The 56,159-nt window shown below is 69.6% G+C and carries 51 protein-coding genes, 2 tRNA genes and 3 pseudogenes (1 of these 56 running past the window's edge); 19 read left to right on the top strand and 37 right to left on the bottom strand.

The genetic code is table 11. From position 1 onward, the window contains the following. A tRNA-Arg gene (locus AB0K03_RS14710) sits at positions 1 to 38 on the bottom strand; it reaches 35 nt to the left of the window's first position. Between the two features lie 36 nt (positions 39 to 74). Beyond that, positions 75 to 165 (bottom strand) — tRNA-Ser (locus AB0K03_RS14705). Positions 166 to 508: 343 nt separating this feature from the next. Between AB0K03_RS14705 and AB0K03_RS14700 the strand changes: the two genes are divergently transcribed. Both AB0K03_RS14700 and AB0K03_RS14695 read left to right on the top strand, forming a co-directional pair. Beyond that, entirely contained in the window at positions 509 to 1,915 is a 1,407-nt protein-coding gene (locus tag AB0K03_RS14700; protein WP_364684435.1) for a hypothetical protein, read from the top strand. A 420-nt stretch (positions 1,916 to 2,335) separates the two neighbouring features. Further along, on the top strand, positions 2,336 to 3,448 hold the full coding sequence (locus AB0K03_RS14695; protein WP_364684433.1) for a globin domain-containing protein: 1,113 nt from the start codon (positions 2,336 to 2,338) through the stop codon (positions 3,446 to 3,448). Positions 3,449 to 3,451: 3 nt separating this feature from the next. Here AB0K03_RS14695 and AB0K03_RS14690 read toward each other — a convergent pair whose 3' ends face one another. Next, a complete protein-coding gene (locus AB0K03_RS14690; RefSeq protein WP_364684431.1) occupies positions 3,452 to 5,032 on the bottom strand; it encodes a peptide deformylase in 1,581 nt (526 codons plus the stop codon). 401 nt (positions 5,033 to 5,433) lie between these two features. On the opposite strand from AB0K03_RS14690, the gene AB0K03_RS14685 reads away from it, so the two are divergent. Further along, complete coding sequence (locus AB0K03_RS14685; RefSeq protein WP_364684860.1) at positions 5,434 to 6,156, top strand: hypothetical protein; 723 nt, start codon at positions 5,434 to 5,436, stop codon at positions 6,154 to 6,156. A 57-nt stretch (positions 6,157 to 6,213) separates the two neighbouring features. Here AB0K03_RS14685 and AB0K03_RS14680 read toward each other — a convergent pair whose 3' ends face one another. Beyond that, the gene (locus AB0K03_RS14680; protein ID WP_364684429.1) at positions 6,214 to 8,283 is read right to left on the bottom strand and encodes a hypothetical protein; all 2,070 of its coding nucleotides are present in this window, start codon (positions 8,281 to 8,283) and stop codon (positions 6,214 to 6,216) included. A 165-nt stretch (positions 8,284 to 8,448) separates the two neighbouring features. Between AB0K03_RS14680 and AB0K03_RS14675 the strand changes: the two genes are divergently transcribed. Then, on the top strand, positions 8,449 to 9,162 hold the full coding sequence (locus AB0K03_RS14675) for a class I SAM-dependent methyltransferase (RefSeq protein ID WP_364684428.1): 714 nt from the start codon (positions 8,449 to 8,451) through the stop codon (positions 9,160 to 9,162). Positions 9,163 to 9,237: 75 nt separating this feature from the next. Here the strand turns inward: AB0K03_RS14675 and AB0K03_RS14670 are convergent, their stop codons facing one another. Next, entirely contained in the window at positions 9,238 to 9,768 is a 531-nt protein-coding gene (locus AB0K03_RS14670; protein ID WP_364684426.1) for a YbhB/YbcL family Raf kinase inhibitor-like protein, read from the bottom strand. A gap of 347 nt (positions 9,769 to 10,115) precedes the next feature. Between AB0K03_RS14670 and AB0K03_RS14665 the strand changes: the two genes are divergently transcribed. Beyond that, positions 10,116 to 11,300 carry an ATP-binding protein gene (locus AB0K03_RS14665; protein WP_364684424.1) on the top strand — a complete coding sequence of 395 codons (1,185 nt, stop codon included), beginning with the start codon at positions 10,116 to 10,118 and terminating at the stop codon, positions 11,298 to 11,300. Here the strand turns inward: AB0K03_RS14665 and AB0K03_RS14660 are convergent, their stop codons facing one another. Then, positions 11,301 to 11,864: a prepilin-type N-terminal cleavage/methylation domain-containing protein gene (locus AB0K03_RS14660; RefSeq protein ID WP_364684422.1), complete on the bottom strand. Its 564-nt coding sequence runs from the start codon at positions 11,862 to 11,864 to the stop codon at positions 11,301 to 11,303. It lies immediately after the preceding gene. A gap of 200 nt (positions 11,865 to 12,064) precedes the next feature. Then, complete coding sequence (locus AB0K03_RS14655) at positions 12,065 to 12,955, bottom strand: NlpC/P60 family protein (RefSeq protein ID WP_364684420.1); 891 nt, start codon at positions 12,953 to 12,955, stop codon at positions 12,065 to 12,067. A 225-nt stretch (positions 12,956 to 13,180) separates the two neighbouring features. Between AB0K03_RS14655 and AB0K03_RS14650 the strand changes: the two genes are divergently transcribed. Then, complete coding sequence (locus AB0K03_RS14650; RefSeq protein ID WP_364684858.1) at positions 13,181 to 13,522, top strand: YciI family protein; 342 nt, start codon at positions 13,181 to 13,183, stop codon at positions 13,520 to 13,522. After that, positions 13,510 to 14,694, top strand: a complete 1,185-nt coding sequence (locus AB0K03_RS14645; RefSeq protein ID WP_364684856.1) for an RNA polymerase sigma factor — start codon at positions 13,510 to 13,512, stop codon at positions 14,692 to 14,694. Before AB0K03_RS14650 ends, AB0K03_RS14645 begins: the two co-directional genes overlap by 13 nt. A 51-nt stretch (positions 14,695 to 14,745) precedes the next feature. On the opposite strand, the gene AB0K03_RS14640 is transcribed toward AB0K03_RS14645, so the two are convergent. The 3 genes and pseudogenes from AB0K03_RS14640 to AB0K03_RS14630 all read right to left on the bottom strand — a co-directional run. After that, positions 14,746 to 15,399, bottom strand: coding sequence for a hypothetical protein (locus AB0K03_RS14640; RefSeq protein ID WP_364684418.1), 654 nt, complete (start codon positions 15,397 to 15,399; stop codon positions 14,746 to 14,748). A 2-nt stretch (positions 15,400 to 15,401) separates the two neighbouring features. Beyond that, positions 15,402 to 15,779: pseudogene (locus tag AB0K03_RS14635) on the bottom strand (NAD(P)H-dependent oxidoreductase); the annotation flags it as partial. Between the two features lie 261 nt (positions 15,780 to 16,040). Further along, positions 16,041 to 16,199: pseudogene (locus AB0K03_RS14630) on the bottom strand (NAD(P)H-dependent oxidoreductase); the annotation flags it as partial. A 59-nt stretch (positions 16,200 to 16,258) separates the two neighbouring features. On the opposite strand from AB0K03_RS14630, the gene soxR reads away from it, so the two are divergent. Both soxR and AB0K03_RS14620 read left to right on the top strand, forming a co-directional pair. Next, the gene (gene soxR, locus AB0K03_RS14625; RefSeq protein ID WP_364684416.1) at positions 16,259 to 16,690 is read left to right on the top strand and encodes a redox-sensitive transcriptional activator SoxR; all 432 of its coding nucleotides are present in this window, start codon (positions 16,259 to 16,261) and stop codon (positions 16,688 to 16,690) included. 116 nt (positions 16,691 to 16,806) lie between these two features. Beyond that, entirely contained in the window at positions 16,807 to 17,535 is a 729-nt protein-coding gene (locus tag AB0K03_RS14620; protein WP_364684414.1) for a hypothetical protein, read from the top strand. Positions 17,536 to 17,743: 208 nt separating this feature from the next. On the opposite strand, the gene AB0K03_RS14615 is transcribed toward AB0K03_RS14620, so the two are convergent. Together AB0K03_RS14615 and AB0K03_RS14610 are read right to left on the bottom strand one after the other, a co-directional pair. Further along, positions 17,744 to 18,718, bottom strand: coding sequence for an NAD(P)H-quinone oxidoreductase (locus AB0K03_RS14615; RefSeq protein WP_364684412.1), 975 nt, complete (start codon positions 18,716 to 18,718; stop codon positions 17,744 to 17,746). Positions 18,719 to 18,816: 98 nt separating this feature from the next. After that, positions 18,817 to 20,685, bottom strand: coding sequence for a ricin-type beta-trefoil lectin domain protein (locus AB0K03_RS14610; RefSeq protein ID WP_364684410.1), 1,869 nt, complete (start codon positions 20,683 to 20,685; stop codon positions 18,817 to 18,819). Between the two features lie 698 nt (positions 20,686 to 21,383). Between AB0K03_RS14610 and AB0K03_RS14605 the strand changes: the two genes are divergently transcribed. Continuing rightward, the gene (locus AB0K03_RS14605) at positions 21,384 to 21,998 is read left to right on the top strand and encodes a hypothetical protein (RefSeq protein ID WP_364684408.1); all 615 of its coding nucleotides are present in this window, start codon (positions 21,384 to 21,386) and stop codon (positions 21,996 to 21,998) included. An 86-nt stretch (positions 21,999 to 22,084) separates the two neighbouring features. Here AB0K03_RS14605 and AB0K03_RS14600 read toward each other — a convergent pair whose 3' ends face one another. From AB0K03_RS14600 to AB0K03_RS14500, 21 genes are all read right to left on the bottom strand, one after another. Further along, on the bottom strand, positions 22,085 to 23,596 hold the full coding sequence (locus AB0K03_RS14600; RefSeq protein ID WP_364684406.1) for a tyrosine-type recombinase/integrase: 1,512 nt from the start codon (positions 23,594 to 23,596) through the stop codon (positions 22,085 to 22,087). Next, a complete protein-coding gene (locus AB0K03_RS14595; protein ID WP_364684404.1) occupies positions 23,593 to 23,805 on the bottom strand; it encodes a helix-turn-helix domain-containing protein in 213 nt (70 codons plus the stop codon). Before AB0K03_RS14595 ends, AB0K03_RS14600 begins: the two co-directional genes overlap by 4 nt. A gap of 137 nt (positions 23,806 to 23,942) precedes the next feature. Continuing rightward, positions 23,943 to 24,347: a hypothetical protein gene (locus tag AB0K03_RS14590; RefSeq protein WP_364684402.1), complete on the bottom strand. Its 405-nt coding sequence runs from the start codon at positions 24,345 to 24,347 to the stop codon at positions 23,943 to 23,945. Beyond that, the gene (locus tag AB0K03_RS14585) at positions 24,344 to 24,745 is read right to left on the bottom strand and encodes a hypothetical protein (protein WP_364684400.1); all 402 of its coding nucleotides are present in this window, start codon (positions 24,743 to 24,745) and stop codon (positions 24,344 to 24,346) included. Before AB0K03_RS14585 ends, AB0K03_RS14590 begins: the two co-directional genes overlap by 4 nt. 342 nt (positions 24,746 to 25,087) lie before the next feature. Then, the gene (locus AB0K03_RS14580) at positions 25,088 to 26,134 is read right to left on the bottom strand and encodes a ParB/RepB/Spo0J family partition protein (protein WP_364684398.1); all 1,047 of its coding nucleotides are present in this window, start codon (positions 26,132 to 26,134) and stop codon (positions 25,088 to 25,090) included. 119 nt (positions 26,135 to 26,253) lie between these two features. Next, a complete protein-coding gene (locus AB0K03_RS14575; RefSeq protein WP_364684396.1) occupies positions 26,254 to 26,418 on the bottom strand; it encodes a hypothetical protein in 165 nt (54 codons plus the stop codon). Between the two features lie 158 nt (positions 26,419 to 26,576). Then, positions 26,577 to 27,497, bottom strand: a complete 921-nt coding sequence (locus AB0K03_RS14570; protein WP_364684394.1) for a zinc ribbon domain-containing protein — start codon at positions 27,495 to 27,497, stop codon at positions 26,577 to 26,579. A gap of 763 nt (positions 27,498 to 28,260) precedes the next feature. Continuing rightward, positions 28,261 to 29,508 carry a DUF2637 domain-containing protein gene (locus AB0K03_RS14565; RefSeq protein WP_364684392.1) on the bottom strand — a complete coding sequence of 416 codons (1,248 nt, stop codon included), beginning with the start codon at positions 29,506 to 29,508 and terminating at the stop codon, positions 28,261 to 28,263. Then, positions 29,495 to 29,755, bottom strand: coding sequence for a hypothetical protein (locus tag AB0K03_RS14560; RefSeq protein ID WP_364684391.1), 261 nt, complete (start codon positions 29,753 to 29,755; stop codon positions 29,495 to 29,497). Before AB0K03_RS14560 ends, AB0K03_RS14565 begins: the two co-directional genes overlap by 14 nt. Before the next feature lie 63 nt (positions 29,756 to 29,818). After that, on the bottom strand, positions 29,819 to 30,262 hold the full coding sequence (locus AB0K03_RS14555) for a hypothetical protein (RefSeq protein WP_364684389.1): 444 nt from the start codon (positions 30,260 to 30,262) through the stop codon (positions 29,819 to 29,821). After that, positions 30,259 to 31,083, bottom strand: a complete 825-nt coding sequence (locus AB0K03_RS14550) for a phosphoadenosine phosphosulfate reductase (protein WP_364684387.1) — start codon at positions 31,081 to 31,083, stop codon at positions 30,259 to 30,261. The genes AB0K03_RS14555 and AB0K03_RS14550 overlap by 4 nt, the downstream gene beginning before the upstream one ends. 62 nt (positions 31,084 to 31,145) lie before the next feature. Then, positions 31,146 to 31,691: a hypothetical protein gene (locus AB0K03_RS14545; protein WP_364684385.1), complete on the bottom strand. Its 546-nt coding sequence runs from the start codon at positions 31,689 to 31,691 to the stop codon at positions 31,146 to 31,148. Next, positions 31,688 to 32,788: an AAA family ATPase gene (locus AB0K03_RS14540; RefSeq protein ID WP_364684383.1), complete on the bottom strand. Its 1,101-nt coding sequence runs from the start codon at positions 32,786 to 32,788 to the stop codon at positions 31,688 to 31,690. Before AB0K03_RS14540 ends, AB0K03_RS14545 begins: the two co-directional genes overlap by 4 nt. A 16-nt stretch (positions 32,789 to 32,804) precedes the next feature. After that, complete coding sequence (locus AB0K03_RS14535) at positions 32,805 to 33,059, bottom strand: hypothetical protein (RefSeq protein WP_364684381.1); 255 nt, start codon at positions 33,057 to 33,059, stop codon at positions 32,805 to 32,807. Further along, complete coding sequence (locus AB0K03_RS14530) at positions 33,056 to 33,766, bottom strand: helix-turn-helix domain-containing protein (protein ID WP_364684379.1); 711 nt, start codon at positions 33,764 to 33,766, stop codon at positions 33,056 to 33,058. Before AB0K03_RS14530 ends, AB0K03_RS14535 begins: the two co-directional genes overlap by 4 nt. 191 nt (positions 33,767 to 33,957) lie before the next feature. After that, complete coding sequence (locus AB0K03_RS14525; protein WP_364684377.1) at positions 33,958 to 34,284, bottom strand: hypothetical protein; 327 nt, start codon at positions 34,282 to 34,284, stop codon at positions 33,958 to 33,960. A 475-nt stretch (positions 34,285 to 34,759) separates the two neighbouring features. Then, positions 34,760 to 35,155, bottom strand: a complete 396-nt coding sequence (locus tag AB0K03_RS14520; protein WP_364684376.1) for a hypothetical protein — start codon at positions 35,153 to 35,155, stop codon at positions 34,760 to 34,762. 170 nt (positions 35,156 to 35,325) lie between these two features. Beyond that, the gene (locus tag AB0K03_RS14515) at positions 35,326 to 36,042 is read right to left on the bottom strand and encodes a hypothetical protein (protein ID WP_364684374.1); all 717 of its coding nucleotides are present in this window, start codon (positions 36,040 to 36,042) and stop codon (positions 35,326 to 35,328) included. Beyond that, entirely contained in the window at positions 36,039 to 37,124 is a 1,086-nt protein-coding gene (locus tag AB0K03_RS14510) for a hypothetical protein (protein ID WP_364684373.1), read from the bottom strand. Before AB0K03_RS14510 ends, AB0K03_RS14515 begins: the two co-directional genes overlap by 4 nt. Further along, positions 37,096 to 41,331 (bottom strand): hypothetical protein, encoded by a 4,236-nt coding sequence (locus tag AB0K03_RS14505; protein ID WP_364684371.1) that lies wholly within the window; start codon positions 41,329 to 41,331, stop codon positions 37,096 to 37,098. The genes AB0K03_RS14510 and AB0K03_RS14505 overlap by 29 nt, the downstream gene beginning before the upstream one ends. Then, positions 41,331 to 44,150 (bottom strand): hypothetical protein, encoded by a 2,820-nt coding sequence (locus AB0K03_RS14500; RefSeq protein WP_364684369.1) that lies wholly within the window; start codon positions 44,148 to 44,150, stop codon positions 41,331 to 41,333. The genes AB0K03_RS14505 and AB0K03_RS14500 overlap by 1 nt, the downstream gene beginning before the upstream one ends. 129 nt (positions 44,151 to 44,279) lie before the next feature. Between AB0K03_RS14500 and AB0K03_RS14495 the strand changes: the two genes are divergently transcribed. Further along, entirely contained in the window at positions 44,280 to 44,846 is a 567-nt protein-coding gene (locus AB0K03_RS14495; RefSeq protein ID WP_364684367.1) for a CYTH domain-containing protein, read from the top strand. Here AB0K03_RS14495 and AB0K03_RS14490 read toward each other — a convergent pair. Genes AB0K03_RS14490 through AB0K03_RS14480 form a run of 3 tightly spaced genes read right to left on the bottom strand, consistent with a single transcriptional unit; the run spans position 44,843 to position 47,357 of the window. Continuing rightward, entirely contained in the window at positions 44,843 to 45,643 is an 801-nt protein-coding gene (locus AB0K03_RS14490) for an endonuclease/exonuclease/phosphatase family protein (RefSeq protein ID WP_364684365.1), read from the bottom strand. The two genes, AB0K03_RS14495 and AB0K03_RS14490, sit on opposite strands and share 4 nt — an antisense overlap. Before the next feature lie 8 nt (positions 45,644 to 45,651). Beyond that, positions 45,652 to 46,257 (bottom strand): dTMP kinase, encoded by a 606-nt coding sequence (gene tmk, locus AB0K03_RS14485; RefSeq protein ID WP_364684363.1) that lies wholly within the window; start codon positions 46,255 to 46,257, stop codon positions 45,652 to 45,654. Further along, positions 46,254 to 47,357, bottom strand: coding sequence for a radical SAM/SPASM domain-containing protein (locus tag AB0K03_RS14480; protein ID WP_364684361.1), 1,104 nt, complete (start codon positions 47,355 to 47,357; stop codon positions 46,254 to 46,256). The genes tmk and AB0K03_RS14480 overlap by 4 nt, the downstream gene beginning before the upstream one ends. Positions 47,358 to 47,568: 211 nt before the next feature. On the opposite strand from AB0K03_RS14480, the gene AB0K03_RS14475 reads away from it, so the two are divergent. Next, the gene (locus tag AB0K03_RS14475) at positions 47,569 to 48,948 is read left to right on the top strand and encodes a helix-turn-helix transcriptional regulator (protein WP_364684359.1); all 1,380 of its coding nucleotides are present in this window, start codon (positions 47,569 to 47,571) and stop codon (positions 48,946 to 48,948) included. On the opposite strand, the gene AB0K03_RS14470 is transcribed toward AB0K03_RS14475, so the two are convergent. Next, on the bottom strand, positions 48,940 to 49,983 hold the full coding sequence (locus AB0K03_RS14470; RefSeq protein ID WP_364684357.1) for an NAD-dependent epimerase/dehydratase family protein: 1,044 nt from the start codon (positions 49,981 to 49,983) through the stop codon (positions 48,940 to 48,942). The genes AB0K03_RS14475 and AB0K03_RS14470 overlap by 9 nt on opposite strands. Before the next feature lie 465 nt (positions 49,984 to 50,448). On the opposite strand from AB0K03_RS14470, the gene AB0K03_RS14465 reads away from it, so the two are divergent. From AB0K03_RS14465 to AB0K03_RS14435, 7 genes and pseudogenes are all read left to right on the top strand, one after another. Then, positions 50,449 to 51,900 (top strand): APC family permease, encoded by a 1,452-nt coding sequence (locus AB0K03_RS14465; protein WP_364684355.1) that lies wholly within the window; start codon positions 50,449 to 50,451, stop codon positions 51,898 to 51,900. Continuing rightward, positions 51,893 to 52,897: an acetamidase/formamidase family protein gene (locus AB0K03_RS14460; RefSeq protein ID WP_364684353.1), complete on the top strand. Its 1,005-nt coding sequence runs from the start codon at positions 51,893 to 51,895 to the stop codon at positions 52,895 to 52,897. Before AB0K03_RS14465 ends, AB0K03_RS14460 begins: the two co-directional genes overlap by 8 nt. Continuing rightward, the gene (locus tag AB0K03_RS14455) at positions 52,897 to 53,556 is read left to right on the top strand and encodes a GPP34 family phosphoprotein (protein ID WP_364684351.1); all 660 of its coding nucleotides are present in this window, start codon (positions 52,897 to 52,899) and stop codon (positions 53,554 to 53,556) included. The genes AB0K03_RS14460 and AB0K03_RS14455 overlap by 1 nt, the downstream gene beginning before the upstream one ends. 91 nt (positions 53,557 to 53,647) lie before the next feature. After that, a complete protein-coding gene (locus tag AB0K03_RS14450; protein ID WP_364684349.1) occupies positions 53,648 to 54,508 on the top strand; it encodes an SAM-dependent methyltransferase in 861 nt (286 codons plus the stop codon). A gap of 238 nt (positions 54,509 to 54,746) precedes the next feature. Further along, a complete protein-coding gene (locus tag AB0K03_RS14445; protein ID WP_364684347.1) occupies positions 54,747 to 55,490 on the top strand; it encodes a DddA-like double-stranded DNA deaminase toxin in 744 nt (247 codons plus the stop codon). Beyond that, positions 55,487 to 55,969: an Imm1 family immunity protein gene (locus tag AB0K03_RS14440; RefSeq protein WP_364684345.1), complete on the top strand. Its 483-nt coding sequence runs from the start codon at positions 55,487 to 55,489 to the stop codon at positions 55,967 to 55,969. Before AB0K03_RS14445 ends, AB0K03_RS14440 begins: the two co-directional genes overlap by 4 nt. Then, positions 55,966 to 56,073 (top strand): annotated as a pseudogene (locus AB0K03_RS14435) (kinase); the annotation flags it as partial. The gene AB0K03_RS14440 and the pseudogene AB0K03_RS14435, both read left to right, overlap by 4 nt. Positions 56,074 to 56,159 lie beyond the last annotated feature (86 nt).

The raw sequence follows: 56,159 nt of genomic DNA, 5'->3' as shown, positions 1-56,159 counted from the left end.
TCCGTAGTCAGATGCTCTATCCATTGAGCTACGGGCGCTCGGTGCTTCGCCAGCATACACACCGGCTTCACACGCGGAGACTCCGGGATTCGAACCCGGGAGGGGGTATAAGCCCCCAACCGCATTAGCAGTGCGGCGCCATAGACCAGACTAGGCGAAGTCTCCCCGGCGGCTTGCAGGCCACCGACGGTTGAGGATACCGGACCCTCGGACGGCCCGGCAAAGAGGTTCGCCCCCTCCGCGCGCCGCCCCCCGTCGGGCCCGCCCAGACAGCTCCGGACCGGTCACGTCCCGCCCGGACGGGCAGCGCTCCGCCCGTCCGGCAGGCCCCGCCTGCCGCCTCCGGACGAGTCACGTCGAGCCGGCCGCCGCGGCGCACCCCGCCCCCTCGGACCGGGGCCGACAACTCGGCTCGACCCGGCAGCCGCCGCCCGAAAACATGCGAATCGATCCGCGACACCGCTTTCCGACAGGTGAAAACGCCGTGGTCAGGCTAGGCTCCGACGGCATGGAGGAGAAGCAGCCGCCGCCGCGTCGACCGCGGTCGCCCCGCGCCGCGTTCAGCACGTCTGACCAGCAGGGATCCTCCGCGCCGCCGGCCCGGAAACCGCCGGCCACGCCCCCGCCGATCACGTTCCGGCCGCCGGGTCCCACGGTTGATCGAGGGAAGAGTACGGCCACAGACCACCCGACCGCAGACGAGTCCACCCAGGCCGACGGCTCCACCCCGGCCGCACCGCCCCGCAAGCAGCAACCCGCCTCGAGGCGCAATCCGGCGAACCGGCCGCCCGCCAAGCGCACGCCCAGCGGGGCGAACACCGAAGCCCCCAAGCGCACGCCCAGCGGGGCGAACACCGAAGCCCCCAAGCCGGCCCCGCCCCGGAGCGACGGCGGCACCACCGCCGGCCCGGCGAAGAAGGCAGCCGCGGCGAAGGCAGTGACGAACCCCACTCCGGCCAAGAAGACAGCCGCAGCGAAGAAGGCGAACCCGACCAAGAAGGCAACTCCGGCGGGCAGCTCTGCCACCTCGGCCAAGAAGACGACTCCCGCCAGGAAGGCCGCGCCGCTCAAGCATGCCCTCAAGGCAGCCGCCGCCGAGGTCGCCCCGGCGCTCGTCGAGCCCGACATGACGACAGTCCCCGACGAGCAGCCGACCGCCGCATCCTCCGGCCCGGACAAGCCGGCAGACACCCCGGCCACGACCGCGAGCGCCTCCACCACGACCGTGAGCGAACCGGACGAGCCCTCGAAGCACACCCCCGCTCAGCGCCACCCCATCGAGTCCGCCACCCACACCGAGGCCTGGGCACGTCTGATCGCCGACCCCGGTCACTCCCCCGAACTCCTCGCGCTGGCCGCCGTGCAGACGCTCGGCCCGCAGGCGCAGGAGTGGGCGGAACGGATGCGGGACGCGTACCCGAATGCGACGCCGGACGGGCTCGCCCGGCTGGCTTCGCAGCAGTTCGTGCGGTTCGGGACCGTGGGCAGTGTCTTCGGCGCGGTTGCCGGGTCGTACGCCCCGTTGACGCTGCTGGGGGCCGCCGCGCTCGCGCATGCCGAGCTTTCGCTGCACGTCGCGGCCGCGTACGGGGTCGACCCGGCCGATCCGGCGCGGGCCGCGGACCTGTTGCTTCTCACCCGGGTGCACCCGACCCGGGAGGACGCCGAGGCGGCGCTCGTGGCCGCGCGGGAGCACTCGTACGACGATTCCGGCATCACGGATGCGCTGTGGCGTCTCGGCCGGATGGTCGCGGTCCATGCCGGCGTCTGGACGGTGTTGCGCGGGGTCAACCGGCTCTTCCCGGGAGCGAGCCTGCTCGCCGCCGTGCTGACCAGCCGCGCCGCCGCTCACACAGTCGCCGCACGAGCCAACCTGTTCTACCGACAGCCACCCGGTCATAACGACCGCCGATAGGGCCGCCCGCCATCCGAGCCGGCGCGGCCGAACCGGAGCGGCCCGGCCGACCGAACCGGCGCAACCAAACCAGGCCAGGCCGACCGAGCCCGCGAAGCTGCACCGGGCCCGGCCCGGCCAATCGCGCCGGCGCGCCCGAACCGGGGCCCACCCGGCCAATCGCGCCGGCGAGACCAAACCGGGCCGGGCCGGCAAACCGGGCCGGGCCGGCCGGGCGAGCCGGCCCGGCCGGGACGAACCAGCGCCGCCGCAACGAGGCGGCGCGACCCAAGCACGCCGGCCGAATGAAACCCGCCCCACGCCGCCTACCCACATCCGGGGCGTATCGGGCAAGCGACGCGCCGACTGTCGGGAATCTGTGTCTCGCTCGTCGCACCTTCCGTGCGATGCGTGACCGTCTTCGCTGCTCACGCTTAGGGCATGGGAGACCTCGCGCGTTTGCTCAAGGAGAGCTGGAGCCTCGTCGAGGAACATCAGGACAAGGTCGCCGGGTATTTCTACGCTCGGATCTTCCTGTCGCATCCCGCCCTCCGCGAGCTCTTCCCCGTCCAGATGGACGTGCAGCGGGCGCGCCTGCTGGGCGCGATCGTCACCGCGGTGCAGACCCTCGAGGATCCGGAGCGGTTCGACGATTATCTGCGGGCGCTGGGGCGTGATCATCGCAAGTTCCACGTGGAACCGGAGCACTACGAGGTGGTCGGCGGCGCCCTGATCGAGGCGATGCGGCATTACGCGGGAGAGCAGTGGGGGATCGAGTACGACCAGGCGTGGGCCGACGCGTACGCGGTGATCGCCGCGAAGATGCTGGCCGGCGCCGAGGCCGACACGAATCCGCCGTACTGGTATGCCGAGGTCGTCGAGCACGAACGCCGCGCCAACGACATCGCCGTCTTCACCGTGATGCCCATGCAGCCGCTGGAGTTCCGTGCCGGGCAGTACATGAGCCTCGAGTGCCCACGCTTCCAGCCCCGGTTGTGGCGTACCTATTCGCCGGCGAACGCGCCGCGGCGGGACAACTCGATCGAGTTCCACGTCCGCGCCGTCGGGGCCGGGTGGGTCTCCAGCGCGCTGGTGCGCCGGCTGCAGGTGGGCGACATGGTCCGGCTGGCGGCGCCGATGGGGTCGATGAATCTGGACCGGCGCTCCACCCGTGACGCGGTGTTCGTGGCCGGCGGAACCGGTCTCGCCCCGGTGAAATCCCTGCTGGAAGAACTGACGCGCTACAACCGTACGCGGTGGGTGCATGTGTTCTTCGGCGCCCGCAACCGCGACGACCTGTACGACCTGGCCGCCCTCAACCGCCTCGCCGCCCGCTATCCGTGGCTGTCGGTGGTGACCGCCTGCAGCGACGATCCGACGTACCCCGGCGAGCACGGCAACATCTCCGACGTCGTCGGACGGTACGGCCCGTGGAACGAGCACGACTTCTTCGTCTCGGGCTCGGGGCTGATGGTGAAGTCGACCCTCAAGACCCTCGCCGAACTTCAGGTCCCGTCGATCCGCGTCAAGTACGACAGCTTCTCCGACTCATAGCCGTCAGTACGCCCAGGGCCGCCCGGTCTGGCCGTACTCCTCGACCGGCACGAGGGTAGCGTCGGCGGCCATGCGGTCCACGTACAGCCGGCCTTCGAGGTGGTCGATCTCATGGCTGACCAGGCGGGCCATCGCTCGTTCGAACGAGGTGATCACACGCGTCCCGTCGAAGCGGGCGTGTTCCACGTCGACCCGCAGCGGCCGCCGGACCAGCCCCCGGTAGTCGAAGAACGACAGGCATCCCTCGTACTGTTCGTCGGTCTCGCCGGACTCGTCGACGACGCGCGGGTTCAGCAGGACGACCGGCTCGGCGCCGCGCTCGGGCGGCCGGACGATGGCCGCCGCGGTGGCCAGGCCGATCTGCGGGGCGGCGAGGCCGACGCCCTTGCTGAAGTCGTGGACGCCCTCGAGGCGGTCCATGGTGGTCCGCAGGGCGGCGACGGCTTCGCGGGCCGCGTCCCCCTCGCGGGGCAGCTGGAAGTGTCGTGCGCGCTGGCGGAGCAGGTCCGCGCCGCGTTGGACGATGCCGATTCCGCGCATCCGCTGGCTCGCTCTCAGCTCGTGACCGTTGGTGGCCCGCTGGAGGACGTCTCCGGGCGGGGCCGCAGCAACTTCCGGTCTCGGGACTGCTTCGTCGCCGACGGTGGGTGCGGATTGCCCGCGGAACCGCCATTCGAGGCGGTATCGGGCATTGAGCAGGGGCGCGTCGGTCGACCATTCGAAGACGGCGCGCTTGTCGTCGTTGTGGCGTTCGAGGGGCGTACGGACGGGAACCTCCGCGGCGAGCGACGTCTCGACGCCCCACACCTGCGGTTCGAACTCGACCGGGAAGTCCAGCCGTACGGTGAGGTTGCGGGTGGGCAGACGCACGGCCCGCTGGAACCACTGCCCCCATTTCTCCTCGCCGACCGTGTACGCGTAGTCGATCGTCGTCCGTTCGCCCGGGTAGAGCGGGAACTGGCCGTGGTCGTTGGCGAAGAGCAGCCAGACCTCCTTGGCGGCGTCCCGGTCGAGCTTGAGCCGCCAGTGCATCGGCTCCGCCGCGTCCCCCTCGCCCGCGACGGCGTGCAGGTCCATCTCGTCGAAGCTGAGCGGGTGCGTACGGTGATGGCGGTTGGAGCCGGCGGGGTCGTGCGGGTACCGGTCGACCGCGATCTTCACCAGGTAGCGGGTGACGGGCTCGACGCCGGCGTTGTAGAGCGCCCGCCGGATCCGGCAGCGGTACGCCCCCTGCGTGTACGTGAGCTCCGCGACCTCCCGTTCGACGATGAGCCCCGTGCCGGGCGGCATCCACTGGACGGGCACCGGCGGGTCGCGGTGCAGCGTGGCGCCGCGTGCGTGCCGCAGCTCGTCGTACTCCTGGAATCTCTGCCAGATGGCGCCGCCGGCGGCCAGAACCGCCTCGGCGCGCCGGGCGAAGTCCTCCGTGGGCTTGTGCCGGCGGCCTTCGACGTGGCTGACGTAGGACGGGTCGAAGCCCATCCGGGCGGCGAGCTGCTTCTTCGTCATCCCGCGCTCGACCCGCCACTGCGCGAGCGCCGTCACGAACTGGTCGGCGGCCCTCTCGACAGGCGAGGTGGTCATCACGGATGTCCCCTTTGCGACAGGAATTTCAGTGTCCATGTCTTCCGGTGTCCGCATGGGGCTAGTAGCGCGTTGCCGACAGATACCTTGACGCCTCCGGCAACGGCGCAACGTTCCGTTAGGTGACCCTAGCTGGGGGTATTCGTGCAGAAGAACACCTGTCCGGGGACCGAGGGGGTGGCATGGTTAGGCTAGCCTTAACGGGGTACGGTGGGTGACCTCAGAGCTTGAGCGACGACAGCGCCCCGATTCAAGGACAGCGAGGTGAGCACGGTGATCCAGCGGAGCCCCTGCTCCCCCGGGCCCGGCGGCAGCCGGTGACGACCACCCTGGACCACGCCCCCGGTCACGCTTCGTTCGCCGACTCCCCGCTGGCACCCGTCACCGCGAGCCTGCGCGCGATGTTCGGCACGTCCACCGAGCTGCCGGGGCTCGCGCCCGACCTCCTGATCCGCGACACCACCGGCTGGGTTCCCGCGGCCGAGCTCGCCGGGAGCGCGCTGAACGTCCTCCTGGAGTCGTCGAAGCACCGCTGGCAGGCCCAGCCGCACGCCGCGGCCGCGCTGGCCTGGAAGGCGTACACGTACTGGCTGGCGCTCCCGGCGGTGCTGGGCTGGGCGTCGGCACGCCGGGTGCCGCTGCTCACCGGCACGGACGTGCTGATGCACTTCAACGACCCGCGCCCGCTGGTCACCCTCGGCCTGCACCCGGACATCACGGTCGCGGTGCTGCCGTCGGACCCGCTCGCGCTGAGCAGCCGGCCCGAGGTACGCGTCGTGGCGGACGAGGCGGCGCTCCTGACGGAGCTGCGCCGGTCGTTACTGGACGAGCACCTCACCCCGCTGCTCGACGCCATCCACGCGAAGGTACGGCTGGGCAAGCGCACGCTGATGGGCTCGCTGGCGTCCGGGGTCGCGTACGCGGTGCTGCGGTCGGCGGACGTGATGCCCGGCTCGTCCGCGCAGACCATCGACACGCTGCTCACCACGCTCGGCGTCGAAGACCTCATCGAGCTGGTTCCCGGCCGCGCCGGCAAGCTGGACGTGCAGCGCAAGACGTGCTGCCTGGCGTTCACGCTGCCCAAGCCGAAGGTGTGCATGGGCTGCTGCATCAAGCAGGCCTGATTCTCCTCGAAGAAAATGCCGGCGCGGGAATCCCGCGCCGGCATCGCTGTGCCGGGGTCAGCCCAGCGTCGCCTTCGGGTCGTCGACCAGGTGACGGACATCCCACACCCACGCGCCGCCGGTCCAGGTCGGCTGGAAACCCAGCAGGTCGGTCATCGCGCGGAGCATCTCGATGTCACGCACCTGCGGGGTGAGCACGATGACGCCGGCCTTCCAGTAGCGCAGGTCCGCCAGGGTCATCTCGCGCCGGGTGTCGCTGATCTCCGGGATCGGGTTGCCCTGCTTGATGGAGGTCATCAGGCCGCTCGTCGGCCGCCACGGCGGCGAGAACAGCGCCGTCCGGTCGGTCGGGTCGAGCGGGTTCTGGCTGGGCAGCAACGCGTACGCGCTGGCGATGCGCATGTCGAGCCCGGTGTACGCGCTCCAGCGCAGCGGGTCCGGATACGTGCTGTCGGGCAGGGGCAGCGACACGAGCGTGTGGTTGTCGTCCACGTACTGCCGCCAGGCGCCCGATGTGACGAACTCGGGGACCGGGTCCATCTTCACGGTCTCGAGCGGGGTCGGCGCGAGCGGCACCAGCGCCATCGCGACCGCGGTGATCATCGCGACCCGGACCGGGCCCCGCGCCCCCGGCTGCGCCTTCATCAGGTCCGACGCCTTCTGGCAGCCCAGCGCGAGGACGATGCCGACGACCGGGGCGATCGCCATGGCCCAGCGGGTGGGCACGGCCGAGTTCAGCACCGGCACGCTGTGCAGCAGTGCCCAGATGCCGGAGACGCCGGTGTCGACGCCGTTCAGGCGGACCTGCGGGCCGAGCGACATCGCGCCGAACAGCAGGCCGATCCCGGCGAGCGTGAGGACCGCGGCGCTGCGGCGCATCCACGCCACCAGGCCGAAGAAGAGGATCACCAGACCCCAGCCGAAGAACGCGTTCTGCTCGGAGGCGTTCTGGGCGAGGCGCGCCGCGGTCTCGCTGTTGCCGGCGATCGAGCGCTGCGCGTACGCGGTGAAGGATCCCAGGTCGGCCCCGAAGTAGCGGACGAACTCGGGCAGGCCGTGGTAGCTCTGCGGGCCGAAGAACTGCACACACAGCGGGTACGCCAGGAGCGCCAGCGAGACGGCCGCCGCGACGCCGAGGCCGCGCAGGAAGGTGAGCACCTCGGCACGGCCGCCGCGACGGCGGACCAGCCCCATGACCGCGCAGAAGATGCCGAGGCCCACCGCGGTCATGAACAGGACCTCGAGGTTGATGAACGCCTGCCAGACGAGCAGGCCCGCGAGGGCGAGGCCGTTGCGGACCACCCGGCCGGGGGTCCGCAGCGCGAGGGTCCGCCAGATGATCAGCGGGACGAGGAACTGCGAGACGATGTTCGGGTGCCCGCCGGCGTGCGAGATCATGCTGGGGGCGAAGGTGGCGAAGAGCGCGCCGACCCACGCCGCGAGCCGCGAGGCCACGAAGTGGCGCGAGAGCACCAGATACCACGAGATGCCGGTAAGTGCCAACGCGAGCGTGAGAAACGCGTTGAACGCCACATGCGGACCGAAGATGGCAGTGACGGGCGTCATCGGCAGTGAAACCGCCAACACCGAGGTGTTGGCCATCATGTTCACCCCATCGGGGTAATTCATGCGATCCGAGAAGAACGGATAAACGCCATCCGTGAGCACGCGTGCACCGTGCGCCAACATCCACTCGAAAAATGCTTGGTCCTGTGGATCGTCGCGCAACTCATGATCAAGGTTGAGCCACAACGGAGCTGTGACGAAGAGCGCTACCGCAATGAACGAGGTAATCGCGAGCGCGTCTCGCCAGGTGAGAGAACGCCACCAGCGCCGCCGCGGCGGCGCCTGCGGCTCGCCCGCAGGTGCCGTGCGATCTGCGGGTATGACGGAGATCGGCGCGGCCCCGACCTCGCTTTCCAGCGCGATCAGCTCCGCGTCCAGGTCTTCGGCGGCGGCCTCGCGGGGCGGTGGCAGAAGGTTCCCGCCGGGCGACTGGCCTGTCGAGTCAATACCCGTAATCGTCATAGCATCGGCGAGCCTAACCGAGGTTGGTAACAGTGTTGTGACGGGTGGCCGATGCGTGATCGACCCGATATGAAGGCGCGTTTTAGCGGTGACGGGCACCCGTCGTGCATGATGGGTAACGACCCCGGGTACCCGCCGGGCAATGTCTCAATCAGGCAAAAATAGAGCGCCCACCCCCTGCTCAACTTTCGGCAGGACGCACCGGATGGTTAACTCTTCCGGTCCCGCTGTCAGCTCGGATCGGCAAGACGAGGGAACCTACTTATGGCAGACATCACTGGAGACCAGCGGATCCAGTCCGAAGTGCTCGAAGGCCTCGCCATGGCGGTGAACCACCGTCGGTGGTTCGTCGAGCTCGCCCTCCCCTACCTGGGGGAGAACCCGATCGAGATCGGCAGCGGTCTCGGCGACTACGCCCTGGAGTGGGCAGAGCACGTTCCGCACTTCACCGCCACCGAGGCGGACCCGGACCGGCTCGTGCAGCTCAAGGAGCGCCTGGCCGACCACGCGAACATCGACGTGCGGCAGATGCTGCTGCCGGCCGCCGACGCCGCCGGTGAGTACAGCGCCGCGGTGTCGTACAACGTGCTCGAGCACATCGAGGACCACGTGGGCGCGCTGCGCAGCATGGCCGAGCTGGTCCGCCCAGGCGGCCGGGTCATCCTCATCGTGCCGGCGTTCATGTTCGCGATGAGCCAGGTCGACATCGCGACCGGCCACATCCGCCGCTACACCAAGAAGACGATGCGCGCCGCCATGACGGAGGCGGGCCTCACCATCGAGAAGCTGCACTACGCGAACGCGCTCGGCCTCATCGGCTACTACGGCGCGACGAGCATCTTCAAGCTGGCCCCGAAGGAGGGCCCGATGGTGAAGCTCTACGACAGCGTGGTGCTGCCGGTCACCAAGGCCGCCGAGAAGATCGTGAAGCCGCCGTTCGGCCAGTCGGTCTTCGTGGTCGCCAAGGTCCCCGGCTGACCGAGCGCCCACACCCACGAACGACGAAGCCCGCCGGGTCGGCCGACCCGGCGGGCTTTCGCTTGCAGCGGACCGTCAGCCCTTGACCTGGTATGTCGGGCGGATCGTCGCCCGGGCCAGCGTGTGGAACGCGAGGTTGAAGCCCACGTACGCCGGGGTCGCGTCCTCGCCGACCTCCAGCCGGTCCACGTCCAGGGCGTGCACCGCGAAGACGTACCGGTGCGGGCGGTCACCGGGCGGCGGGGCGGCGCCGCCGTAGCCGGCCTCGCCGTAGTCGTTGCGGATCGTGAACGCCCCCTCGGGGAGCGGGTCCACGCCGCGCGGCAGGTCGGTGACCGACTTCGGCAGGTTCACCAGCACCCAGTGCCAGAAGCCGCTGCCGGTCGGCGCGTCCGGGTCGAAGCAGGTCACCACGAAGCCGCGGGTCTCCTCCGGGAATCCGGACCAGGCGAGCTGCGGGGAGAGGTTCTTGCCACCGACGCCGGTGTGCACGTACAGCTCGTCGAGCGGCTGCCCGTCGGCCAGGTCCGTGCTCGTCACCGTGAAGGAAGGCACCGGCGGCAGGATGTCGTACGGATCCGGTGCTTGGGCGCGCTCCAGGCTCATACTCGTTGTCCTTCCAGCTGTGCTCGGTCCAGTCAGACTGCCCCGTGCAGCCGAGCGTAACCGGAAGACATGTCAGGGACCTTTCGGACCTATGACCGCCGCGGCCGGAAAAGTTCAACAAACGCACAGCTGGTGCGCGTCAAACCGCTTGACACGGGGAATAGTCGTGTCAGACATCCGACCGGGTGCGTGCGGCAGGAGATCCCCGCGCCTGGTGGTGATCGGTCGCCCGGCGACGAAGCCACGGCCAGCAAGTCGGCGCCTGTCCCACGGGACGGGCGCCGACTGCTGTCGGTGCCGTCGCAAACCGGCCCTGACCAGGACGCCGCGATGAGACGATCACTGTCGTGAGAGCTCCGCTGCAGGACGACGAGGCCGCCCGGCTCGCCGCCCTGCACGACGCCCAGGTCCTCTACACCCCGGCGGAGGACGACTTCGACGACATCGCCCTGCTCGCCTCGGAGATCTGCGGGACGCCCGTGGGGCTGGTGACCTTCGTCGACCGGGACCGGCAATGGGTCAAGGCCGCGATCGGCGTCGACCGGGACCGCGCCGGCGGCGAGCTCCCGTACTGCTTCCGGGTGGTCCGGGCCCAGGAACTGATGGAGGTTCCGGACACCGGCGCCGCCACCCCGGCGCTCGCGGGCCGGCAGGTCCGGTTCTACGCGGGAGCGCCGATCGTGCTCGACGGGATCCACTCGATCGGCACGGTGTGCGTGATCGACCAGCGGCCGCGGGAGCTGACCGAGGAGCAGCGCCGGGCCCTGCGCAGCCTCGCCCGGCACGCGTCCGTGCAGCTGGAGCTGCGCCGGTACGCACGGCACGCCGGCCAGATCGTGGACCGGCTGCGCCAGCTGGACCGGATGAAGGACTCGTTCCTCGCCTCGGTGAGTCACGAGCTGCGGACACCGCTGTCGTCCATCCGGGGCTACCTCGAGATGCTGCTCGACGGCGAGTTCGACGCGGAGACCGCACACCGGTTCCTGACCGTCATGCAGCGCAACTCCGACCGCCTGCTGCGCCTGATCGACGACCTGCTCACCGTCGCACGGCTCAGCGACGAGGGCGTGGAGCTGAGCCTCACCGAGATCGACCTGGCCGGGCTGGCCCGCCAGATCACCCGGTCGTGCCGGCCGCTCGCCGAGCACCGCGAGGTCCAGCTGCGCGACCGAGGCGCCGGATCGGTGCCGGCGCGGGCGGACGCCAAGCGGCTGAGCCAGGCCCTGAACCATCTGATCGTGAACGCGATCAAATTCACCGCGGCCGGGGGTGAGATCTCGGTGACCACCACGGCCGGCGCCGAACCCGAGGTGGTGATCACGGACACCGGGGTGGGCATCCCCGCCGACGAGCTGCCGCACGTCTTCGACCGCTTCTTCCGCAGCGCGGCGGCGGACACCATGGCGACGCCGGGGCCCGGGCTGGGGCTCGCGATCGTCCGCTCGATCATCGACGCGCACCACGGCAGCATCCACGTGGAGAGCGAGCTGGGCATCGGCACGACCGTCCGGATCACCCTCCCGAAACCCTGATCAGGGCGTACGGCCGGCCGCGCAGTAGTCGTTGCCGCTGGTCCGGTCGGTGTTGAGCGCGGTGAACGTGGCCTGGTTCGCGTCCTGCTCCCGGCGCAGGTCGATCCGCAGCCGCTGGTGCCCGAGCGAGTCGTCCGGCGGCACGTACGTGAACGGCCGGGCCGACGTCAGCCCCGAGGCGAGCGGCCGCCACGGCGTCGGATTGATCGGGTTCCCGGCGTACGCCCAGGTCCGCTGGGACAGCACCCCGGCGACGACCCGCAGCTGTACGCAGACCTGCTGCGTGCCCTGAATGGTGAGGAAGTCGACGGTGGAGGCGCCGGTGTCCGGCGTCGTCGAGACGCCCTCGGCGTAGCGCACCTGCCGGTCGAGCCGCTGCAGCGCGAGCCCCAGCTCCGCCTGCGCCACCGATCGGGTGTCGACATCGTCCGCCGACCGGTACATCGACACGATCCCCGCGGTGGCGATCGACGTCACGACCACCATGACGGTCATCGCGACGAGCAGTTCGATCAGCGTGAAGCCCTCGTCGCCGGCACGCGTCGACGCGGGCTTGCTCCCCATGACCCGTCTCATCGGCACCGCAGGCCCCGATCCGAGCACCTCACCGGCCGAACATCGCCGGCGCCGAGCCCCCGGGCCCGGCGCCAAGCCCCCCAGACCGGCGCCGATCTTCCCGAGACCGGCGCCAGGATGGCGGCCGGGCGCCGACCCCCGAAACCGGCGCCGGGAAGGTCGATCGACCCGGCGCCGGCGAAGGGCTGTCAGAACCGTTCGATGTGCAGGCCCGCGTACATCTTGCGGTAGACGACCCCGGTACGCGGGTTCCCGGCGTCGATCATCATGCCGCCGCCCATGTAGATGCCCACATGCCCCGCGCCGACGACCAGGTCGCCGGGCCGGGCCGCGGAGCGGGAGACCGAGCGGGCCCGGGCGGCCTGCGCTCCCGACGAGTGCGGGAGGCGGATGCCGGCGCGGGCGTACGCGCGCTTGGTGAACCCGGAGCAGTCGAAGGCGTTCGGGCCCTCCGCTCCCGCCGAGTAGCGTTTGCCGACCTGGGCCCGGGCGAAGGCGATGACCGCGGACATCCCGGCCGGCGCGCCGCGGCGAGTGCGGTGGTGCACCCGGTCAGCGCGCTTGGTGGCGGTCCGCCGGCCGGCCCGGTCGGCGAGGCGACCCCGGCGCTCGGCCCGGTCGGCCCGCCCGGACCGGTGGGCCCGCTCGGCGGTGGCGGCGACACGAGCCCGGTGCGCGGCGGCGAGGCGGGCCCGGCGCTGGGCGAGCGCTCGGCGCTGGGCGAGCGCGCGACGCTCGGCGGCGGCCCGGAGCTCGGCGGCGCGGCGGGACTGCTCTGCCCGCCGTACCGTCACGATCTGACGCTGCGCCGCACGCAGCGCCGTCGCGGCAGGGCGCGTGGCCGACCTGCGGGCCGCGGCCCGCGACGCCACCCGGTCGCGGGACCGGGCCGCAAGCGTCGCGTCGCCCGCCGCGGCGGGCGCGACGGCGAGGACGGGGTTGGGCCGGGGTTCGGCGGAGATCTGGACGGGTTCGAGGGCCGGTGCGCTCACGGCCAGCGCCAGGGCGCCGGCGGCCAGCACGCGGCCGGTGGTGGGACGGGACAGCAGGAGCCTCCGTACTCGGCCCGGGGCACTCACGCGCATCCCATCCGGACCGCAGCGTCGCTGCCGCCGGTCGGTTCGTCACCCGTTTCAGCGGCGACAATGGGAACCCGGACGTCATTGGTCATTCCGCGGACCATGCCAACACACATGTACGGCGCAGTTCCGTGGAATGGGCAAAATCCATCCGGGGCCGCTGTCGATTTCGGGCGACCGCCGTTCGTGTAGGGCGTGAAGAACACATATCCCAAGGAGGCGGATGTGAAGACGTACCTGCTCAGCCTGTATCAGCCCGACGGACCGGCGCCGGCGCCCGAGTTCCTCGAACCGATCATGCGCGGGCTCGCCGAGCTCAACCAGGAAATGCACGACACCGGAGCATTCGTGTTCACGGCGGGCCTCTGCCCGCCCGGCACGGCGACCGTGGTGCGCGTACGCGACGACGAGACCATGCTCACCGACGGCCCTTTCACCGAGGGCAAGGAACACCTCGGCGGCTTCACCGTGGTCCGGGCGCCGGACCTCGACGGCGCGCTGGACTGGGCGCGGCGGATGGCGGCGATCACCACGCTGCCGGTGGAGGTCCGGCCATTCCAGGGCTGACCGAGGTCTACCGCGCGGAGTACGGGCGCGCGGTGGCCGTCCTGACCCGCTACCTCGGCGATCTCGACCTGGCCGAGGAAGCGGTGCAGGACGCCTTCGCCGTGGCGGCCGACCGCTGGCCGCGCGAGGGGATGCCGCCCAGCCCGGCCGGCTGGATCATCACGACCGCGCGGAACCGGGCCGTCGACCACCTCCGCCGGGAGGCGGCCCGGGGCGCGAAGGAGGCCGAGGCGTTGCGGCTGCGCGGCGGCCGGACCTCGGAGGAGGACGATCTCTTGCGGCTCATCTTCACCTGCTGTCACCCGGCGCTGCGGCAGGAGGCGCAGGTGGCGCTCACGCTGCGGCTGGTCGGCGGGCTGACCACACCGGAGATCGCGCGCGCCTTCCTGGTGCCGGAGGCCACGATGGCGCAGCGCATCGTCCGGGCCAAGGCGAAGATCCGTGACGCCGGCATCCCGTACCGGGTGCCGGAGGAAGCCGAGCTGCCGGACCGGCTGCGGCCGGTCCTGGTCGTGCTCTACCTGATCTTCAACGAGGGGTACGCGGCCGGCACCGGCCCCGCCCTCGTCCGCGACGACCTGTGCGCCGAGGCGATCCGGCTCACCCGGATGCTGGCGGCTCTCATGCCGGACGAGCCGGAGGTGTCCGGCCTGCTGGCGCTGCAACTCCTCATCGCCGCACGCCGCCCCGCACGCACCACAGTGGACGGCAAGCTGGTACGCCTCGGCGACCAGGACCGCTCCCGGTGGGACACCGCGCTGATCGCCGAGGGACAGCGGATCGTGCGGGCGTGCGTACGCCGCGGCCGGCCGGGGCCGTACCAGCTCCAGGCCGCGATCAACGCCGTGCACAGCGCCGCGCCGACCGCCGCGGCCACCGACTGGCCGGCGATCCTGCAGCTGTACGACCAGCTCACGGCGCTCGCCCCGACGCCGGTCGTGGCGCTGAACCGGGCCGTCATGGTCGCCGAGGTCACCGGTCCGGCGTCCGCGCTGGAGATCGTCGACGGGCTCGGCCTCGACCGGTACCACGTCTTCCACGCGGTCCGCGCCGACCTGCTCCGCCGGCTGGGGCGTACGGCCGAGGCGGCGCGGGCGTACGAGCGTGCGGCGGAACTCACCCACAACGAGGCCGAACGCCGGCACCTGCTCGCGGCGCGCGGAGCAGACTAACCCCCATGCCGGAGGAGGCGGCGGTCCGGGACGCGGTCGCGCTTCATCTCGTCAAGGCGTCAGCGTCGCGTACAGGTGAAACCGGGTGACGCTCTGCGGCCGTACCCCCGGCATGGTTTGGACTTTGTCCCACAACGGACCGTTCGAGATCCCGCGACCGGTCGCCGTGAGGGCCTGACGGTGCGCCTCCGCGCTCTCCCACTCGGCGTAGTTCAGCACCCGCGTGCCGTCCGTGCTGATGTGGAAGAACGCGCCGAGGCCACCCGGAGGCAGATCCTCGTCGTGCGCCAGCGCGTCGAAGACCGCGTCCACCCACGTCCGGGACAGATCGGCGCTGTCCGTGTCGACGCGCACGACGACGAACGCGCCGGGAACGCCGCCCTTCCGCGAACCGCGATACAGCCGGTATTCCGCATGGTCGCGGCGCGCGACGCCGGGCACATCCGGGACCGCCGGCTCGCCGGTCCACTGTGCATAGTCCCGGACGAGGTCGCCGTCGGCATCGAGGTAGATCGAGTACGAGAGCAGGCCTTCCGGCCACGGCTGCGCCCGCCACGCGTCCACGACGGCCGCGGCCGCCGCCTCCCGGTCGGCCGCCGCCTCCTGGCCGGCCGCCGCCTCCTGGCCGGTCGCCGCCCATTCACCGGAGACGACAAACCGGGCATCGTCTCGCGCCGGGTCCGGAATCCGGTCACTGATCTGCATCGTCACGCTCCCATCGGGTACGGGCGCAGCACGCGGGCGTCCCTCAAGGTGTTCCCCCACCAGGCCAGCCCGTCGAGCATGCGCTCCGCCGCGGTGGTGCTGCCCGGGTCCACGGGACGCCCGTCCGCCCCGAAGCACTGACGGGCGCCGTGGAAGCTGACGGTGTCCCGCACGGTCACGGCGTGCAGTTCGGCGAAGACCGGGCGCAGGTGCTCGACGGCGCGCAGGCCGCCGGACATCCCGCCGTACGAGACGAACCCGACGGGCTTGGCCCGCCACTCGCCGAAGTGACCGTCGATCAGCGCCTTCAGCGGCGCGGGATAGCTGTGGTTGTACTCGGGCGTGACGACGACGAACCCGTCGGCGAGCCCGAGCGCTTCCGTGACGGTCCCGCCGGCCGTCTTGCCGGCCTGGCCGCTCCCAGCCTGGCCACTGCCGGCCTGGCCGCACCCAGCCTGGCCACTCCCAGCCTGGCCACTCCCAGCCTGGCCACTCCCAGCCTGGCCACTCCCGGCCTGGCCACTCCCAGCCTGGCCACTCCCAGCCTGGCCACTGCCGGCCTGGCCACTCCCAGCCTGGCCACTGCCGGCCTGGGCACTCCCAGCCTGGGCACTCCCAGCCTGGTGGTCATCGGTCTTGTGGCTGTCGGGTGGATTGGTGTCGGCGGGGTCGATGAGGTCGGCTTTCAGGTCGGGTCGCCGGCCGATCAGGTCGGCGATCCAGGCGGCGACGGTCGGCCCGAACCGGCCCTCCCGGGTGCTGCCGACGATGACGGCGAGGCGAAGCGGCGTGGTGTCCATGCCCGCCGACGCTAGAACCCCAACTAATGTTGAGGTCAAGCGGCGAAGGGATGCGGGGGATGGAGCTCACGGTCGGCCAGCTCGCGGCCCGCAGCGGGGTGTCGGTGTCGGCCCTGCACTTCTTCGAACGCCAAGGCCTGATCACCAGCACCCGTACCGCCGGCAACCAGCGCCGCTACCGGCGCGACGCGCTGCGCCGGGTGGCGTTCATCCGCATCGCCCAGCGGGTCGGCATCCCGCTCAAGGACGTGGCGGCGGTCCTCGCGGTGCTGCCGGACAACCGCACCCCGACGCGGGGGGACTGGGCCCGGGTGTCGCAGTGCTGGCAGGCCGAGATCGACCGGCGGATGCGTCACCTGCAGCAGTTGCGCGACGACTTCACCAGCTGCGTGGGCTGCGGCTGCATGTCGATCGACCGCTGCCCGCTGATCAATCCCGGCGACGAATTGGGCCGACTGGGTGCGGGTCCCCGCCGCTTGATCGGCGACTGACACCATTCGGGCGAACCGGACACGGTGGTTGTGCGCCGCCGTCCTCGACGTGGCCGCGCACGGCTGTGACACTTCGGACATACCACAGTGAACAAGCCCGAAAGGCCACCCGTTTCATGCGTCGCAAGCCGTCCCTGTTCCTGACCCTGCTCACCACCGCGACCGCCCTCGTCGCCACCGCGGGAACGGCCCAGGCCGCACCGGCAGCTCCGGCTGCACCGGCCGCCCAGACCGCCGTCAAGATGACCTTCAACGCGACGCCCGAGCCCGCGCTCAAGGGCTCGACCGTGACACTGACCGGCCGCGTCTGGCTCGGCGCGACCGGCAACCGCGGCAAGGTGAGCTTCTACTTCCGCAAGGCCGGCACCGCGTCGACCGCCTTCACGTACCGCGGCTACGCGAACACCAACGACGCAGGCAACTTCACCCGCCGCTACGTCGCCGACACCACGGGAACCTGGAAGGCGGTCTTCGCCGGCACCGCGGCCCGCAAGAACGCCGCCCGTCTCGACGCCGTCCAGGTCGTGCAGCGCCGGTCCAAGCAGATCGCCGACTGGTCCGAGCCCTCGAACCAGTGGACCAGCCCGACGATCAAGGTACCGACCGTCGACTACAAGGCCATCGTGTCCTGGGACTGCACCGGCTCCGACTTCCCGTACGTGATCATGACGTGGGAGGGCAAGACGGACGGCTACGAGTACGTGACGACGTCCGACAAGGAGACCGGCACGCTGACGCTCAACGGCCACGAGGGCGGCCGGAGCGGTTTCTTCGGCGTGGCTACCGGTTCCAGCTGCACGTGGCGGCTGCGGGTCTTCTCCGGCATCGTCAACATCCAGGTCTGAGTTCGCCGGGCGGCCGGTCGGCCCGGAAACGTCCGGGCCGACCGGCCCACGCACTGGCGCCGCAGGACCGAGCGACGCATGCCCGGCCTGAGCTCAACCGGCTCGACCAGAGCCCGACCGGCCCGGCCTGAGCCCAACCGGCCCGACCAGAGCCCAATCGGCCGGCCCGGCCCGGCCCGGCCCGGCCCGGGGCAGCTTCGGCGCCGGCTTACGGGAGTAGGACGATCTTGCCCAGGTGGTCGCTCGACTCCATGAGGCGGTGGGCGTCCGCGGCGTCGCGCATGGGGAGCGTGCGGTCGATGATGGGCCGGATGGCGCCCGCGTCGACGAGCGGCCACACCTGGTCTCGGACCCCGCGCACGATGCGCGCCTTGTCGGGGACCGGGCGGGCGCGCAGCGTCGTCGCGGCGACCGTGCCGCGCTTGGCCATGAGGGCGCCGAAGTCGAGCTCGCCCTTGCGGCCGCCCTGCATGCCGATCGTGACGATGTGACCGTCCGTGGCGAGGGCGTCGATGTTCCGCGCGAGGTATTTCGCGCCGATGATGTCGAGGATGACGTCGGCGCCGTGGCCCTCGGTGAAGTCGCGGGTCGCCTGGACGAAGTCGCCGATGGTGTAGTCGACGGCAAGATCTGCGCCGAGCGCCAGCAACTGCTCGTGCTTGGCTTCGCGGGCGGTCACGATGACGGTGGCGCCCAGGGCCTTGCCGAGCTGGATCGCGAAGGTGCCGATGCCGCCGCCCCCGCCGTGCACGAGCAGGGTCTGGCCCTTGCGGAGGCGGGCGATGTCCACGACGTTGGACCAGACGGTGCACGCCACCTCGGGCAGCGCCGCCGCCTCCTGCAGCGACATGCCCTGCGGCACCGGGAGCAGCTGGCCGGCCGGCACGGCGACGCGCTCGGCGTAGCCGCCGCCCGCCAGCAGAGCGCAGACCCGCTCACCGACGTGGTGGTCCGTCACGTCGGGCGCGGTCGCGGCGATCACGCCGGAACATTCGAGACCGGGGTACGGCGGGGAGCCGGGCGGCGGCGGGTAGTGGCCTTGCCGCTGGATCACGTCGGCACGGTTGACGGCCGCGGCGGTGACCTCGACGACGACCTCCCCTGGGCCGGGCTCGGGATCCGGGACCTCGGCCCAGACCAGTGCCTCGGGTCCGCCCGGCTTCTCGATCACGATGGCGTGCATGGGATGAAGCTTGCCCGAGGGGTGTGACAGAAAACGGAGGAGGGCTCGCCGGTGGCACCACCGCCACCCGCGAGCCGTCCCGTCGTCGCCGGCCGCCCCTACGCGGGCACGGTCCAGCGCTGGTTCGCGGCGCCCGTACACGACCAGATCTGCAGTTTCGCGCCGTCGGCCGTGTTGTTGTCCTTCACGTCGAGGCATTTACCCGACGCGCTGTTGACGATCGCGCCGTTGGAGATCTGCCACTTCTGGGTCGCGACCGTGCCGATGCAGTCCCAGAGGTGCACGGTGCCGCCGTCAGTCGTGGCGTTGTTGGCCACGTCGAGGCACTTGCCGAGGCCGCGAACGGTGCCGTCGGTGCCGATCGTCCACGTCTGGTTGGTGGAGCCGGCGAAGCACGTCCACATCTGCGGCAGGTTGCCGTTCGCGGTGGAGCCGTCGGTGACGTCGAGGCACTTGCCGCCCAGGCCGGTGATCGCGCCGGTCCGGCCGGACGGCGTACCGGTGCCGCTCTGGCTGCCGGTCCAGGTGAAGGTCGCCGAGGTACGGGTGGGCAGGCTGTAGACGAACGACTGGCTGCCCCAGTTCACCTTGACGGTCTGCGTGCTGCCGCTGGTGTTGTACGCGATGAGCGCCTTCGACCCGTCCGGGTTCTTCCACGCGACGTTCTTGACGGTGCTGTTCGCGGTGGAGTCGATGCGTACGGCGCCCGGTTTCACGAACTTGGTGAGGTGGCCCATCGTGTAGTACTCGACGGTGTAATCGACCTGCCCGCTGCGGCCGTCCCCGTTGTGCACCGTGATCAGGCCGGTGCAGGTGCCGCAGCCGCCGTTGTGCGGCCCCATGTTCTGGTCGACCGCGAGGCTCCATTTGGTCCACGACCGCGCCCAGTTACGGGTGTAGTCGATGAGGTTGTTCATGTCCTCGGCGTGCTGGTTCGTGACCCAGGTGCCGCCCGAGTGCTCGGTGAAGTACTGATTCATGGACGGGTACTGCGCCCGTACCGATGAAGCCTTGCTCGGATCGCCGCCGTAACCGTGCCAGGCGACGCCGCCGAAATTGGGGTGGTTGCGGATCGCCGCGTCGTTGACCAGGGGCGCGGCCCACGTGTCGTAATCGCTGTAGTTCCAGTCGTGTACCAGCAGTTTCGTGCTCAGACCGGCCCCTTGCAGGGCCGGAAGCAGGTCGTTCTTGGCGAACGACTGCAGGCCGGAAACCGGCCACTGCATGGACGGATATCCGGCGCAGCATCCGGGCTCGTTCTGCTCCGTGACGTAATTGACGTGTACGCCCTGAGCCTCGTACCCCTGCAGGTATTTGACGAAGTACTGCGCGTACGTCTTGTAGTACTCGGCCTTCAGGTACCCCTGGTTGTAGGAGTTGTTGTCCTTCATCCAGTACGGCGCGGACCACGGCGAGGCGAAGAGCGCGAGCTGGGGATTGAGCCCGCGCGCCTGCTTCGTCAGGGCCATCACGTCGGTGTCGCGGCTCAGCGAGAAATCGTTGAGATCGCAACACGTCTCGTCGTACGAGTAACTGGACCGCGCCAGATCCGACGACCCGATGACATTGCGGACGGCGCTGACCCCGATGCCGCCGGAAGGGCTGAACAGCTTGGTCATGACATCGTTGCGAGTGGCCGCGGACAGCGCGCCGCTGCCGTTCATGAGCCACGCCGCGGTGTCCGTGAACGACGCGCCGCCGCCCTCGAACTGCTGGTACGTCGTGTTCTCGTTGACCGTGATGGTCTGGTTGGCGCCCCCGGTGCTCGACGCGAACGAGATCGGGGTCTGCTGCTGAAGGCCGCGCGTGACCGTACGCCCACCGCCGTCGCTGGTGGTGGTGAGGTAGATCTGGACGGGCTCGTTCGCGGCGAACGCCGACGGTGCGAGCGCCACGGCGGCGCCGGCGCTGAGCAGCGCGGCACTCACCGCGCCCGCGAGGACGGCTCTCTTTCCGACAGTGCGCATGGTGGGGACTCCCTTGACCGCAGGTGGGGGCCTGGCCGGGATGGGTAAGGCAGCGAACGATAAACATCCCCGTCTATGGCATGTCAACCGTCCCCGAGCTGGCCAATCACGGTGTTTCAGCAGCTCAGCCACATGTTAAGAGGCTTAAAATAAGTTTCACTTAAGCGGTTCGGCGGCCCATAACAGAATCCGGGCACATTCCAGCCGTTCGGCCACCCGATCCATCCGGCCCGCTCGATCTTCCTTACGCCTTCCTTAGCAGCGTTGAGCTGCGGTTTTACGGAGGCGCAGACTGCTGACACATGTCACCGTCCCCCAGAACAGGGGCCCGGTCAGCGCGGGGGCGCGCCGGCCGGGCCCCGCCGTCTGCGCCGCCCCAGCCGGTCCCCCCTGCGCCGGGCCGGATCCCATGCCCTTGCCGCCGCGCGAGCCCTCATCCCCGTGCGGAACGACGGCCGGCCGCGACGGCAGCCCGGCGCACCGGTGTCCGTTCCGCGGCTCGTGAGCCGATCTGGCAGACTGAATACCGCCGCGCTCGGGAGGGCTCGCCTAGTGGCCGATGGCGCCGGTCTTGAAAACCAGCAAGGCGTTCCGCGTCCCTCCGGCCCGTTGATCGACTGACACCGCGCTTTACCTGCGCTTTTGCGCTCCGCGCGGCACCCGGCGGCGTTGTATCAGGGTCATCTGAAGCGGTGCAGGTGTCCAGCTATCAACGGCTGAAAACGGGCCTTCACGAGTGTCCGTGTCGTATACGTGTCGGCAAGTTCGGGTCCAGCCTCGCGCTTGAGCCCTTGCGTTCATCACCGTCTGTTACGGACGGCTGCTCGGGTCTCATCGGCATAGTCGGACCGGCCGAGCGGCTCTGCGCGGCCGCGATCAACATCATGCTGGCTAGCATCGTCGTCATGGAGTCGAAGGACCAGCAGATTCGGCATGTAGTTGAGGGGGTCGCCCTGGGCGTGCTGGCACAGGGGGTTGACGCCGTCTCCAGCAGCAAGATGGATCTGGAGTTCGCCTTCAACCACGCGTGGCGACGCTGGTCGCGGGCGGCGGAGTTCCCGAGCATTGGGCGTGCGCCCGATCCTGGGAATCTGTTCTGGATCGGGGTCGGCAAGGCCGAAGGAAGACAGGTCGTCCGGGCTGCGTGGCAACGGGCCCAGTGGACTGAGCCCTACATCACCCTTGAGGGCTGGACGGTCGATGAGTGCCTTGACCTGCACGCCGACGAGCGAGCGTCTGTTGAGGACTGGAAGGAGCTCGGCCGGCTGTTCGTGTCGTGGTTCAAGGGCGAGCAGCTCCGGAGGGCGGGCTGAGCAAGGCCGGGTGGAGGCCGGGCCGGGTCGATTGAAATCCGATCGGGCCTGCGTGCCTCCACCCTCGGCGCGTATGGCTGGCCCTGCTACTCGCTGTCGGGCTTGTTGGTCTGAGGATCATTCTCAGGTGGTTCCTCGTCCGGCGGTTGGGTGGCTCCCTCGATGCGTCGGCGGGCCACTTCGTCCTGGCCCACGAGGCACTTGGCGTAGACCCGGAGTAGGACTTCGACGCTGTGGCCTGCCCATTCGGCCACTTGGGTGGCGGGAACGCCGGCGTTGAGCCAGGTCGACACGCAGGCGTGTCGCAGGCTGTAGGGGACGTCGAGCAGCGGTGAGGCTGCTTCGGATGGTGTGAGTGCCGCTTCGCGGGCGGTGTGGAAGGTTTCGAGGTAGACCCATTCGGCGAGGAGCCCGCCGCGGGGGCCGAGGAAGATCAGTTCATCGGGTCCGATCTTGAACTCGTCGATATGAGTGCGCAGGACGCTCACCAGCTCGGGGTGGATGGGGAACGGCCGGGTGTCGCCTTGGGCCCGGTGTTTGAGCTGTCGCTCTTCCCGGGACCGGCCTTCGTTGGTCCATCGCCGCCCGCCGCGAGGGTTTGACCGGGTGAGCAGTCCCTCGCCCCACCCTTTGCTCGGGAGACTCAGCAGGTTGCTCCGCTTGAGGTGAAGGGCTTCAGACGGGCGCAGACCCGCCCAGTACATGAGTGCGAAGAACGCGACAAGCCGTGGCCCTTGCCGGCCCGTCTTACCGACCTCCTCGAGGAATCGCCGGGCCTGGGTTGGGTTGACGACCGTGCGCCGGTCTACGACGGTGGTGGACTTCGGTGCGGACCACTTCACTCGTTTGAGCGGGTTCGCCGGCAGTATGCCCAGCTCGACGGCGTAGTCCAGGCAGGCGTGCAGGACGGCTCGCCGGCGAGCCACGGTATTCGCTGCTGCCTGCTTACCCGTGTCGACTCGCACGGCGATGCGGTTGAGCGCAGCCCGGACGAGCGCTGAACCCTGTGTGTGATCGTCGAAGTCCGTCATCGCCACGGTGTTGTGGCTGATCCATTCGACGGCCGCGGCCAGCGGTTCGGGCGGCGGCCCGGCGGCACGGGCCGCCGTGTTGAAGGCGTAGTGCTCCAGGGCCTGGCGAAGCAGCTTCGCATCAGGGGCGTCGCGGGTGCTGGTCGTGAGGGCCGTGGTCGCTCGCGACAGGCTCTCGGCGATCGACGAGCGAGACTTCGGGGCGATGTCGGGCCACTTCATGTCGACGAACGCAACCGCGTGCTCGTACCAGGACTTCGAGGCGGCCTTGCGAGCAAGCGGCTCCGGAAGGCCGGACTCGACGTCGAAGGGAATCCCGCGACGTTGGTAACCGAGCAGTTCGTTGCGCCAGGCGTCGGCAAGGGTCCAGGTGGCGAAGGTGAGGCGGTGCGGTTCGGTGTCGACGACCCACCGTGCGGTGTAGGTCTTCGAGGGCTTCCCCGGCTTGCCATTCTTGCCGATCTTGGGCTTGTTGACGTTCTCGAGGATTCCCTGGATCCGTACCTTGAGGCTCAGCTTGAGCTCGCGCCCGGGAACACCGGTTCTCGATGCTCGTCGGGGGCTCATGCGGCTTCCTTCATGCCGTCGATCCAGGCGTCGAGGTCGCTGCGCAGGACGCGGATCTGTCCGTTGGGCAGTTTGATGCAGCGGGGCGCCTGATGCGTCTGACGCCAGTGGTAGAAGGTCGATCGCTCGATATTCAGTTCTTCGCAGACCTGGGGGACCGTCAGTTTGTCGGTGGGTGCGGGGTTCCGATCAGCAGGCGTAGCAGCCATGATGATGGGCGCTCCTCAGCGTTGTGTTGGACGAGGGGAGTGCGGCCCTGGCGGTAGCTGCCAGGCGTGTGCCAGGGCCGGTCAAGCGGTACCGGGCGGGTGCCGGACGGATGACGCCGTCCGGCACCCGCTCGGCTTCAGAACAGGCTCGCGATGGGCGGCTCGGCGAGTTCGGGAACCTCGGTGCCGGTGTGCTCGGTCCACCAGTCGGCGAACATGCGTCGGTGGCACCATCCGTCGGGCTTCGACAGGTCGTCGAAGCACAGGAGCACCAGGCGCGGATCGGGCACCTGGTCGGCGATGGCCTGGAGTTCGTCGCGGACGGCGTCGACACCGCGGGCGTCGAGCATCTGCCGGTACAGGCCGCGGTAGGTTGCCTCGTCGTTGATCGACACCATCGCCCAGGTCGGGCTGATGAGACGCGCGTGGCCCGCCAGCTCGTACCCCAGGGTGAATCTCGGGTACCCCGCGGTGGTCCGTACGGGTGTCCCCATGTCGGGTCGGAACCGCTGGTAGCGGCAGGTGAACAGGTGCACGGTCACGTCGTCTCTCGCAGCAGTGGTCGGGGAAGGTGCTCGACGATCAGCGCCGAACCAGCGGTGCCCGCCCCGTCGGCTGAACCGCTGCCTCGTGCGAGCCGGTCCAACGTCGCCCGCACGCCGGAGTGCAGGTCACGCATCCCTTGGACGTATTGCAGATGCGTGTCGAGGGTGCCCGCCGCGTCGAGGCCTGCGGCGGCCCGTCGGCGTGCCGGCACGAGCAGGTACTGATCCATCTCGGCGATGTACTCCTCGGCCCGGTCACAGGCCAGCTGGAAGCCGCGGGTCAGGAGGCGGTGGGCGAGACCGTCGACGACGGCATCGACGAGCCGCCCGATCACCACCCGGTTGAGCGGCAGACCTTCTTGTGCCGCGGCGCGGCTGGCCGCGGCGATGGCCATGCGGCGCAACTCGGCGGCGTCGGCGGCCGGAAGAGGGGCCAGGAGCATGGGTCCGGTGCTCATGGCCTATCGACCCGCTTGTACGCGGCGGTCGAGGGGCAGTTGGTGGTTGGGCTGATCGCCGGTCGCAGTGGCGCGAGCCGGCTCGCGGTGGGTGGTGCAGTGTGCATGGCGGTTTCCGTTTCCTGGTCAGGTGGCGCGGTTGCGCCGCTCTTAAGGCAGGGGGACCGGCCAGGGTGATGGCGGTCCAGCCATCACCCACGATCAACGACCATACACGGTAGCACTGCGGCCGTATATATCGGTCCGACAGTGCCACCGTGCGGTCATCGCGTTTGGCGGTCAGGCGGAGGCGAAGGCGAGATCGGCTTCGGAGCGCTCGCCGGCCTCTTCCTCGGCGGCGCTGTCGTGGCCGGAGCCGTCGGTCGAGGCGGTGTCCGGCTGGCCCTCGCTGCCGGCGACGGCGACAGCGGCGGGGTCGATGTCGATGGTGACCGCCGCGGCGATCGCGGCGGCCTTGCGCAACACCGTCACTGTCTTGCCCGCGGCGGCCTGCAGGTGGCTGATGCGCTCCTGGTAGGCCGCGATTCCCCCGTCGGCACCGGCCAGGACCTGCGCCAGCTCCGCCGGGTCGGTACCGGCGAGTTCGGTCAGGATCTCGCCGGCCACGGCCAGCCGCTCGATCTTCGTGATGACCCGGCGGCGGGCGGCGGCGACCTCTTCCTGCTTCTCCTCGCTGTGCTGCGACTCGTCGAGGGTGAAGAAGGAACCCTGAGCCTGCACGTGACGGCACGCCTTGGCGAACTCCTCGGCGTCCCGGGGGCTCTTGAAGTCACCGCGGGCCCACTTGACCAAGAATCGCTGCTGCGTGTCGGCGTCCAGCTTGCACACGTACCAGGCCGCGTTGATGGGCAGGTGACCCTTCTCGACCAGGTCCTTGGCGTCCGGGTTGAGGTTGAGCAGGTCAATGCGCCACTGCACGTACGGTTCGGTCTTGCCGTACGCCTCAGCGATCCGGGCGATATCCCAGCCGCGCCGGTGCAGCAGGTCATAGGCCGCCGCCTCTTCCATCGGTGACATGTCGAGGCGGTTGACGTTCTCGGCGATCTGAAGCTCGAAGGCGCGGTCGTCGTCGATGTCGAACACCTGCGCGTTCAGCTTCTCGATGCCGGCCTGCTGAGCGGCTCGCCACCGCCGCTCGCCGACCACGATCGTGTAGCGCCGGCTCGTCTTGTCGTAGCGCACGGCGATCGCCTGCAGCTGCCCGTTGGCCTTCAGCGACGCGGCCAGCTCGTCGAGTTCCTCCTGCTTGAACTCCTTACGCGGCTGCTCCGGGTCGCGGTCGATGCGGGCGACCTCGATCTGCTTGAAGTTCGGCTTGGCGGTCATTTCGTCCTCCCACAATGATCAGCAAAGTCTTTGCTGTATAGATTCATTGTAGTAAGCGGTGATCTTGGCGTCAATAAAAGATATACAGATGCCTACCGGGTTGCGAGGTTGAGCGACGCTCAGGCGTGCGGCTTGCGCCTGCCGCGCGGAGCTTTGACGAACAGCTCCGCGGCACGTTTCACGACGCGTTCGTCGATCTTGGCATCGGGCAGCTTCCCGGACGTGATCTCCTGCTCGATCAGCTGCGCTAGCTTCAGTTTGCGTATGGCCCGGTCCCGGCTCACGCAGGTACGCCCCCGTCCTCTTGGCGTGTAAGTGTGTCCCACAGAGCAACTGCGGCCCCACATACCCCAAGGGAAAGAAGCCTATCAACGATCTTCTACCGGCCGCAGTCCCTATGTCCTCAGGGGACACCCGGACATCGACCTTAGGTGACTCTCGCCTACTTCCAGACGAATTCGAGCCTGTCCGTGTCCAGCGGCACATTCCCGCGCCGGGCGGCCGGCTTCACCTTCACGTGATCAAGGACGAGTGACAGCAGCTCGCGCTGCTGGTCGACGGAGGCATCGACCCACCAGTCGGCCAGAGCTTCCGGCGCCGGCATGCTGAGGAGACGGTCCGCCTGTTTGGCGCGCTCCAGCAGTTGCTTACGCTCGATCTTGCCCTGCTTCTCGATTGCCTGCAGCGTCGTCATGCTCAGCTCTCGGCGGGCGTACTGCTCACCGGCCTCGCGCAGGCGATCGTCGAGGTCCTTGAGGTCCTGCTCGATGCTGAACCCGTCGGTGCCGAACGCGCCGACGGCTCGCCGTAGCCGATCGAGCACCTGTGGGGAGGCCAGCCGGGCAAGAGCTCGTGCGGCGACGATCTCCTCCAGCGCCGGGGCGGCGATGCGGATCCGGCCGCACCCGTAGGAGGGGCTGCCGGATCGGCAGACGTAGCCGCGGGTGCCTTTGGCCGACGGCTGGGTGTACAGGGTCTTGCCGCACGGGTGGGTGCCTTCGTCGTCCTGGACGGGGAACTCACAGCTCAGCAACCCGCCGGACAACAGGTATTTGCGGGTGTTCGTCGCCTGCGGCTGGCCCCGCTCGGGGTCATTGAACAGCGATGTCAGCTTCTTGTGCTGCGCGCGGGTGAGGATCGCCGGCCAGTCGGCCTTGACGAGCTTGCCCTCGCGTTCACGCAGCCCGGCCAGGCGGGGATAGCCCATGAGCCGGGTCATCGAGTGATGCATCCACAAGGCACCGGTGACGGTGGGGACCTTCCGGGCGCGCAGGTCAGCCACGATCGACGTCATCGTCTCTCCGGCCAGGAGCCGGCGCGCGACGTCGAGGATCACCTCCGCCTCAGACGGAATGATCACCATGCCCGACTCGTCGTAGCCGTAGCACCGCAACATGACCTCCAGCCGACAGCCACGTCTCTCTGGACATGGCCGCACCCCTTGCCACCGTTATGCAGCCCGCATGCGTCGCTGAATGATCGGGCGATGCCCAAGCCGGCTTCGTCGTCGCTCCGTTGTTACCTAACGGTGGCGCCGACGTACCGCGACCAGCCCTTATCGACAAGGCCAACCGCAGCGTGTGTGAGATTACTGCCTCACCGACTCTGTATGCAGACCCGTCCGTGTAACGAGATCAACTCACGCAGGCTGGCTATGTATATACGGTAGCAGTGCCTCAGAGCAACCGCTACTGACACTGAAGTGTATGCCTGGCACAGTGCTCGCGGCGGCGACCGCGCCGCTCGCTGCACTAACGCACGGTGATGCGCGCAGCAGCAACGCGACGGCCTCCCGACTCCTCGGTGCACGGTTGCAACCAGACCGCACGAGCTGAAGGCTGTTGCTGTTCGGCAAGGTTTCTGTATCCAGCAAAGGCCGAGCGCTTCGTAGACCACGCCGCGCTCGGCCTTAGCTGCGCCCTCCGCCGGAGCGCTACCGGGCGTCACGGACCACGCCCCCCGGCAGTCGCCGGTCTCCGCCCGGTGTGAGCTACCCATGGGTACGGGCAACACATGAACACATTCAAGCACGGCGGCCGTATAGACGCCATGCGCGGAGTTCTCTTACTTCTGGGCGAATTGCGGGCGGCTCGGCTCCGCAGAGCTCCGCCGGGTACGAGGCACACCTACGCGGCGGAGCTGACCGGCGTCTGTTGACGCCCGGCTCCGGGGTCACCTGCTGCTCTCTGCTTGCCCGTACGCGCAGCGTGCCGGGCCTTCGCCTCGGCGATGCGCTCTCGGCCCCACCGTTCGGAGCGCCCGCACTCGCGGCCCAGACGGGCACCGCTGATCGGCTGGCCGTCGGCTAGCGAACGCTCGAACAACTCGTATGCACGCGCGTACAGCTCAGGCGTCTCTTCCGCCGGTGGGACCGGCAATCCTTGCGGCGGCGCCGTCCATCCGGGCAGCTGCCGCGGTGCCGCCGCCCCCAGCGCGACAGCCGCCTGCATCCCGTCTTGGGAGCTGCCGCCTGTCGCGGCCATCACTTCCGCGAGCTCCGCGCTTTCCTTTGCCAACCTGTGCGCACCTGCCGGCACCGTTACGGCTGCCGGTAACGCCGGTGCCGTCTCCGCTGCCGCGCGGGGTGCCGATGCCGTCTCCGCTGCCGCCCTGGGGGGCGGTGCTGGCGCCGCCGGTGCCGGTGCCGCCGGTGCCGCCGGTGCCGGTGCCGGTGCCGGTGCTGCCGGTGCCGGTGCCGCCGGTGCCGGTGCCGCCGGTGCCGGTGCCGCCGGTGCCGGTGCTGCCGGTGCCGGCGTCAGCGATACCGCCTCCAGTGCTTCCATTGCCGTCGTCGGTGCCGTCCGAGCGGCGGCTGCATCTGCCGGTCCTGCTGCCGGCGCCTCGGCTCCGTCGGTGCCGTCGCGGCCTGAGGGGGTCTCGGCGGCGGTACGCCGCCGCTCAGCGAGGGTGAGTAGCGCCAGCGAAGCCACGAAGATCAGTCCATCGGCGCTGAGCGGCAACGTTGCCGCGGTCAGCTGGTCCTCGCCGTAGGCGAGGGCCAGGCCCTTCATGTGCCGGAAGCTGGCGATGGCGGCCACGGCGGAGACGACGGCGGTGCCCAGATAGCGCAGGGCGGCGAGCCACCACTGGCGCGGAGGCGGTACGCGAAGCACGACCTCGATGGTTAGCAGCAGTGCCAGCGGTGCCCAGCCGGCCACGGTCCTCGCCCCTGGCGAGTCCTCGGCGTGGGCGACGTTCGCCGCGACCGACGCGGTGATTCCGGCAATGAACGCGGTGCCGGCGGAGAGCCACGCGATGCGGCTTGGCGGGAGGTCGACGGGATCCGGGACGGCCGGCTTGGGCTCCGCAGCGCCGGGGGCATCCTCGCCCGCGTCAGCGAGCCCGTGCGGCGCGGGACGGTCATCGACGGACATGGTCGTTCCTGGCGGCGGCGATGATCGCGTCGGCGTCGGCGGCCGGCACGATGAATAGCTGCTCCTGGCGGCAGGCGTTGAGAACGGCGTCGGCCGCATGCGGTGGGCAGGGCCGCAGGTCGCGGCAGTCCGGACAGCCGGTGACAACGGCTGCGGTGATCGCCGCCGTCAACCAGTCTCGTACCGGCTGTGGAGGGTTCTGGGCGGGTTCGGGTCCGGCGCCGAGCTGGCGCAGGGGGATGGTCACGGGTGACTCCTGGGTGAGCGGTAGCGGGTGGCGGCGCGCAGCGCGGGCTGCGCGCCGCGTCGGTCAGCTGGGGTCCGGCTGGTCGCGCCGGGTCGTGGTCCAGGTCTGCAACCACAGGGCCTGGTGGCTCCATCTGCCGCTGAACGGGATCGGCGCGTCGCAGAATGCCGCCCGTTCCAGGCGGAAGTCGTGATGAAGCGCGAGTGTGTTCAGCGGGATCGCCGCGAGGTTGGGGTCGTCGAGGATCTCGGCGGCGGCGTGCTCGGTGTCGGCGGCGCGGATCTCGGCGGCCTCGCGTTGGAGCCGTCCGGCGATCTCGCGGGCCCGCCCGGCTCGCGGGTCGCCGTGGTCTGCGGTCGCGGCCCAGGTCCGCAGCTGCGCCGCGATGCGGTGCAGCACGATGCAGGCCGTCCGGGCCGCTTGCGTGGCGGTGTCGAACTGCCCGATGACACCGTCGGCGACGATCCCGCCGTCGGTGATGGCCAGGTGCCAGGTCTCGCCGCTCATGTGAAACACGCCCCGTTGTCGCAGCTGCCCTCGTCGTGGAAGTCGAGGCCGGGAAGCAACGGCTGCGCTTCGCGTATCGCGTGTGCGAGCGGGCGACCGTAGCGGGTCAGGTACACCGGGTCGCGGGCGAGCGCGGCCCGGCGCGCGTTGAGCAGGTCCTCGAGTTGCACCGCCCGGGCGAACAGGGCCGGGCGGTCGCGGCGCATCTCCGCCCAGGTGCTCGGCCGGTGCAGCGGGCAGAACCAGCAGGCGCTCTTCGGCGGTACCGGCAGTCCGGCGGCGGTGATGATCCGCTGGCAGTCGATGCGCCGTAGCGGCGGGTCGTGGTCGAGCAGCGGATACACCGGCCACTCGTACGGCATGGCGCGGCGGTTGTTGATCCGCTCGATCTCGTCGAGGGAGATGCCGATGCCCACGGTGGCGGGACTGGCGGCGCTCGCGCCGTGCTGTGTGAGCCACCGTCCGAGGACTTTGATTTTGAAGTCGGCCGTGCATGCCCTGGTGCCGGGTGCGCCTCCGGCCATCCGGACGGGGATCGGCAGGGACCGGGATCCGGGCCGGGTGAGCCGGCCGTACAGGGTTTCTGTGCTGCCGTCGCGGCGTAGCCGCGGCAGGGTGAGCAGCTGGATGCCGTGCAGCGCCGCGAATGGCCGCGCGTACCGGTCGACGTAGTCCACGGTGGCGGGGTCCTCGGAGTCGGCGCCGACGTCGGCGAACAGGAACGTCGGGAAGTCGATGCGCCGGTGCGCGGCCAGCACGAGCAGAGCGGTGGACTGCACGCCACCGCCGTACGCGATGACGCGCAGCCGATCGGGACTCATCCGCTCACCTGCGTCGGCGTGCGCACGGCGCACGTCTGCCAGCGCCGAGACGTCGGGGGCCGTCACTGCGCTGCGCCTTGCATCAGCTCGGGCAGTGACAGCCGGCCCTCGCGGTGACCCGCGGCGACCTCGTCGCGGCCGCGGTCCTTGAACGTCATCGTCGTCGACGTCGGCGACGCGGGCGGACGCGCCTCCGCGAAGTCCACGACACGGCCGGTCACCGGGTCCACGACGGTGCCATCCGGTTCCACCCTCAGCCGGGCCAGCAAGGTTTTGCGCCAGGCCGCGCGCACGACCTTCTTCGCGGGTATTTCCTCGATCTCGCCGGGGTGCTCGCGGGCACAGTAGTCGAGCAGGGCCTGTTCATCGATGCGCAGACCCGCTGACGTCTCCGTGATGGTGATCTGCGCGATCGGCGCGCTGGCACCCGGGAGCCGGACCTCGATGGAGCGGACACCAACGGTGCTGTGCAGATGCAGCAGCGTGGTGTCGACCTGCGCGCGGGCCGCGTCGTACGCCTTCTTCACCTCGTCCAGCAGCGCCTTGAGAACAGCGGCGCGCATCGCCGCGTCGGGCAGCGCCGTCACCGTGGCCGGATCCGCGGTCACCGGGCCACCTCCGCCGCACGGGCCGTCGCGCGGGCGCCGCCGGCCCGGCGGCCGCCGGCCGCAGTGTCGGGGGCTGCCTGCTGCGATTCGGTGCCGGCAGCAGGCTCGTCCGGCTGGTCCGCGGAGGCCTTCTTGAGCGTTGGCGGGCTGTCCGTCTGCTCGGCCGGCGCGGTGGGCGGGCCGTTGCGGGCGGCGCTGATCTCCTGCCCGCGGGCGGCGAACTTGTCCCGCAGGGCAAACGACTGCCCGGCACGTTGCGCCTGCTGCCACCACACAGCCAGCTCCTCTCGGCTGGTGCAGTCCTTGAGCACCTGGTCCCAGTCGATGATCTGCGGTGGTTCGCCGTAGGCCAGCCAGTCGAGCAGCTGCTCCCCCAGCTCCTGGCCGGGCTTGTGGATCACCCGCCCGTCGAGGGCGGCGCAGCGGGTCTTGCTGATCCGCAGGTAGTGCTCGCTGTCGAGGTCGCCGAAGACGTCGAACTCGAACTCCAGGCCCTCGCGCTGGTCCGGTTGCATGCCGAGCTTGGCGACGCGCTTGCGGCCGTCGTTGCCGTCCTCGATCTCGTAGCGCTGCTTGGAGCGCAGGCACACCACGACGTGGCCGGGGAAAGCCATCAGCGCCTCGATGTAGGCGCGCTCGATCGGGCGCACGTCGCGCCAGCCGTCCATCGAGCGGCCGCCGTTGCTGCGGGTGAACAGGTCGACGAGCTCCAGGACCCCGCCGGCGCCGAACCAGTAGTGCGACAGCGAGTCGACCTGCAGTCCGGTGAACCCGGCGCGGGCGGCTTCCTCGATCGTGGTGACCAGCTCGCGGGGGTCGTAGCGCACCGGGGAGGTCTTCTGGAAGCCGTATCCGCCGGCCTGCTCGGGTGTCATGTTGGCGACGCCCGGCTGGCCGGGGTCGACGGCGTATTTGTCGGCGGAGTCGCGCTCGGTGTCGATGAACGCGATCCGCTGGGCGCCGTCGGCGACGGTGCGAGCCCCGGTCAGTGTGTAGAGCAGCTTCAGCCCGGTCAGCGTCTTGCCGGCCCCGCTCGGCCCGGCGAGCGCGATGCGCGCCTTGGCCTGCTTGCGGGTGGCGGGGGTGAACACAGCCATCGGTGCCATCACCTTCCTAATCAAGGGGTCCACGGTCGTAAACCGCGGCCGTATAGAGAGCGGACATAGAGAAACCCGTGTGGTCGTGGCAGGCAGTGCCACCGACGACCGCCGGCAGGACGCATGCCGGGTCGCGTCCGCACAGGATCGGTTCGCCGTACAGGGTGCAGCCGGTGTCGGTGAGGTGTTGCCAGTCGTCGCCGGCGGGGATGAGCACGCCGCCGCATGTGGCGCACTGGGCTTCGTGCGGTCCGGTCGCCGCGGGGTTCATCGCTGAGTCCTTTCCGTTTGGCGGGGCCGGCCGACGCCGTGCATCGGCGCGGAGACCGCGCAGCCCTTCACGGCGCAGTAGCCGTTCGGCCCTTCGATGTACGGGTGGTCGGCGCCGGCCCGGTCACGCGCGCCCCCACCAAGGTCAACAGATGAGCTGGTCTGGTTGAGTCCGGCTGGCGGACCAACTCGGTCCGCCTGGCGGACCAGCTCTGGTCCGGCTGGCGGACCAACCGGCCCCTCGCCTGGTCCGGGTGCCGGACCAGCAGACCGGGGTGATTCGGGCGCTGGTCCGCCTGCCGGACCAGCGTCGCTGTCGCCAGTTGGTCCGCCACCCGGACCAGCCAAAGGGGGCGTATCTGGCGCTGGTCCGCCTGGCGGACCAGCTTGCGGCGCACCCGGATTCCGAACCGCGGCGGGTATAGCGAGGCGGTATACGGTGCGCTTCTTCCGGATGCGGGCGTCGGCGACGCTCGGCCGGTCGCGGATGACCCAGCCGAGGTCCTCGAGAGTGTTCAGCCACTCGGCCACCGTCGACCGCGCGTACCCGGTGTCGCCCTTGAGCGTGGTCAGGCTCGGCGTGAACTTCTCAGGGATCGCGGCGGTGTCGGCGTCGGTGTACGTCAGCAGCGTGAGGATGATGTGGCGCCCCGTTGGCTCCAGGCGCGAGGCCCGGACGGCTTTCTCGACGGTCCATCGGTCGACCATCCACGCGACCCCCATCCCCCGTGGGTCGCACAAGGAAGGCACGCCGGGGCGACGTACGATGCGAGGGCGACCCGGTCTGCACATCGGGTACGTCCACCGCAGCCCCGCTGGATCCGACCCCAGTGGGGCTGCGACGTACCTGGGCACCCTACACCGAATATGTACGGCCACAGTGCGACCGTTCACCACCACTATTCGGCTGCGGCGTCCTCCGCGCTCGCCAAGGTCTCGCCGGAAGGCGCGCAGACACCCCACGGATCCCAGAAGATCTCCCGGTTCGTGCGCTCCGCGAACTCGTAGAGGGTGACCAGCTTCCAGACCGGATTGTTGGAGATCGGGGAACTCTCCGGCAGCACTCCCCGCGAGCGCATCTGGTACGCCGTGTTTGAGGCATAACCGAACATCCGGTTGATCTCCTTGAGGCCCACGACCGGATAGGTCGTCAATGGACCGTCGGTGATCAGGTCCTCGGCCACGCGGGCCACAGCCTCGCGCAGCCGCGCCTTGGATACCTTCATCGGCGAATGCCTCCCGTGCTCGGCGACCGTACATAGTCAATGTACGGCCTCCGATCACGGCAGAGGTCAGCACGGGGCCGACCTGATCGACGCCGGTGGGTGCCAGCGCGTACGCCGCGGCCGCGCAGAGCCGGCCGCAAGCCCGTCTCGCCCGTGGCGCTGGTCAGGCACGATGCCTGAGTTGAACCCGGCGCGGACGCCGCCGAGCCAGTGTTGTCGGCGTGTGCGCAACGGGGTGGTCATGCCACTCACGCGTAGTCCTCTCTATTCGCGGACTGTATAGATTCATTGTATTTGTCGGGCACCTCAGCGTCAATGTTCTATATACAACCGAGGTGCTTGGGCAGCTCGTATACAGGCGCCAGGTCCCGCGGATCTAGTGCGTTGCCAAACGTCAGCGCCGGGCCACGGACCCGGCGTCCAGCGACCGAGGGTGGTCGCGCATTCGGGGCGGGGCTGGACAGCCGCTACGGGGTCAGCCCTGACCCTCGCGACGCCTCAGCCGGACTGCCTCGTAGATGCCGTGCAGGCCAAGCGCAACCATCAAGAGGCCCGGGCCGTAGAAGATCCACGCGAGCGGATGGCCTGGCTTGGTACCGGAAAGTGGCGCCATGGCGAGGAAGGTCCCAAGCGCTAAGGATCCACATGATGCCAACATGAGGGAGGTGTTGGCATGCCGTTCCTTCTCGGCTGGCTTCTTCCAGGCGTTGCGTGCGAAGACGACGGCGCCGCCCAGCGAAACCACTAAGGCCGCGATGGCAAGGAAGGCGACGGCGGCTGCAATGGCGGGACCTGAGTGGGGAAGCAGCCCAACAGCCACGCCCAGGAGATAGATGATCGCTGCAGCGATGAGGTTCGCGACGACGTTCACTCCGACGTCTCGGACTAAACGCCCGAAGGCTGCCCGTTGCTGGTGCGGCTCTTCATGGCTTGGGCGACCCGAATCCTCCACCCGAGAACCCTACGACCCGGATCCCATAACAGGACAATCCAGGTCACGGCGGGGGTAGTGACGCAGGCCCCGCAGCCATGGCCATGCGGTCAGTCCACGGCAATGGCGTGCGGGAACGCCGTAGCCTCACCGCAGGCGGTCATCATCAGGTACCGGGGCCGACCGGGCGCTCCCGTGTGGACCACCGACCCAGACGCGGCAGCCAGTGTCAATTGCAGAGTTGCGGACAGATCCGTGCTCGCGTTACGCCGGATGTAGCGCACACCGTCGATGTTGATCACTGGGCCGCCCTCGGTGCGATACCGGTAGAACTCGGCGAGCCCCTGCCCCGGTCGCCCATCAGCCGGAGCTCGCACCAGGCGGAAGTCGGCGAGGACGCCGGCTGCGGAGGAGAAGACTCCGCCACCCAGCTCGACGCGGTACGCGGTCCGGGCCCGCAGCACCATAGGTGCCGACAGCACAACGATGGGCGTCGTGGTTGCCTCCGGCGAGTTGCTGTCCGACCAGGCGAGTCCAGCTGGGCCGCCGCCGGGCGCGGGCGGGCCGGCCCAGCCGACGATGTGATGCCCGGACGGCGGGGTGATCAGGACCATGACCCGGGCTGCGAGAGCGACCGGCCCGATCATGGAGGCGACCCGGATCGGTGCGGGATCTCCGTCGATGCGGGCCCGCACCGTGCCGTCGGGTGCCGCCTCGGTCACCGTCGCGGCGCGAAGCCGCCAGATAAGTCCGGCGCGGCGGGCCCGGTCGAGAACGGCCTCGGCGATCGCCTTGACCGGCAGCTCACCGGCCGGTGTGCCGCTCACAGGTCACCGTCGCTGGGGTATGCGCGGCGCAGCGTGTGCCGCATCTCGCCGCCGGCAGCCAGGGGCATCTCCCAGCCGGTCTCCAGCCACAACTGTCCGTCGAAGCGGATCACGTCGTAGCCGTCGTGGCGCGGGTCCGGTGGGGTGCTCAACTCGACGACCTCGTACACGCTTTGCTGGATGCCGAGGGTACGCGCGTACACGGTGGCGTGCCGCTGCGAGGGTAGCTGCGCTTCGACGACGGTGGGGATGACGAAGCCGCGCTGGTTGATCGAGTGCGGCGCCGACGACGGCACGTCGTAGGTGCCGACCACCGGGGCGGCATCGGAGCCCGGGTCGTTGGACACGACCACGAACCGGTTCGGGGCGCTGAGCAGCTGCGGGCTGCGGGTGATCGAGCCGCGCAGTACTCGCCGCGGGTGGTCTAGGTCGATGGTGGGTGCCTGGGCGGCGGGTTCGAACGCGCGGGGCATCCGCAGCTGCCCGGTGTGGTTGAACCAGGGTTTGACGTAGCCGCCGACGGTGGCGAGGTCGAGCAGCGCGGCCGCGCGGGAGGTGCCCGCCGACCAGGCGTTGGTGCTGGTCTGTTCGGTGGCGTCCAGGACGAGCTCACCGATCGGCAGGCCGTCGAGCAGGCGGCGCACGGCGGTGTCGACCAGCTGCCCGCCGGCGTCGAAGCCCGCGTCGAGTTGCTGGTCGACGATGAACATGGGGTCGTACAGCGTGAGCGCCGTCGTGGCGCCGCCGGTGGTGGGCACGGCGACGGCGTCGGCGACCAGGTAGCGGCCCAGCGGGTAGATCAGCGGTGGGCTGGTGCCGAGCACCATCGCGATGTCGATGCGGTCGGTCAACGGCCGGATGAGGGCGCTGTCGCCAGCGCCGAGGGTGAGCCCGTTGATCCGGCGGCTGATCGTCGCGGTGGTGTCGTGGCTCAAGGTCGGCGTCGACGAGCGCAGCGGTGTCAGCGCGCCGCGGCGTACGCCGAGCCGGTCGACGAGCTCGAACCGGAAGGTGACCGGCCGCTGCCCGATGTGGTCGGGCAGGGTCAGCAGGTCAGGCGGTGGCGCAGATGCCGCGGCCATTGATCCCCCATCGAATGCCTTGCGCGTCGCGGAACTCGGTGGTGCCTGGCGGTTGCGCCTCGAAGTCGGGGCTGGTCATCAGCCGCCCGTTGATGCCGTCGCGCCATTCGAGGCGGCTCAGCGTGACACCACTGCTGGCGGTGATCAGAAACTCGCCCGGGTCGCTCGGGACTTGGATGGCCGGCCCGGTCTCGGCGCCGGCGGGCGTCCACTGCCCGCCGTCCAGGGAGGTGTAGAAGCTGATCCGGGCCTGGCCGTCGCCGATGTTCTGTTCGTAGACGGCGCGCACCCACCGGCGCTGGCGGGTGTGGAACTGCAACGCCTCACCGGTCGTGCACGCCTCGAACGAGGCGCGCTCGCTGAGGTACGCGCACATCCCGAGGGCGTTCACGTCCACTTCCACCTGCGAGGTGATGCTGCGATCGCGCAGGGAAAGCTGCTCGATGGACAGATCCCACGGGTCTTCGCTGGTGGGGCGCAGCAGCATCCGTACGTCGAGGTCACCCGGCAGCGCCCGCACCTCGAAGTCGTCGACGCTGAGCGTCGTGGCCGCGTTGGTGTTGCCCGCGCCGACCGCCGCCCGTACGCCGGCGCGTCCAGCGGCGGTCACGGTGGCATCGACGGCCCGCACCGTCGGCCCCGGCGGTGCAGCAGTGGTGAACGCCGCCGCGGTCAGCACCTGGCCCTGGACCCGCAACCGCAGGGTGATCCACTGCCCTGGCTCGTACGTCAGCGAGGTGCCATCCGGCTTGGTCTGCACCTGTTCGGGGGCCAGCACGGTCAGCGAGCCGCCGTTGATCTTTTCGAGAGCGACCCCGATCAGTCCATCGGGTCGGAACGACATCATCGCCCGGTAGTAGTCGCCGCCGGTCACGTCGCGGGCGGTCAGCCCGGCCTGAATGGAGGCGCCGGTCGCGAGCTGGTCGATGCGGAACCGGGCCTTGACCTCGACATCGGCCAGCATCGGCGCCGGCGTGGCGAGCCGGTGGGCGCCCGGCGCGGGCCCGATGGTGGCGTCGTCGACGAACAGCTGGTGCGCCGCGGGTGGGGTGCCGGCCATGGCGACGTTGACCGAGGCGCGGGCGGTGCCGGTCAGGGTGGACGCTGCGGTGTACGTCAGCCTCGTCCAGGTGTTCGCCGCCACCGTCACCGGCGCGCCGGTCGACGTGCCCAGATACTGGCTGTCCGCGTCGAACCAGTTGATCGACACGGCGACGGGGCGGGCGATCGGGCAGCGCACCCAGGCGGTGGCCCGCCAGTCCACGCCGACCGCGGCCCCGGCGACGTACTCGGATTCGACCCGGGCGGTCTCGCTGGCCCCGTCGGGTGTCAGCAGCAGCGACGCCGCGCCCTGGTGGGCTTGCGCGGTCGATCGTGCCGCGCTACCGCCGAATGCGGTCCAGCCCTGGATGCCGGTCTCGAACGACGGGTTGCTGTTGGCGACCTGCACCACCTGGATCAGCCCGGCACCGCCGGACACCGACAAGGCCCCCGCCGGTCCTTGCAGGCGCTGCCACGGCTGCCCCGGGAGCTGGGTGCTGCCCCATCCACCAGCAGGCATCTGCCGGTCGAACGGGTCGTAGCCGGCCCGGGTGGAGAACGTGTCCGCCATGGTGGTCGCAAGGGCCTTGGCGACCTTCGTGCCTTCGGGGCGCAGGCCCTCGCACGGCGCGGGTCCGCCGTCGAGCGGTGCGGGGGTGTCGGTCACCTCGACGACGGTCAGCTGGGCCAGCTGCAGGTGAGCCAGGCCGCGGCGGCGGCGCACCGAAGCCGAGGGGACCAGGACGGTGGACAGCCACCGGTGGTGCAGTTCGTCGCGGACGCACACGTACGGCACCGACTCCCAGGCCAGGTCCCGTAGCTGGCGGAACCCGCCGTCGAGGGTGGTGACCGGGACCGCCGCGGCGTTGACCAGCACGGTGCGGGTGAACTCGACTCCACCGCGTTCGGTCGGGCGCATCGCGACGCGGTAGTCACGCCCGTACATCGCCTGCAGGTCGACCTGAGCGGCTTCGGGGAACGTGAAGTCTTCCGGCGACTGACGGTCCCAGCTCATCACGTACGCCAGGTTCGCGGCGGGCCGCTGATTGCTGGTCATGATCAGCACCCCGGTCTCGACGTTGCGGCCGGTCACTCCGGGTGTGGCGATCGTGGCGGTGACGGGCGCGGTCCAGGGGCCGCCGATGTCGGTGCGGTGCACGGCCCGGATCCGGTAGCGGGTGGCGACTCCGACGCGGGCCTCGTAGTCGTCGATGCTGGTGATGTGCGGCTCGGTGACCCGGGCGATGGTCTCCCACTGGTCGTCGGGCATCGTGTCGTCCTGGCGCTGGACCTCGAAGTGCGCCCAGCCGCGCACCATCGCCGAGTTGATCGGATCCCAGCGCAGCCGGTGGTAGCGGATCCCGGTCGGTACCGGGTCGTCGGGCCGGCAGAAGCCGGCGTCGACGGCCGCCAGCTCCTGGACGGCGCTGGTGACGGTGAGGCCGGTGACCGGGTCCATGTCGCGCACGAGGCTGAAGGTGTAGTCGGCGGAGTAGTCGACCTGGTTGTCGAGGCGGGCGAAGCCGGTCTCGCCGTCGAAGCTTGCCCAGCTGGCGGGTGAGGTGGCTTGTGAGGCGGGGTTGCTGTCGGCGCCGAGGATTTGCCACGGTGCGGACGCGTCGCCGGCCGAGGAGAACCGGAACCGCAGCGGGCTGCCGGTGCCGGTGAGGACCAGCGGCGGGTCGAGGCGCACCGTCACCTTCTTCCAGCCGTTGGCCACCTCGGGCAGCCGGTCGAAGTCGTCCACGGTGATCAGCCCCGACGGGCCGCCGGTGCCTCCGTCGTCGGTCAGGTTCGCCTGCGCCACCGTGAGCGGGTCGACGGTGCCGGGGGTGTGCCGGGCGTAGAACACCGCCCACACGAAGGTGCCAGCCGCCGTATCGGTCAGCACCTGACTGTTCGCGGTCAACGCGTACTGCTGATGGCAGGTGCCGACCGCCTGTGCGGTGTAGGCGTGCGAGCCGGTCTCCACGACGTTGTTCGGGGCGAGCAGCACCATCGCGGGCATCAGCGGGCTCGGCTCCAGTGTCGGCGCCGCCCCCTCCCGCAGGGTCTTGCGCAGCACGATGCCCTCGTGGGTGGGGTCCGGGCCGACCGAGCCGAGCCGGTTGAGCACGAGCGGGACGGGCGAGGTCAGCGACAGCGCCCCGGCGTACGCCTGCGCCACCGTCACCGCGTACCGGGCTCCCTGCCCCAGAGACACCGGGAAGCCGAAGTTGTACAGCTGCCGGATCGGCACGTCGCAGTAGTAGCCGCCGTCGGCTTGCTGGGCGCCGCCGGAGATGTCCAGGCCACCGGCGGCGATCCGCGACTCCTCGCAGTAGGTGACCTGCAGGGCGACGTGGTGGATCTGGAACACCGATCCGCCGGGCACCGCGCCGGTGGCGCCGATCCGCACGTTGATGTTGGTGCCGCCCGCCGCGGCGAGCGCGTCCAGGCCGCTGGTCGGGGTCGGCGCGAACGGCGCTCCGAGCGCCCGGTACGGCAGCCGCATCGTGGTCGACGCCGGGGTGAGCGTCGGCGACCACCAGGGGTTCAGCTCGCCCAGCGACGCCCGCAGCACCGCGACCCCGGCGCCGGGTGAAGCTGGTCCGGTGATGGTGTCGTCCATCAGCCAGTTCAGGTTCGCCGACGGTCGTTCCAGCCCGACCGTCATCGCGCCGGGCACGGTCTCGAACGGCCCGGACACCGCGTACAGGACGGTGAGGTCCAGGATCCGCCGGTACTGCAGGGTCGCGGTGACGGGCCCGGCGGTGACCGCGAACCAGAACCGGGCTGCCGCGTTCGGACCGGTCAACGTGACATGCCCGGCGTCCGACGGGTTCTGCACCGCCGCCTGGAAGCTGCCGGCACCGCCGCCCAGCGCGGCCCCTGCCACTCCCGCACCGGACGTGCACGGGATGACGAGTTTGCGGACCGGGCCGGTCGCCGTCGCCGCGCCGTCGCGGTACAGGTGCACCGCCACATGCTTCTGCGCCGGCTGGCCCGGTGGGGGCTGCATCAACACCCGGACCCGGTCCGGGCCGTTCTGCAACTCGTCCCAGTGGGTGACGGACCGGAACGTGTACCCGACCTCGGTGGAGGTGTCGAGCAGCACCTGGTCGGCGACCAAAGGGGCCCACTGCATCCCCACCACGTACGGCAGGTCCGGGTTGTAGTTGCCCATCAGACTGTCCTCACCGTGGTTGCCACGTCGCGGCGCGCCAGCGTCCGCGACACCCCCTCACCGACTGCCTCACCCACGCGCAGGGCTTCCTGCCGGGTCGGCACCGCCCCCTCGAACACGATCGAGATCGCGCCGCGGCCGAACACCACCGCGCCGCCGTCGCGGCCGCCGGCACCGAGCAGGTCGGTCAGCCCGGACTCCTCCGCCAGTTCCCTCGCCCGGCGCGGGCGGGTCAGGGGGATCACGACTTCGCGGCCGGCCTCGCCGAGCACGGCGAGGGTCGCCCGGTTCACGACCGCGCCGTCGGCCAGGTACGGGATCCGCGGCAGCGACCCGGGCAGGTACCGGTCAATGTCGGCGATTCCGGAGTTGATCCGCCCGATCACGCTGTTGAGCCCGGACCGGACCGCCGCGACGATCGACGCCGCGATGCTGCCCAGCGAGCCGACCCGGCGCAGGCCGCGCATGAACCCGGCGATCAGGTTCGCGCCGGCCGACACGAACCGCCCGGCCAGCCCGGACAGCCGCCCGGGCACGCTGGCGACGTAGGAGACGACCGACGAGATGCCCGACGATGCGGCCCGTCGTGCTGCGTTGAACGCCGAGGTCAGCAGCCCGCCGAGCACGCCGGGCAGCCGGGACCAGGCGGCGCTGATCCGCCCCGGCAGCCCGGTCGCGAACGTGACCAGCGCAGTGATGCCGCGGCTGGCCAGCGACGTCGCGTTGCTCCATATACCGGCGAAGAACCGGGACATCGACCCGGCCAGCGACTGCACCGCAGCCATGATCTTGCCGGGCAGGCTCGTCACCGCGAACACGAGCAGCCCGATGCCGACACCGACCGCGCGCAGCCCCGAGTCGAAGGCGAACTTCAACGCGCCGACCAGCAGGCCCGGCAGGGCGGCGAGCGCTTCCAGCAGCCGGCCCGGCAGCGAGGTCAGGAACTGGCCCAGGCCGGTGAAGAAGCTGGTCACCGTCTGCCAGGCGGAGGTGAACGCACCGCTGATCGCCGCGCCGACGCCGGCCCAGTCGATCCCGGCGATCGCCGCGGACAGCCGGCCGAGCCAATCCGCGACGCTGGTCAGCGGGGCGAGCAGATCGGTCAGCGCGGACGCGATCCACGAGATCAGCGGCGCGACCGCTTTCGACACGAGCAGCTGCACCAGCACCGCGGCGAGCTTGATCAGCGGGGCGAGGATCTGCGCCGCCAGCACCAGCAGCTGCGCCAGCACCTGCGTCAGCGGGGCGGCGGCCACGACGATCTCGGTGATCGCCGGGACCAGGTCCACGATGGCCGGTATCAGCGGCATCAGCGCCTCGACCAGCGCAGCCACCACCGGGGCGACCGCGGCCAGGGCCGGTGCGAGCGCGGTCCCGAGCGCGGCGACCAGCTGCCCGATCGGTGGCCCGAGTTGCCGGAACAGATCGGCGAGCAGCCCGGCGATCGGGGTGAGCGCGTCCGACAGGGTGCGACCCAGCTGCAGCAGCACCGGCCCCAGGGCGGTGACCAGCGGGGCGACCAGCGGGCCCAGCGCGGACAGGGCGGTGGCGAGCGGGCCGATCAGCATCGCGATCAGCTGACCGAGGATCGGCAGCAGCGGCGTCAGCGCTGACACCACCGATGCGATCACCTGACCCACGGGGCCGAGCGCCGGCGCCAGCGCACGGATCCCGTCGGCCAGCGCGGTGACCAGCTGAGCGGCGACGGGGGCGATCGCGGCGATGGCCGGACCGAGCCCGGTGGCGAGGGCCTGGACGGCGGGGACGACCGCGGCGGCGACGTCACCGAGGGCGGGCACGATCGAGCGGGCGATGATCCCGAGCAACGTCGTCAGCACCGGGCCGAGCCCGGCCGCGAGCGTCGACAGGGTCTGGAACAGCCCGGTCAGGGCCTGCTGACCGGTGGCCGAGTTCAGGAAGGCCCGCAGCTGCCCGGTCGCCTGCACCAGCATCGACAGCAGCTGCCCGCCACCGCTGTCCGCGGCGGCCCGCAGAGCAGCGGCGATGATGCCGCCGACGTTGACCGCGACCTGCCCCAGCTGGGTCAACACCCTAACCGCGTCTTCCAGCGCCGCGGTGGCCGCGCCGCTGGCCGCCATCGTCGACAGCCACGCCCCGAACTGCGCCGCGAGCGGCCCGGCCAGCTCCGCCAGCCGCGCCAGGGTCGGCAACGCCACCACCGCCAGGTCACGGAACCCGGCCAGCAACGGACCTACCGCCACCCCGACCCCGGCGACCGCGGTGCGCGTCGTGTCCAGCACCGCAGTGAGCGCGGACACGGTCTGCGACTGCCGCACGAACTCCAGCGCCCGCCGGGCGACCTGCCCGTACTCGGCGGCGATACCGGCCAGGCCGGTCCGCAGCGGACCCGAGATCACCGCCGCGGTCGCCGTGATCTGCCCGACCAGCGGCGCCGCGAACGCGTCCTGCGTACTGGTACGTACCGCGTCCATCGCCGGCTTCACGCCGCGCAGCTCCCGGGCCAGCTGCTGCGCCAGCGGCGACAGGTTCTCCAGCGACTTGGCGAACTCTTTCGCATCGCCGGTAGCCGCTGCCGTGAACGCCTCACCCAGACCCGACGTGGCGAGCTTCAACGCGCCGATCGCGGCGGACGCCACCGCGATCCCGGCCGGGATCGCCACCGCGGCCCCGCCGACCTGCGCCAACGCGCCCGCGACCCCGACCAGCTGCGACGACGCGACCGCCGCAACGCTCGTGATCGCACCCAACTTGAAGATCGACGTCAGGCCGCGCCGCAGGTCAGGGGCGAACTTCGAGACGTCCCCGACGATCTCGATGTACGCCCGCCCCAACGCCATCGCTCTAGATTAATACGGCAACGGCTTACGACCGCGGCCGTATATTGGCCTGGGCGGAGCTGGAGGGATCTGGCCTCGCCCGGGTGAGGCAGCTCGGCAAGGCAGCGCATCGCGGATAAGCTGCCGCCCGTGCAGGCGACCACGGCAGACGCCGTCCAGGAGATCGAGGTCAAGTACCGGGTCACCGACGAGGTAGCGCTGATAGACGCGCTGACTCAGCAAGGCGTGCTGCTATCGCCGCCGACGCGGCAAGACGATCAGGCGTACGCCCCCGCCGGCTGGGAATACGGCATGAGCAAGACCGGGGTCCCATTCGCTCGCCTCCGCACCCAGAACGGCGCGCACCTGTTCACCGTGAAGCGGCCGGTGGACAACGAGATGGCGTGCCTGGAACACGAGACGACAGTTGCCGACCGCGAGCAGATGCACGCAGCCCTAATGACCATGGGGTTTGTTGCCACTGTGCGCATCGCCAAGACCCGACGCAGCGGCCGGTGGGGCAAGGCAGCGCTGTGTTTGGACAACGTCGAGGGCTTGGGAACCTTCCTCGAGCTTGAAGCCATGATCAGGGCCGACGAGTCCGGGTATGCCGTTCAGGACCGGCTCGACCAACTCGTCCGCTCGCTCGGCGTACCGGTGCAACGCGTCACGGATACCTACGACTCTCTGATCCGCGCCGCGCGTATCGCCAGCTAGAACAGAGGCGCTGCCGCCGCCAGAGGCTCGTAAGCCCGAGTCTCCTCATCGACGCAGATACGCAGGGTGGCGGCGACGGCTGCGTGGTCGGTCAGTTTCTGCTCGCGCGGTTCGTGCAGGTACTCGCAGGTGTCGAGCTTCCCCGTGAGTGCGGCTCCGGTGTGTAGGTAGTCAAACCGGTAGCCGTTTCCTGCTCGGCCCATCCAGCTATGTGCCTGCACGTCGCCGTGCAGCTCCTGATGGGCGTCGGCCAGCCCAAGTTGAGCCAGTCCGTCGAGGAAGTCGTACTCGAAGGGCAGGAAGGCAGGATATCTGGGCTGGTGATCGCGGGTGATCACGTTGTAGTCCCCGCCGACGATCATCTGCGCTCGGTGTTCGTCGTTGAGGTGCCGCAGCCCGTCGAGAACGCTGGCGATAAACGCGCGCTTCTTGGCCACCTTGGCCGACGCGCGGTCGCTGGACGGCACGTACAAGCCGAGCACCGTGACCGCGGGGTTCGTCTGCAAGGTGACCGTGACCGCTCGGCCGGGCAGGCTCACTTCGGGGAGTAGGTCGCGGCGGACGGATAACGGTAGGCGACTGACGAGGGCACAGCCTCGGTCGCCGTCCTGAGTTCGGGTGTGAACCACGTGCCGGCCAGCGGCGCGACATTGGTCGAGCAGATGCGCGGTGCCGGGTCCGTTGCTGGTCTCCGTCAGGATGACAACGTCGTCGTGGCGGGCGTCGAGCCAGGCGAGCAGCCTTTGCGCTCGCGCTAATGAGGCGGCTTGCACGTTGAGGGTCAGCACGGACAGCACAGGTGGGCTCAGCTCGGGTCGTCGGTGCGGGACAGCTCGTCGAGGATAGCGGCCACGACCTGCGAGGGCGTTCGACCGCGGCAGTCGATGACGTGCTGGCGCCAGTCGTGGCGTCGCAGGTGCCGGGCAGCATCTCGGTACAGGCGGAGCTCCTTGTCCGGTGAGCCGGCGGTCTCCAGCCGGGTCAGTGCGGGACGTTGCGCGAGGCGGGCAGCGATGGTGTCGGGTTCGTCTTCCAAGTAGAAAGAGATCGCCGGCAGAACGTAGCGGTTGTAGGACCAGATCTCGCTCAGGTCGAGGCCGTCGATGCGCTGGAGTACCAGGGAGGATTGCACGTATCGGTCGGTGACTACGTGCAGTCCGTCGTCGAGCCGGGGGATGATTTCGGTTTCGACGTGCGCGGCTCGGTCGGCGGCCAGGGCGAGCGCCAGCGCTCGGCCGTGAACGACGTGTTCGCTGCGGCGCAGCAGTTGTCCCAGCGGTGTGCGCGTCGGCTCACTGGTGAGGTGGACTCCGTAGGAGCTGGTCTCGGCAAGCCGATCGGCCAGCAGCTTGGCGACGGTGGTCTTGCCGACGCCATTGGGTCCTTCCACCGCCAGAAACAAGCTGCTCACCGGTCGGCGACCGCCAGCGGTAGCAGCCGCCGTCCGGGGGCCGGGGTGACGGGGCATTGCTCGTCGTCGAGGTCGCCGATCCTTCCTCCGCGGGATACCACCGCGGCAGGGCAGCCCTTGCCGCAAGAGCTGTTGATTGCGCAACTGCCGCAGGTCGGGTTGGCGCCGACCGTGTATCGGGCGTGGAAATCGTAGTTGTCCAGGCTGGTTTGGATCTCTTCGCGCAAGATGTTGCCGACAAAGAAGTCGCTGTCGGCGTATTGCGAGGCTGGCGTGCGAGCGGCAAATACGAGATATGGGCAGACGGCCACCTGGCCGTCTGTGTAGACGTACACCAGCTTTCCCGCGTCGCAGCCGCCGAGCGGCAGGTCATCGTTGGGGAAGCGGATCTGTACCACGTCGAGGCGGTCGGCGAATCGTTCAGTGAGCGTCCGGATGACGCGCATGACTTCATCGGGCGCGGCCAGCTTGCCTTGACTCTTGACCCCTCGACCGAACGACGACAACGGGTTCATCAGCACGTACTGCGCGCCGATCTCGACAGCGAAGGCACAGAGGTCGGCGAACTCGACCGGGTTCGTCAGCGTGTTCGGCGTGGACAGCAGGCCCTGCAACAGCCCTGCGCGGGCGAACCTACGGGTGGTCGCCACCGTTGTCTCGAACGAGGATCTGTCGCCGCGGAACTTGCCGTGGCTGGCGGCCCTGAATCCGTCGAACGACACGTTGATGTGCACGCCGCCGATCGCGGCCAGCTCAGCGATCTGCTCGTCGCTACTCTGGGTGGCGTTCGTGCAGACCCCCACCGGCAGACCGGCGTCGCGTACTGCCCGGCAGAAGCCCAGGATCTCGGGATGCACGAACGGCTCACCGCCGGTCAGGGTGATGCGTTCAACCCTGGCGGCGAGCAGCCTGGGCAGCACCCGCTCGGTGAACACGGCCAAGGAGAGGTCAGAGCCTTCTGAGGTCGACGATACGAAACAGTGGGCGCAATGCAAATTGCACCGCTCAGTGATCTGCACCAACGCCTTGCGGGAGTCCCCACCCACCGACGTGCGGAAATAGCACGACGAGGCGTGGGTGTCGACGATCAAGCGCTTCACCAGGTAACTCCCTCCATCGACCGCGGCGGACGGGCATCACCCGTCCGTGCACCCACGGTGCTTCGGATTCGAGTTAAGGTCAGCGCTCACCATGTCGGACAGTGCCGACAGCCATCTCCGACAAAGCTTTGACAACCGGCAGCATTGGCAAATCAGCCGACACACGAGACGATCAACCAGCGATGCACGCCGATCGATAGGTGGTGGGCGGATGGGGCCTGACGCGGTCCGTCAGGGCCGGATTGAACTCGGCCGGCAACTGGCAGCCCTGCGGAAGGCCGCCGGGTACACCCAGGACACCTTCGCCCCGAAGATGCTCTACGGACGGTCCACGATCGCGAACGTCGAGACCGGCGGCCAGCGAGCTCCGAGGGAATTTTGGCAGCGCTGCGACCGCGAGCTTGGTACGGGCGGCGTCCTGACGCGAGGCTATGACGCGGTGGAAGCCATCGCGCAGCGTCAGCGAGTCCAGGACGCTCGCCGGACCGCCGTCAACTCGCTGCGCTCCGGGTCCTCGACGCGTGTTACTGCTGGTGAAGTGGCATTTGTTGACCCTGAGGACGGCGCGTACGTTGGACTAGAGCGGGCGATCACGGTCGCTGCTCGCCAAAGTAGCGAACACGCGATGACCGCAGGAGCACTGGCAGTGTCGGACATCAGCATCGATCAGCTTCGTGACGATGCCACCCACATAGCCCGAGACTTCGGGACGTTAACCCCGGCTGAGGCGATCAGAGAGACGTTGCGGGTTCGTGATCTCGCCGTCGCCGCGCTGGGCAGGACCGGGCGTCCCGCTCAGCAGCACGATTTGTACCTGGTCACGGCGCAAGCGGTTGCCTTGCTGGCCAGCGCAAGCGTCGACCTCGGCCTGTGGCCGGCGGCGATGCAGTACGCACGCGCAGCCGACACCTACGGCGAGATCATCGGTCACGCTGGCGTACGGGCGTACGCCAAAGGGATGCAAGCCACCGTGGCGTACTGGACCGGCCAAACCCACGAATCGGTACGCCACGCCACTGCGGCTGTCGCCTTGGCGCCCGCTGGCACGGCGCGGGTACGCGCCCTATCGGTGCTCGCCCGCGCCTGGTCGCACCGCGGCGCCGACGACGAGGTCGGGCGGACACTCACCGCAGCCGAAGATGCCCGCGGCGACGACGGCGACGATCTGCTTCACGACGTCATCGGCGGAGAGTTCGGCTTCGGCGAGGCACAGCAGGCACGGTGCGCCAGCACCGCGTGGCTGCAAGTTGACCGCCCAGCCGAAGCGACCACCGCCGCGGCGACCGCCCTCGAGATCACCATGACCCAGACAATGGCCCCGTGGAGCACGGTAGCGGCCGAAGCGCGTGTTGACCTCGCTACCTGTCACCTATCCAGTGAAGCGATCGACGCCTGCGAGGATGTCTTGCTGCCTCTGTGGTCGATGCCTCCAGATTGGCGACGGACCGGTCTGCTCGGGCGTCTCAACCGAGTTCAAGTCCTGCTGAGCACGCCGGCTTGGCGTCAGGCGCCCGAAGCAAGACAGGTGACAGATCTTGTGGCTGCGTTCCTGGCGCAGCGGCCAGCGCCTCCCGCTCTCCCCTCAGCCTGACTGGCTCGAGCGCTGTTGCCATTGGCTTAAGAGTTCGTGTTCTCGCTCGGCCGCCAAACCGTGGTCTGCGGCACGGCCCGCCTCTCCCTCGCCGATAACCGCTGCTCCGCCGCTGTTCATCCACGCCCATGTCTCAGCGACGGTGTCCCGCAGCGGCCGGCATCGCAGGCCCGCTTGCTGAGCCTTCGCACTGTTGACGGCCCACACACCGCGGTGTGTACGCCACAACGGCAGTTCGGTCCATTGCTGCACGCCCTGCGCCGTCAGCCAATCGGGATCCACCCACACGGGCTGGGTGCCAGCACCGGTAACCCTGATGCAGGCATCGATCATCTCGGCGAAGGACGCGTGCCCGATCGGAGCGGTCGTGTTGAACGCCCCCTCCAATGGTTCTGTCGCGCAATGCGCCGCGAATTGCGCCAGGTCGCGCACGTCAACCGGCTGGATCCGCCGGTCCGCCGGCCCGGGAACCAGCAGCGGCCCGCCGCGTGCTGCCCGCCTCAACCACCAAGTCAGCCGGCCAACGTACTCTCCAGGCCCCAGGATGACGCCGGGGCGCAGGTTCACCGTGCGGTCCGCTCCCACGGCTGATACGACAGCGCGTTCGCATCCCGCCTTGAGCGCGCCGTACTGCCCGGCGTATCCCAGTTCGGCGCCGAAGGTCTCGTTAGCGTCTGGTGGACACTCAAATAGCTCGGACGTCTCGTCTAGGTGTTCGTCCGGCCAGCCGGTGTAGACGTTCACTGACGACACAAACACGTACCGATCCACCACAGGTGCCAGGGCGCGCGCCGCTGCCAGGACCTGGTTCGGCACGAAGCCGATGGTGTCGACGACGGCGTCCCACGGACCGTGCTCCGCAAGCCGTCCCAGGTCCTCCGGCCGCTCACGATCACCATGGATCGCCTGCACACCCGGTAGATCAGCGGCAGACCTACCGCGGTTGAAAGTGGTCACGGACCAACCACGGCTGAGCGCGACCTCGCCCAGAGCGCGCCCGAGGAACCACGTGCCACCAAGAACAAGCAACCGCATGCCGCCATCATCGCCTACCGCGCTGAGTGACGAAAAGCGGACAGCGCTCACGTTTCCGCGTGAGGCGGTTGTCAGCGGATGTCACCACTCCTTGTCAAAGCTTTCCGACATCAGCGATCAGGACCTTGAGTGGTGCTGCACATACCGCGACGCGGTTTGCTTGCGGCTCGGAAGAGGAGGCACGGGATGAGGCTCAGGGCACCATCCCGGCAGAGCCTCTCGAGCGCATCCGACGCGCGTCACCGGCGACGACCTCGAACGCCCGTTGCCGATCGGCATCACAGGCGACTCCGGGGCGGGTGCGCTGCGATCGCCGCCTGCCTCGGAGTGCATTCAGTACCTGCCGAGAGTGCGGCCATTGCCGTTCCTGGAGAGCGCACCGCCCCGGGTTTCTCGAAGGTCGTCTAGCCCCTACCCCTATCTCCTCCGGATTTCCCATGCCCTGCAGAGAAAGGTCTCACGGTGATGACTGCGCAGACGCTCGACGGCACGGCGAGCCTGGAACGGTTCGGCTACCGCCAGGAACTTAGACGCACCCTGCGCTTCGGTCACCTAGTGGTATACGGGCTGATCTACATGGTCGTGATCGCTCCCATGGGGATCTTCGGTTCGGTGTTCCAAGCCTCGGCTGGCATGGTCGCCCTCGCCTACCTGATCGGGATGGTGGCGATGATGATCACCGCGTCGTCGTACGGTGTTATGGCCCAGGCCTATCCGATGGCCGGTTCGGTGTACACCTATGCGGGGCGGGCCATCGCACCGTGGGTGGGGTTCCTGGCTGGGTGGACGATCCTGCTCGACTACGTCTTGGTGCCGGGCCTGCTGTCATTAATCGCAGCGGTGGCGATGAACTCGATCGTCACGGCAGTGCCGGTCTGGGGCTGGATCGTCATCTTCGTCTGCGCCAACGCGGCGGTGAACCTGCTCGGGATCAAAAGCACGCGGCTGTCGAACAACATCTTCCTGGCCGGCCAGCTCGCCATCCTTGCGATCTACATCGTCGCAGCCGTGGTTGCGCTGGCCATGGGCCGCGGCCGCGGGTTTTCCTGGGAGCCAATCTTCACCAGCGGCCAGTTCCAGCTCGGCGTGCTCGCCACCGCTGCGTCGGTGGCCACCCTGTCGTTCCTGGGCTTCGACGCGCTGTCCACGCTCGCGGAGGACGCTAAGGGCGGCGCCAAACAGGTCAGCCGGGCGATGATCGCTGCTCTCGGCGTGACCGGCCTGGTGTTCATCGCCCAAACGTTCCTGGCTGCCCTGCTCGTGGAGGATCCAGCGGCGCTGATCGCGGACGGCGATCCCAACGGTACGGCGTTCTTTGACACCGCCCGGGTCGCGGCTGGGCCGTGGCTGGCCACGCTGACCGCCCTGGCCACGGCTTTGGCGTGGGGGTTGGCGAACAACATGGTCGCCCAGGTCGCCACCAGCCGCCTGCTCTACGCGATGGCCCGCGACCGGCAACTCCCGGCGTTTCTGGCGAAGGTGTCGGTGGCACGGTCGGTGCCGACCAACGGCATCCTGCTCACCGCCGCGGTGTCGCTCGCCCTGGGGTTGTACATGGCATCCCGGGCGGACGGGATCACCCTGATGGCGAGCCTGGTGAACTTCGGCGCACTGCTGAGCTTCATTGTCGTGCACCTGTCGGTGCTGGCCCGGCGCCGACGCCTCGGCCCCGTGGCCGGGCCGCCACTGCGGCAGTGGATCCTCCCGCTGTTCGGTGTGGTGATCCTGGTCGGGATCATCGTGCACGCCAACATCCTGGCGCAGCGCGTCGGCCTGGCGTGGCTCGCCCTGGGCGTGCTCGTGCTGCTGGCCATGGTGGCGACCGGTCGGCGACTGCACCTGGCCGGCCTGGGCACCGACACCCTCACCGGCGCCGTCGAGGACGCCACGACGGGGCTGGTGGGCCGCCATGGCTGAGCCGGAGGTCTTCGACGCCACGGCTGAAACAGTGGGTTACACGTTCGGCGGACGCGCACCCATCGCCTCGATCCCCTCGGCGACCCGGGTGCGGGTTCGGACCTGGGACTGTTTCGCCGGCAAGGTCCGCAGTGTCGATGATCTGCCCAGCCGCGTCTGTGAGTTCCCGTACCTGAATCCGGTCACCGGGCCCTTCTACGTCGACGGCGCCCGCCCGGGTGACACCCTTGCCGTGCACCTGCTCTCCCTGACACCGTCCAGCACCGTGGGGTTCTCCTCCACCTTCCCGCACTTCGGCGCGCTGACCGGCACGCACACCACCGCGATGCTGCACCCGGCTTTGGAGGAGCGGGTATGGCAGTACACCATCGACCCCCACAACAGCACCGTGCGGTACACGGCGCGCAACAGCGAATACGCGGTTGATCTGCCGCTCGCGCCGATGCTCGGCACCGTCGGCGTCGCCCCCGCCGCCGGCGAAGTCCGCGCGTCGATCGCCTGCGGTGCGCACGGCGGTAACCTCGACACCCCGCTCCTGCAGGCCGGCACCACCCTGTACCTACCCGTCAACGTCGACGGCGCCCTGCTCGCGCTGGGTGACGGGCACGCCCGCCAAGGCGATGGTGAGCTGTGCGGGGTGGCCGTCGAGGTCCCGATGGACGTCACCCTCGCCGTGGAGGTCATCCCCGGCGTCACCACCGCGTGGCCGCGGCTGGAGACCGACACGCACCTAATGTCGATCGGTGTAGCGCGCCCGCTCGAGGACGCCTACCGGGCGGCGCACGCCGACCTCGTCGGCGTGGTCAGCGACTTGACCGGCCTCGATGTCCTCGATGCCTACCAGCTGCTATCGCAGGCCGGGCGAGCGCATGTCGGTAACGTCGTCGACACCGACTACACGATCGCCGCCGCCATCGGCAAGGACCTGCTCGACGGGGCGCAGCCCTACCGCGGCGCCCACCAGCGGCTGCGTGACCTCGCGGCGGGGGTGCACTAATGCTCGCCGACATTGCCTCCCTGCGTGACCAGGTGTGGCTGCTCGGCCATGATGAAACCCGCGACCTGCAACCGCGTATCGACGCCCGGGCGCTGGCCGTTGGCCTGGCGGGGGCCACGGTGGCTGACCTGCTCGTGCAGTCACACGTGGTCATCAATCAGGGCTGCGTGTTGCCCCAAGGTCGCGGTAAGCCCGCGGACCCGGTCACGGCCGCCGTGCTGGAGGTCATCCGCGATCAGCCGAAGGCGCCGCTGCTCACCGATGTGTTGCGCGAACCGATCCCCCGGTTCGCCGAACGCGTCCACGCGCTGCTGGTCGCCAGCGGGATCATCTACGAGGAGCGTCGCACGCTGCGCAGCGTGAGGTATCGGCTGGTCAACGACGACGCGGCCAACTGGATCCGCGCGGACTTCGTGCGCCGGCTGTACCGGGACCTTGACGACCCGGCAGTAGACACCCTGTGCGCGCTGGTCTGGGCGCTCAACCTCCACAGCGTTCTTGTACTGCCCTACTCCACCAGTGAAGCCGAGGAAATACTGCGCGCCATCACGGATCAGATTCCTGTCCGGGCCGGGCCGACATCGCGGTTCTTCGCCGTGCCGCAGGTCGCGCTCGGTGTGCGCGCGGCGATCGGTGACCTCGCCACCGCCGCATTCTGACCACCACGCCGACCAGGCGCTTGCACCAGCGCGTCCAGCGGCACGCCGGCAACCCGTTCAGTCCCTAGGATCCGTGGAAGGTCGCCCCTCTGTGTCCCCTGAGCCGCCGGCACCCAACATCAACACAGGCGTAGCGCATCCCGCACGTCGCTACAACTACTGGCTCGGCGGTAAAGACAACTTTGCCGCTGACCGCGCCTCCGGCGACGCCATCGAAAAGATCTTCCCGCACATCCGCACCGCCGCCATCGAGAACCGCCGATTCCTGCACCGCGCAGTGCGGTGGCTAACTGCCGAGGCCGGCATCCGCCAGTTCCTCGACATCGGCACCGGCCTACCCACCGCCGACAACACCCACGAAGTCGTCCAAGCGGTCGCGCCGGACGCGCGGGTCCTTTACGTGGACAACGACCCCATCGTCCTCACCCACGCCCGCGCGCTGCTCACCAGCCACCCTCACGGACGCACTGACTACATCGACGCCGACCTCAAACGCCCAGTGACCATCCTCGACGCCCCTGCGTTCAAGCGCACCCTGGACCTCACCCAACCGGTCGCGCTGCTCCTCGTCGCCGTCCTTCACTTCCTCACCGAACACGACGACCCCTACTCCATCGTCGAAACTCTGCTCGACCGACTGGCGCCGGGCAGCTACCTCGTGCTGTCGCACGCCACCGCAGAGCTCCTGCCCCCGGCAACCGCCGCCGCGCTGACCAGTGTTCCCGGCCGCGGTGACTTCACCAGCCGCACCTATCAGCAGGCCCAACGCTTCTTCGATGGTCTTGACCTCGTCGCACCGGGCCTTGTTGTCGCCAGCCAATGGCGCCCGCCACCGGGCAGCACACCAACTCCGCCGGAGCAGGTCGCCGCCTACGCCGGTGTCGCCCGCAAGACCACTGTTGCGGGCCGCCGCTGGCCACTTGACTTCGCCGGTTCCAGGTGCCCACCTTGACCACTGCGTTTGCTCGGCAGAACACGAAAAAAACGGGGACAGAGCCCTTCGGGGGATTCGCCGAACCACGCCTGCACGCAAAGGGGAAGACGGTGCCGACGGTGTTGGTCACGAAGGAGCCGCAAGCGACGCTATTCGACTGACCCGCACGGCATAGCCGCAGCGGCGCTCTGCCCGAAAACGATGGACGTCCTTCCGCTCGCTCCTGGCCCCGTGACCACGTCGAATCGGTACATCCATGAGCATCGCCAGTGAGGTAGCCGCTCAGATCCGCGCCGCGCTCGCTGCGCTGGCCGAGGCACGCGCCGGTATTGCTTCCGCCGGACGAACCTTGTCTCACGCGCAAGACCGTCTGCGTGCCGTCGCGGTGAGCGCCGAACGACCAGAGATCCATGCCAGTGCTTCAGCCTTGGCCGGCGCGGCGACAGCGGCGTCAGAGGCCAGCGACACGATCGCCGCGGCAATCGAACGCTATCAGGGATACGGTTCCCAGCTCGGCTTCCACCTCGGCGAGGGGCCAGCTGACGGCAGCCGGCCATCCTCGGACAGCGGTGAGGCGGACGGTAGGAACGGTTCCAGGCCGCCGCCAGCGGGTCCGCGTTTGCAGGAGCTCGCGGAAAGGCTGCCACCGCGTCAGCCTCGTGACCCAACTGAGGGATTTCTCGTAGCGCCTGGCGGAGCGTCGCACCCCGTGTCGAGTGGCCGACGCCCCGCGAACTTGGAAGGGCTGAAGCGACGGTTCCGACCGGTATCCGTCGATCACGCCGAGGGACAAGCAGCAGCACTGTTGCGCCGCTCATGGATCAAGGAAGCCAGCTTGGTTATCAATAACGAGCCCTGCCAGGGACCGTACGGCTGCGACGTCTCCCTGCCGAAGATGATGCCGCCAGGCAAGGTATTACACGTGTATGTCCGGTACGGCGGCGGTGACCTCAGGCCGTACCGTACGTACCGTGGCACCGGAGAAGGGATAGAACGATGACCGCCTTCAGCGCTCCATCCGAGCCGATCGGGCACGCCGCCCGCGCTTGGTGGGACATCCATACTGAGACGGTCGACTCGCCGGATGACGCCGAGGCGCTGGTTTACGACACGCTCAGCAGGGTCTTCCCGCACGGCGGTCACGGGTTCACGTCGTGGTGGGGACCTCTACCCACCGATCAACGCGACGACTCGCCTCTGCGTGTTGACCTTGATGTCGAGTCCGGCCGCGCCGCCGTGCAGTGGCTGCCCACGAAGCAGACAGCTGTCGAGCCGGGCGTGACAGCGCACCACAGCCCCTTGTTGGTGACTGAGTGCACCGACTATCCACCCATCCAGGTTCCTGCTGACCGGGCCCTTGTCACGCCTGGGGCGGCTATCCGCGCGATCCGGGAGTACATCGAGACCGGCCAGCAGCCAACGAACCTCTCCTGGACCGGCCCCGCGGCCACCGGCGTCGGTCCTGCGCGGTCGCGATGAGCACGCCGAGCCTTCTCGTCGTTCGCGGCAATTCCGGTAGTGGCAAGTCGTCGATTGCTCGGGAGGTGCGCCGGCGTTACGGGCGCGGCTGCGCGCTGATCGAGTTTTCTCACCGTCCTCTTCGTGTACGTGACGTCCAGTGAGCGCCCAGCTATTGATCTCGGGAGGCTTGTAACCTTCCATGATCTTC

The sequence above is a fragment of the Actinoplanes sp. NPDC049316 genome (assembly GCF_040677315.1).
Classification (GTDB): Bacteria; Actinomycetota; Actinomycetes; order Mycobacteriales; family Micromonosporaceae; genus Actinoplanes.
The sequence above is the reverse complement of the archived record's forward strand: the minus strand, read 5'-3'. Positions and strand labels throughout refer to the sequence as shown.

Bases quoted from the DNA above. Each gene is read 5' to 3' on its own strand.
- AB0K03_RS14700 (WP_364684435.1), top strand. From the start codon at position 509: ATGGAGGAGAAGCAGCCGCCGCCGCGTCGACCGCGGTCGCCCCGCGCC.
- AB0K03_RS14695 (WP_364684433.1), top strand. From the start codon at position 2,336: ATGGGAGACCTCGCGCGTTTGCTCAAGGAGAGCTGGAGCCTCGTCGAG.
- AB0K03_RS14690 (WP_364684431.1), bottom strand. From the start codon at position 5,032: ATGACCACCTCGCCTGTCGAGAGGGCCGCCGACCAGTTCGTGACGGCG.
- AB0K03_RS14685 (WP_364684860.1), top strand. From the start codon at position 5,434: ATGTTCGGCACGTCCACCGAGCTGCCGGGGCTCGCGCCCGACCTCCTG.
- AB0K03_RS14675 (WP_364684428.1), top strand. From the start codon at position 8,449: ATGGCAGACATCACTGGAGACCAGCGGATCCAGTCCGAAGTGCTCGAA.
- AB0K03_RS14670 (WP_364684426.1), bottom strand. From the start codon at position 9,768: ATGAGCCTGGAGCGCGCCCAAGCACCGGATCCGTACGACATCCTGCCG.
- AB0K03_RS14660 (WP_364684422.1), bottom strand. From the start codon at position 11,864: ATGGGGAGCAAGCCCGCGTCGACGCGTGCCGGCGACGAGGGCTTCACG.
- AB0K03_RS14640 (WP_364684418.1), bottom strand. From the start codon at position 15,399: ATGCAGATCAGTGACCGGATTCCGGACCCGGCGCGAGACGATGCCCGG.
- soxR (WP_364684416.1), top strand. From the start codon at position 16,259: ATGGAGCTCACGGTCGGCCAGCTCGCGGCCCGCAGCGGGGTGTCGGTG.
- AB0K03_RS14620 (WP_364684414.1), top strand. From the start codon at position 16,807: ATGCGTCGCAAGCCGTCCCTGTTCCTGACCCTGCTCACCACCGCGACC.
- AB0K03_RS14615 (WP_364684412.1), bottom strand. From the start codon at position 18,718: ATGCACGCCATCGTGATCGAGAAGCCGGGCGGACCCGAGGCACTGGTC.
- AB0K03_RS14610 (WP_364684410.1), bottom strand. From the start codon at position 20,685: ATGCGCACTGTCGGAAAGAGAGCCGTCCTCGCGGGCGCGGTGAGTGCC.
- AB0K03_RS14600 (WP_364684406.1), bottom strand. From the start codon at position 23,596: ATGAGCCCCCGACGAGCATCGAGAACCGGTGTTCCCGGGCGCGAGCTC.
- AB0K03_RS14595 (WP_364684404.1), bottom strand. From the start codon at position 23,805: ATGGCTGCTACGCCTGCTGATCGGAACCCCGCACCCACCGACAAACTG.
- AB0K03_RS14585 (WP_364684400.1), bottom strand. From the start codon at position 24,745: ATGGCCATCGCCGCGGCCAGCCGCGCCGCGGCACAAGAAGGTCTGCCG.
- AB0K03_RS14580 (WP_364684398.1), bottom strand. From the start codon at position 26,134: ATGACCGCCAAGCCGAACTTCAAGCAGATCGAGGTCGCCCGCATCGAC.
- AB0K03_RS14570 (WP_364684394.1), bottom strand. From the start codon at position 27,497: ATGGTGATCATTCCGTCTGAGGCGGAGGTGATCCTCGACGTCGCGCGC.
- AB0K03_RS14565 (WP_364684392.1), bottom strand. From the start codon at position 29,508: ATGTCCGTCGATGACCGTCCCGCGCCGCACGGGCTCGCTGACGCGGGC.
- AB0K03_RS14555 (WP_364684389.1), bottom strand. From the start codon at position 30,262: ATGAGCGGCGAGACCTGGCACCTGGCCATCACCGACGGCGGGATCGTC.
- AB0K03_RS14550 (WP_364684387.1), bottom strand. From the start codon at position 31,083: ATGAGTCCCGATCGGCTGCGCGTCATCGCGTACGGCGGTGGCGTGCAG.
- AB0K03_RS14540 (WP_364684383.1), bottom strand. From the start codon at position 32,788: ATGGCTGTGTTCACCCCCGCCACCCGCAAGCAGGCCAAGGCGCGCATC.
- AB0K03_RS14535 (WP_364684381.1), bottom strand. From the start codon at position 33,059: ATGAACCCCGCGGCGACCGGACCGCACGAAGCCCAGTGCGCCACATGC.
- AB0K03_RS14530 (WP_364684379.1), bottom strand. From the start codon at position 33,766: ATGGTCGACCGATGGACCGTCGAGAAAGCCGTCCGGGCCTCGCGCCTG.
- AB0K03_RS14525 (WP_364684377.1), bottom strand. From the start codon at position 34,284: ATGAAGGTATCCAAGGCGCGGCTGCGCGAGGCTGTGGCCCGCGTGGCC.
- AB0K03_RS14510 (WP_364684373.1), bottom strand. From the start codon at position 37,124: ATGGCCGCGGCATCTGCGCCACCGCCTGACCTGCTGACCCTGCCCGAC.
- AB0K03_RS14505 (WP_364684371.1), bottom strand. From the start codon at position 41,331: ATGGGCAACTACAACCCGGACCTGCCGTACGTGGTGGGGATGCAGTGG.
- AB0K03_RS14500 (WP_364684369.1), bottom strand. From the start codon at position 44,150: ATGGCGTTGGGGCGGGCGTACATCGAGATCGTCGGGGACGTCTCGAAG.
- AB0K03_RS14475 (WP_364684359.1), top strand. From the start codon at position 47,569: ATGGGGCCTGACGCGGTCCGTCAGGGCCGGATTGAACTCGGCCGGCAA.
- AB0K03_RS14470 (WP_364684357.1), bottom strand. From the start codon at position 49,983: ATGCGGTTGCTTGTTCTTGGTGGCACGTGGTTCCTCGGGCGCGCTCTG.
- AB0K03_RS14465 (WP_364684355.1), top strand. From the start codon at position 50,449: ATGACTGCGCAGACGCTCGACGGCACGGCGAGCCTGGAACGGTTCGGC.
- AB0K03_RS14460 (WP_364684353.1), top strand. From the start codon at position 51,893: ATGGCTGAGCCGGAGGTCTTCGACGCCACGGCTGAAACAGTGGGTTAC.
- AB0K03_RS14455 (WP_364684351.1), top strand. From the start codon at position 52,897: ATGCTCGCCGACATTGCCTCCCTGCGTGACCAGGTGTGGCTGCTCGGC.
- AB0K03_RS14445 (WP_364684347.1), top strand. From the start codon at position 54,747: ATGAGCATCGCCAGTGAGGTAGCCGCTCAGATCCGCGCCGCGCTCGCT.
- AB0K03_RS14440 (WP_364684345.1), top strand. From the start codon at position 55,487: ATGACCGCCTTCAGCGCTCCATCCGAGCCGATCGGGCACGCCGCCCGC.